The organism is Azospira sp. MPR-E4, assembly GCF_058809645.1.
This window is the reverse complement of record NZ_JBXAST010000027.1, coordinates 1-47,123: the sequence shown is the minus strand read 5'-3', so window position 1 is coordinate 47,123 and position 47,123 is coordinate 1. Positions and strand designations below refer to the sequence as shown.

Sequence of the window (47,123 nt, the reverse complement as noted above, 5' to 3'; positions counted from 1 at the left end):
CGCCATGAACGACCGCACCCTTCCCCCTTCTTCCCCCCGTCGCCTGAAGCGCCGCGCTCCCTCGCCCATGGCCCTGGAGGCCCGGGTCATGTTCGACGGTGCTGCCGTGGACGCGGCGGCCTCCGCTGCCGCTGCGGCCGAGCGGGCAGCCCAGGATGCGGCTGCCCGGGAGAGCTCCACCAAGGTGGTGTGCAAGGTGCCGGAGACCCCGGCACCGGTGGCGCCGGCCAGGGATGTGGATGTCCGGACCGAGCCGGGCGGACCCCGGGCCTTGGCCGCTGGCGACCCCGCAGCCAACGGCGGACGCCGCGAAGTGGTGTTCGTCGATGGCGCCGTCAGCGACTGGCAAACCCTGGTGGCGGGCCTGGGCACCGGCCTCGAGGTGGTGCTGCTGGACAGCAGCCGGGACGGCCTGCAGCAGATCGCCGACTACCTCCAGGGGCGCAATGACATCGATGCCATCCATCTCGTCGGCCACGGCGAGAGCGGCAAGATCCAACTGGGAACGGCGAGCCTGGACAGCGACCACCTGTCCTCCTATCTGGCCAGCCTGGCGGCCATCGGCGCCGGCCTCAAGGCCGACGGCGACCTGCTGCTCTACGGCTGCGATGTGGGGCAGGGGGAACTGGGCGTGAACTTCCTCAAGCAGCTGGCCCTGCACACCGGTGCCGACGTGGCCGCATCCAGCGATGCCACCGGCGCAGCGGCCAAGGGCGGCGACTGGAATCTGGAAACGACGGTGGGCAGCATCGAGACTGCCGGCCTGCAGGTCGACGCTTATGCCGGGCTGCTGGGAACTCCGGTGATCGGTAATCTGAATGATCGGACCATCACCGAGGACGCGCCAGCGGTCATCATCGACAGCGACATTACCTTCAGCAACGGCGGGGACTATGTGGGCGGTTATCTGCGCTTTGCCGTGGGCAATGGCACGACCGGCGATGTGCTGTCCATGGTCAGTTCTGCAACTCCCAATGCCAACGGAGCTATTTCGTTCGACAACGGTACCGTGTACCAAGGTAATGGCAGCGGGCGGGTGGCCATCGGCGTGGTGGATCCCTATGAGAACGGCCAGGCCGGCAAGGCGCTAAAAATTGTTTTCTATAAAGGGTTCACCAACGGCAGCTTCGAAGCCGTGGACCTTCCCGGCTGGACCAAAGCGTTGCAGGCCTATCCGCTCAATCTCAACGGCCAGAGCATCCACTACTCCTTCAGCGGCGGCGTCAGCGGTACCGGTACCGTCAATCTTCTTCCCGGCTCTTCTCTGGGCAGTAACTCGATTGTCGTCGCTTCCGGCGATGCGACTAGCGGCTCCAACGCCCTGGTGCTGACGTCAGACGGCAGCGTGCCCCAGAATTCCGGGGACCGTCCCAACGGCAACAACTCCCTGCACGGCCCCTATGTCACCAGCGATGCCTTTACCGGCTTCGCCGGCCAGCAGATGGCCCTGGACTGGAAGGCGCAGGGCGGTTCAGATGCCTACGAAGTGTTCGGCTATCTGCTGGCTGCCGGCGCCGATGGCCAGTTCGGCACCGCCGACGATGTCCGCACCCAGCTATTTGCCCAGCGCGGCGATACCCAGCCGTGGACCACCCAGACCTTCACCTTTGCCGCCGATGGTCTCTATAAATTCGAGTTCGTCTGCGGTACTTACGACAAGACCGGTGGTGGTGCGGTCGGTGCCAAGCTCTATGTGGACAACATCCGCCTGATGACCGCGGCGCCCACCATCAACGATGCCACCCTGTCGGCCATTTCGCGCCAGATCACCTATGCCATCAACAAGGATGCACCGCCGTCCACCCGCACCCTGACCGTCTCTGCCCAGAGCAGTGACGGTGGTGCCGGATCGGCTCAGGCCGACATCACGGTTGGTTCGGTAAACGACCCCCCGGTCAACCAGACCGCTCCCAGCATTAGTGGCGTCGTCCACCCGGGCCAGACCGTTACTGCAGGCCCCGGTACCTGGGTAGACCCGGATGGCCTGACTAACATCACCTACACCTATCAGTGGTATCTGGCCGATGATGCAGCCGGCACCAATGCCACAGCCATCAGCGGCGCTACTGGAAGTACTTACACGCTGGGTGCAGGAGAGCTTGGACGTTATCTCTCGGTCAAGGTCACCGCCACCGACGACGGTATCGGCAGCGGCGGCAACCAGAGCACCACCGCCTGGTCCGCCTATCGTGCCGTTGCCAATACGGCGCCGACGGCTACGGCCCAGACGGTGACGGCCCTGGAGGACGGCGCCCAGCTCATCACCCTGGGTGCCAGCGACGCCGACGGCGACGCCATCGGCCAGTACGCCCTTTCCAGCCTGCCTAGCGGCGGCCAGCTTTACCAGGTGAATGAAGACGGCAGCCGGGGTGTCTTGATCCTCACCGCCGGCCTGGTCACCAACAGTGCGCACCGGGTCATTTTCGTCCCCAACGCCAATGCCTCCGGCGCCGGCCTGGGTAATTTCAGTTTCCGCGTCACCGATACCCTGGGCGCCACTTCCGCGGCCGCCCAGGTGACGGTGAATGTGACGGCAGTCAACGATGCGCCGGTGCTGGGCGGCGGCCCGGACGTGACCTACAAGGAGAACAACGGCAACGTGCCGGTGCTGGTGGCGCCGGGCATGACCCTCAGCGACGACCTCTTCAACGGCAACCTGGGAGGGTCCGTCCTCACCATCAACATTGCCAACGGCCAGACCGGCGACCAGCTGACCCTGCGCAACGAGGGCACCGGCACCGGCCAGGTGGGCTTCGCCATCAACCAGGGCACCGGCGCCATCACCTACGGCGGCGTCACGGTAGGCATCCTGTCCTCCACCAACGACGGCAAAACCGTCACCATCACTTTCGCCAGCAATGTGGCGCCCGTGGTGAATCCTGCCAGCGTCACGCGGGAGGCGATCGAGGCAGTCTTGAAGAACATCCAGTTTTTCAATTCCTCCGACAACCCCGTGGTCGGCGAGCGCAGCGTCCAGTTCAGCCTGGACGACCACGGCGGCACGGCCAATGGCGGCAGCAACCTGGGCGGCGTCACCTACAAGGTCCAGGTCCAGGCCACCAACGATGCTCCGACCAACATCGTGCTCGGCTCCACCACCAGCGGCGGCACCTGGGGCAGCACCAACGTGGCTCCCGGCCACAATTTGGTGGACGGTCTGGGGCGGCCGGTGAACCCCGGCACCAGCACGGACGGCCGCTACGACAACGCCAACTTCGGCGAGATCGTCATTCCTTCCGGCGACGACGGCTCCACCGCCATCGACGTTTCCGACATCTTCCCCGGCGGCTTCAATTTCTGCGGCACCACTTACAGCGGTGGCCAGTTCTTCGTCGGCTGGAATGGCTACGTCACCTTCGGGCAGGGCATGAGTTCCTACGCGCCGAGTGGCATCAGCCAGTCCACCGTGCCCATCATTGCCCCCATGTTCCTCGACTTCGACACCCGGGGCGGAAAATCCACCGCCAACTGGGGTGCCGACGGCGGCAATTCCACCGGTTCCAACCGCATCTATGTGGACAAGGATCCGGTGAATAAGGTGGTGACCATCACCTACGATGACGTGGGCGAGTACTCCAATATCAAGAACGTCGGCAACGCTTTCCAGATTCGCCTGTGGGACAAGGGCAACGGCGACTTCGACATCGAGTTCCGCTACGAGAACGTGGGCTGGGCCAAACATGGTTCGGCGTGGACCTCTGCAGGATGGTCCGCCGGCGACCGGGCCACCTTCTCCGAGATCGACGGCTCCATGACTTCCCAGATGGCCAATCTGGCGAGCATGAGCAACATCGGCCAGGCCGGGGTCTTCCTCTGGCAGGTGCGGGATGGCGGCGTGCGTACCGCCGGCGTTGCCGTCACCGAGAACAGTACTCCTGGCACGGTAGTTTCGCCCCTTTCCACCGCCGACGTGGACGACAGCCACTTCACCTATCAGATCAAGCTGCCCGACGGCAGCTACGCCGACAGCGACGGCAAGTTCAAGGTGGTGCAGAACGGGGCCGGTGGCTGGGAACTGCAGGTCGCCCCAGGGGCTAACTTCGATTACGAGACCGCCACCTCCCACACCGTCACCATCAAGGTCACCGACAGCGGCGGCGGTGAAGGGGCAGGGCACGAGCTGTCCTTCGAGAAGACCTTCACCATTCCGGTGCTGGATGTGAACGAGACGCCGACGGATATCACCCTGTCCGGCAATACCGTGGTGGAAAATAGCGCCGGCGGCACCATCATCGGCACCCTGGGTACGGCGGATGCGGATGGCGGCGACTACCATACCTACACCATCGTCGGTGGCGATGCCGACAAGTTCGCCATCGCCAATGGTCGTCTGGTGGTCAAGCCCGGCGCCAGCCTCGACTACGAGACCGCCCGTAGCCATACGGTAACCATCCGCAGCACCGACAGCGGCGGCCTGTTCCGGGACGAGACCTTCACCATCAATGTGGCCAACGTGTACGAGCCGGTGTGGTTCGATACCGCCACCGCCCATCCCGTCTACACCGAGAACGGTGCACCGATGGTCATCGACGGCGCCATTCGGGTCCTGGCGCCGGAAGATAACTTCAACGGCGGCTATCTGCAGGTGGCCCTCAACGGCAACGGCGAGGGCACCGACCGTCTCTCCATCATCGCCAGCGGCGATACCCTGATCAGCGTCAACGGCAGCAACGTGCTCTACGACGGCACCGTCATCGGCACCATCGACAGCGTCGAGAACGGCCGCGGTGGCCAGCCCCTGCGCATTCGCCTCAATGCCGACGCGGACGTGGTGGGAGTCCAGGCCCTGGCCCGCAGCATCGGTTTCTACTCCACCTCGGACAATCCTTCCGCAGCTACCCGGAACATCCAGTTCTCCCTCAGCGACGGCCAGAGCCTGGCCATCAAGGCAGCCCAGGTGGATGTGCGACCGGTGAACGATGCCCCGGTGGCCGGCCTGCCGCCCATCGCCGTGGTCACCGAACGGACCAACACCGATCCCAGCGCCACGACCTACATCCGCGGCCTCTCGGTGAGCGACGTGGATGAGACCGGCCTAGTCACCGTGGTCCTTTCCAGCAAAGACCTGGGTGGCGGCAACCGCTACGGCAGCTTCACGATCAATGCCGCCATTGCCGGCGGCGTCGGGGCCGGCAGCATCAGCGGCAACGGCAGCGGCCTGGTGACCCTGCGGGGCACCCTGGCCCAGATCAATGCCACCCTGGGGGCTTCCAACGGGGTCGCCTACACGCCCGGTCTGGCTCGGGATTCTGTGGAAACCGGGAATGACCGCCTGACCCTCAGCATCACCGACAGCAGCGGCCTCACCACCGCCCGGGGTACCGACATCACCGTGGTACCGGGCATCCCCACCGCCCACAGCGAGAACTACATCACTCCGGAAGACCCGGCCAGTCCCATCGTGGTGGACCTCTCCACCCTTGTCACCGACCTCAACCTGACCAACGCCCACTACACCCTGGGTACGGCCGTGCCCGGCCAGACCGATCTGATGCTGAATTTCGGCCCCGACCGGGAGATCCGGGACGGCAACGGCAACCTCACGGGCTACCGCCTGGAGCACGGCAACCTCATGCTTCAGCCCGGAACCACCCTCAGCCAGGGCAAGTTCACCTACCAGCCCGATGCCAACTGGTACGGCGCCGAGTCCTTCAATTACTACTTCCAGAATTCCCAGCAGTCCTCGGAGATGGCCTACATCCGTATCTTCGTCACGCCGGTGAACGATGCTCCGGTCAATGTCACGGCCCCCGAGATTAGCGGCGACCTGCGCGGCGACGGCACCCTGCGCCAGAACGGCACCGTCACCGGCCAGGGGACCTGGAGCGACGTGGACAACGCTCCGTCAGAACTGGCCTACCGCTACCAGTGGCAGATCGCCGACGATGCGGCCGGCACCAACCTGCGCGACATCGACGGCGCCACCCTGGCCCAGTACAAAGTCAGCGGTGCCGACATCGGCAAGTACATCCGCCTCCAGGTCGTCGCCAACGATGGCAGCCTGGACTCGGCCCCGGCCCATACCGCCTTCAAGCTGGTGACCAATGCCGATCCGGAACTGACGGCGCCGCCCACTGCGCCGTCTGCCACCGAGTCGGTTCCCTTCAGTTTCACCGTGCCTGGCGGCACTTTCTCCGATAGCGACGGCGATACCCTGAATTACCGTGCCACCTTGGCCAACGGTTCGCCCTTGCCCTCTTGGCTCAGCTTTGATCCGGCCACCCGCACCTTCTCCGGCACGCCGACAGGTACGGACATCGGCAGCATCTCCGTCCGGGTGACCGCCTCCGACGGCGGCTACCATCCGGCATCGGCCACCTTCAACCTGCTGGTGGTGGGCGTGCCGCCGGTCCGCCCCGATACGCCCGCCAACCCGGGAGGAACCCCGAGTACGCCCACCGGAGGCGGTGATGTTCCAGGCGGTCCGTCCGGCTTGCCTCCAGGCCTGCCCGGCGTTCCCACCACTGGCGGTGGACTGCCGGGTGGCCCCGCCGAACCGGGCGGGCGCCCCGGCTCCACAGGGGGCGGCTGGCCTGGCGGCCAACCTGCCGGCGATCCGACGGGGCATGCCGGCAATCCCGGTAGCCTGCCCCCGGTCATTGAAATGCCCGGCAACAACGCCGGCATTCCGGGCTATCATCAGCCGGGAACAGCCCTTCCCGTCGCCGAGCGAGCAGATTTCCGTACGCCGGCAGCTTCGTCCTCGACAGACGGCCTGACCCGGGCCGACGGCTTCCAGGTGGTGGTGCGCAGTGGCGGCGGCAGCGAAGTGTCGGCGCTGCGCCTGGGTACCGTGATCGACGACCAGCAGTTGCCTGCAGACCAGTCCTTCCAGGTCACCATTCCGGCCGATGCCTTCATCCACACCAAGGTGGACGCGGTGATCCAGCTCAGTGCGCGCATGGCGGACGGCAGCGCCCTGCCGCCCTGGGTCGAGTTCGATGCCGGCAAGGGGCTCTTCCGCGGCCGGCCGCCCCTGGGCTTTGCGGGCGATCTGGAGATCGTCATCACCGCCCGGGACCAGAACGGCAATATCGCCACCCAGCGCCTGCGGGTGCGGGTGGGCGAGGGCGCCATGGGCAAGCCCGGCCTCACCGAGCAGCTACGGGCCGCCGGCAGCCACGCCCGGGCGGCGGAGCGCCAGGGCCTGTTGCAGGCGGCCCGGGCCAGCGCCGGGGTGCGCCGCGCCGCCTGAAGCACCTGATCCTTGGTGGCACATTGGCCGGGAAGTCCGCTTCCCGGCGCTTTTTTTTTGAGAGTCATGCATGTCGTCCCCCCATCCTTCTGCGCCACCCGACAGTGAACTGGTAGCCCTCGGCGCCCTGCTGCACCTGGCCCGGCGTGCCCGTCATGCGGCGTCCCCGGAGGAGCTGGGCTTCATCGCCGTCAATGAAAGCCATAGTCTGGTGGCCTACCGGCAGGCCATCTTGTGGCTGGCGGATCGGGGCATTGCCGCCCTTTCCGGCGTGGTCGCGCCGGAAGCCAACGCGCCTTATGTGCATTGGCTGGAGGCCGTCTGCAGCCATCTGGATGGCAGCGCTGCGCCCCGCCCCTTTACGGCCCGGGACCTGCCGCCGGCCCTGGCCGCGGAGTGGCAGGAATGGCTGCCGGCCCAGGCCCTGTGGCTGCCCCTGGCCGGGGTGGCCGGGGCGGACGGCAGTCCCGGCCACGGCGCCCTGATCCTGGCGCGGGAGCCGGCCTGGGGCGAAGGCGAACAGCAGTTGCTGGCGGAGTGGGCCGACATGCTGGCCGTAGCCTGGGCTGCCCTGCGACGGCCCACGGCTTTGTCCCGCTGGCGCCGCATCCGCCAGCGCCTGCACGAGGCCTGGCCCGCCGCGGCGACCCGGCGGCGCTGGCGTCGCCGCCTGCTGCAGAAGCGCACCTGGCGCCGCTTTTGGGGGCGCTGTGGCCGCCTCTGGCGGGCCATTCCCTGGCGCGGGGCCGGCCGGCTCCTGCTCAGTCCCCGGCGCTGGCCGCAAGCCTGGCGCCAAGGCGCCGGCGCGCTGCAGCGCTGGGGGCTGGGCATCTGGCGGCAGCCGCGGCGGCGCTACACCGCCCTGCTGCTGGTGTTCCTGCTGTTTCCCGTTCGCCTTACCGTGCTGGCGCCGGGCGAGCTGGTGCCGGCCCGACCCGCCGTCATTCGTGCCCCCCTGGAAGGCTCGGTGGACAAGTTCTTCGTCGCCCCCAACAGCCGGGTGCAGGCGGGGGATGCCCTGTTCCAGCTGGACCTGACCACCTTGCAGTCCCGCCTGGAAGTGGCGCGCCAGGGGCTGGCCACGGCCGAGGCCGAGTACCGTCAGGCAGCCCAGCAGGCCGTCTTCGAGGCCAAGAGCAAGGCCCAGCTGGCCCTGCTGCAGGGGCGGGTGGCGGAGCGCCGCACCGAGGCCGAGTACCTGGAATCCCAGCTGACCCGGGCCCAGCTCAGTTCGCCCCTGGCCGGGGTGGTGCTGATGGACGATCCCGCCGAATGGGTGGGCAAGCCGGTGGCGGCCGGGGAGCGCATCCTCACGGTGGCCGACGAGCACGACGTCGAGGTGGAGGCCTGGATCGGCCTGGGCGACGGCATCTTGCTGCCCGAGGATGCCGCCGTCACCCTCTACCTGAATGCCGCGCCCCTGTCGCCGGTGGCGGCCCGGCTGCGCTACTACGCCCATGAGGCCGTGGCCCGGCCGGACGGCAGCTTTGCCTACCGCCTGCGGGCCCGGCTCGAACCGGGGGAGGCGGCCCCCCGGGTGGGCATGAAGGGCACCGCCAAGATCAAGGGTTCCTGGGTGACCCTTTCCTATTGGGTGTTGCGGCGGCCCCTGGCCATCCTGCGTCAGGCGGTGGGACTATGAGCCGGAGCGAAGCCGGCGCCGTACCCCTGGTGGAACTGCGCCAGGAGCTGACCCTGCACCCGGGGCCGGTGGCGGCGGACGGCTCCCCCACCTGGAGCCTGCAGGACCCGGTGCGCAATGCCTTCTTCCGTATCGACTGGCCGACCTTCGAGATTCTGTCCCGCTGGGGCCTGGGGTCGGCCGAGACCATCGTGCAATGGGTGAACCGGGAGACGGCCCTGGAGCTGGACGAGACCGACGTGGAGGCGGTGCAGCGCTTCCTGCAGGACAACCAGCTGTGCCGCTGCGACGGTCCCCAGGACACGGCGCGCCTGCTGGAACGGCAGGCTGCCTCCCGGCACGGCCTCACCCAGTGGCTGCTGCACCACTACCTCTTCTTCCGCCTGCCCCTGGTGCGGCCGGACGCCTGGTTGCAGCGCCTTCTGCCCCGGGTGGAGTTCTTCTACAGCCCCCGCTTCTTCCGCCTCACCGGCCTGGCCCTGGCCGTGGGCCTGGTGGAGGTGTTCCGCCAGTGGGAGAGCTTTTCCGCCACCTTGGTCGATACCCTGAGCTGGAAGGGCGCCGCCGGCTATGCCCTGGCCCTGGGGCTGGTCAAGGTATTGCACGAGTTGGGCCACGGCTTCACGGCGCGCCGCTACGGCTGCCGGGTGCCGGCCATGGGCGTGGCCTTTCTGGTGATGTGGCCGGTGGCCTACACGGATGTGAACGAGGCCTGGAAACTCACCGACCGGCGCCAGCGCCTGGCCGTGGGCGGCGCCGGCATCGTCACCGAAGGAATCGTCGCCGCCTGGGCCACCCTGGCCTGGGCCTTCCTGCCGGACGGCACCCTGCGCGGGCTGGCCTTCATGCTGGCCACCGTCACCTGGTTTTCCACCCTGGCCATCAACGCCAGCCCCTTCATGCGCTTCGACGGCTACTTCCTGCTGTCGGACTGGCTCGACTTCCCCAACCTGCACGGCCGCTCCTTCGCCCTGGCCCGCTGGGACCTGCGGGAGCGTCTTTTCGCCCTCGGCGAGGAACCGCCGGAGCATCTGCCGCCCGCCCGCCAGCGGGCCCTGGTGCTGTTTGCCTGGGGCATCTGGATCTACCGCCTGACCCTGTTCCTGGGCATCGCGGCCATGGTCTATTACATGTTCTTCAAGGCCCTGGGGCTGTTTCTCTTCGCCGTGGAAATCGGCTGGTTCGTCCTGCTGCCCCTGTGGAGTGAAATCCGGGAATGGCGCCGCCGCGCCGCCGCCATCCGGGCCAGCGCCCGGGCCCGGCGCACGGCCAGGCTGGCGGCCCTGGTGCTGCTGGTGGGGCTGGTGCCCTGGAATTTCCAGGTCGGAGGGCAGGGCGTCCTGCGCAGTGGCGAGCACTATGCCCTGTTCGCCCCGGGAACTGCCCAGGTGCTGGCCATGCCGGTGGCCGAAGGGACCCGGGTGGAGGCGGGAACGGTGCTCATGGAACTGGCTTCCCCGGAGGTGGAATACCGGCAGCAGCAGGTGGCCCAGCGGGTCGAACGTCTCGACTGGCAGGTCCAGGTGGCCGGCTTTGACGAAACCCTGCGGGCCCGCCAGCTGGTGACCCGGGAGGAACTGGCGACAGCCGACAGCGAGCAGGCCGGCGCCGAACTGGAGCGCCAGCGCTACCAGCTCACCGCCCCCTTTGCCGGCGAACTGCGGGACCGGCGGCCGGACCTGGGCGTCGGCGAATGGGTCAATCGCCAGGAACCCCTGGCGGTGCTGGTGGCACCGGGGCGCTGGCAGGTGGAAACCTATTTGGGGGAAAGCGAAGTGGCCCGCATCGAGGCCGGCGACCGGGGTCGTTTCTATCCTGAAACCCGGGGCCTGCCCAGCCTCGCCTTGCGGGTGCTGAGCGTGGACCGGGATGCCTCCCGCACCCTGGGCGAGGCCATGCTGGCCAGCACCCACGGCGGCGAAGTCATGGTGCGGGAGCGGCGCGGCCAGCTGGCGCCGGAAAAGGCCGTCTACCGGGTGCTGCTGGAAGTCTCCGATACGGCAGATGCCGCCGCCGTGGGCCGGGTGCAGCGGGGCCAGGTGGTGATCTACGGCAGCCCCAAGACCCTGCTGGGGGATTTCGCCCGGGCCGCCGTTGCCGTGCTGGTGCGGGAATCCGGCTGGTAAGGGGCGCCGGCAGCGGCTCCTTTTGCCCGCGCCTCAGCCCTTTTTTTCCCGGGCCCGGCGCACGGTGACGCTGTCGCCGCCGATGCCCCAGTTGTCCGTGTCCACCTCGTCGATGGTGACCACGGTGGTTTCCGGGTTCTTGCCCAGGATGTCCCGCAGCAGCAGGGTGACGCCCCGGATCAGGGTGGCCTTCTGTTCGGCGGTGGCACCCTCCCGGGTGATCTTGATATTTACGTAGGGCATACGGCGTTCCTTCTGACAAAAAAACGGGTCTGGCTGCCGACCCAGGCGCCCAGGCTGACCAGCACCAGGCCGGCCATCAGCCAGGGGGACAGGGGCTCGCCCAGGAGCGGGGCGGCGGCGGTGCCGGCGATGGCGGGAATGAGGGCCATCAGGGTGCCGACCTTGGTGGGGCCCAGGATGGCCACGGCGCGCATGAAGAACATCATGGCCACGATGACCGCCAGGACGCCCTGGTAGGCGGCCTGCAGGGCAATGGTGGAAAGGCTGGCGGCGGCCAGGTTGTGGGGCAGCCACAGCACGTAGACCGGCAGGTAGAGGGCGGCCGAGACCAGGCCGACGCCCAGGGTGGCATCCCAGGGGGCCACCTGCCAGCGCCGCACCAGCACCGTGTAGATGGCCCAGGAGAGGCTGGAGGCCAGGATCAGCAGGTCGCCGCGCCAGTCGCCGACGCTGCTGCCGAAGCTGTCCGTGGCCAGGCAGGCGATGCCGGCGGCGATGCCCACCAGGCCGAGCCAGCGCTGGGGCGAGGGGCGTTCCCCCAGCACCAGCCAGGCCATCAGGGCCACCAGGAAGGGCAGCATGCCGGGCAGCAGCACGGCGCCGTGGGCGGCGGAGGTGAGCTTGAAGCCGGCATAGACCAGGACGCCGTAGCCGCAGCCGCCGGTGACGGCCAGGATCACCATGCGCCAGCTGAAGTTCAGCCGGGGCCGCCGCCACAGCCACACGGGCAGGAGGATCAGGGCGGCGGTGCCGAAGCGCAGGGCGGTCACGTCCCAGGCGGTGAGGGGGCTCTTGCCGCCCAGGCGCGAGACGAGGATGAAGCCGGACCAGACGGCGACGGTCAGGGCGGCGTAGAAATAGCCGCGCCGGAGATGCTGGTTGTCCATGGGTTGTCTCCTGGGGTTGGGGTGTTTTTATGGTCTTGCCAGGAACACTGTAGCGGCGCATCATGTTCTTGAAAAATGAATTATTAAGATTTTTATATTCTTCTTTTGAGATTTGAATCGAGGCCCCCGGACAAGGGGGCAAGGAGCGGCGTTCATGGAACTGGCAGACCTGCACATCTTCCGCACCGTGGTGGCGGAGGGCGGCATCACCCGGGCGGCGGTGCGCCTCAACCGGGTGCAGTCCAACGTCACCACCCGGGTGCGCCAGCTGGAGGCGGACCTGGGGGTGGAACTGTTCGTGCGCGAGGGGCGGCGCCTCAACCTCTCCGCCGCCGGCCGCCAGTTGCTGGCCTATGCGGAGCGCCTGCTGGACCTGGCCGAGGAGGCCCGCCATGCGGTGCAGGATGCCACGCCCCGGGGCCGCCTGCGCCTGGGCTCCATGGAGAGCACGGCGGCGGTGCGCCTGCCCGGGCCCCTGGCCGGCTTCCACCGGGCCTATCCGGAAGTGCGCCTGGAACTGAGCACCGGCGACACCCGTCGCCTGGTGGCCCAGGTCCTGGCCGGCGAGCTGGATGCCTGCCTGGTGGCCGAGCCGGTGGACGATCCCCGGCTGGAGAAGCGGGCCCTGTTCGAGGAAGAGCTGGTGATCGTCACCGAGGCCGGTCACGGCCCGGTGCACTCGGCCCGGGACCTGGCGGCCAGCACCATCATCACCTTTGCCCCCGGCTGCGCCTACCGCAAGCGCCTGGAAGACTGGTTGGCCCGGGACGGCATCCTGGCGGAACGGGTGGTGGAGGTCTCCTCCTATCACGCCATCCTCGGCTGCCTGGTGGCCGGCATGGGGGTGGCCCTGCTGCCCCGGGCGGTGCTGGAGAACTATCCCGGCGCCGACCTGCTGGCGGCCCATCCCCTGCCCGGGCGCAGCGGTCTGGTGAATACGGTGGCCCTGTGGCGGCGCGGTGCCGCCATCCCCGCCGTCAGCGCCCTGGTGGAGCAGCTGGCCGGCGGTGTCGATCAAAGTCTGGAACAGGCCGCCTGAGGCGGCCGGGAGTCGGAAATGAGCGGTTTTGAAAACTTTCAGAGCGATGCCAACGAGCTGGAGACGGAAATCGTCCGCCGCGGCATCGTCCTCGGCATCGACTGGAACAACGAGACCCAGGTGCGCCTGCTGGCCCGGGAGGCCCTGGACCATGCCCGGGATGCCAGCCGGGCGGCAGCCGCCTGCTGCAACCACCAGGAACAGGCCAAGGCCGAGCTGTTCGCCTTTGCCGCCCTGATGCTGCGCACCATGCAGGAAAGCGCCGAAGAGGGCGTGCTGACCCACGGCGGGCCTGCCTGGAAGGCCTTCGCCCGGGCCCTCTGGGCCGAGTCGGGCCAGGGCAACCGGGTGGGCGGCCAGCCGCCGGCCTGAGGCAGTTGCCGCCCTAGGTGCGGAAGCGCTGCACCAGGGCGTCGAGGCGGCTGGCGATCTGCTCCACCGCCTCCGCCGTTTCCGCCGTGTTCTTCATGGCGGCGCTGGTTTCCTCCACCATCTGGGCGACCTGCTCCACCCGCTGGGCAATGCTGGTGCTGGCGCTGCTCTGTTCCATGGTGGCCTCGGCCACGTCGCGCACCCGGTGCAGGGTCAGCTCCGACCCTTCGCGGATCTGGCGCAGGGACTGGGCCGCCTCCTCGGCCAGGGCGACGCCGCTCTCCACCTGGGGCAGGGCCGCCCCCATGGCCTGCACCACCATGTCCGTGTCGGTCTGGATGTGGCTGATCATCTGTTCGATCTCCACCGTGGCCTTGGCCGTCCGTTCCGCCAGCTGCCGCACTTCGTCGGCCACCACGGCGAAGCCCCGGCCCTGTTCCCCGGCCCGGGCCGCCTCGATGGCGGCGTTGAGGGCCAGCAGGTTGGTCTGGGCGGCGATGGCGCTGATCACCGAAGCGATGCCGGAGACTTCCCGGGTCTGGGTTTCCAGGTCCCGGATGCGGCCCGAGGCGTCGCTGACGGTGCCGGCGATGGCCTTGATGGCGCCGCTCGCATTGGCCACCCGGGTTTCCCCCTCGGCCGCCAGCTGGGCCGATTCGCTGGAATTGCGTTCCGTATCCCGACTGTTGTCGGAGATGTGATTGATGCTCACGGTCAACTCCTCGATGGCGGCGGCCATGGCGGACGTGGCGTCGGACTGCTGTTCCCCGGCCAGGGACACTTCCCGGGCGGCGGTGCTGATGCGCTCGGCGTTGTGGGTCAGCTGGCTCGAATTGCTGCCGATCTCCTTCACCACCTGGCGCAGGGAGGCCACCATGTGGCTGAAGGAAGCCAGCATGGACCCGGCCGGCGCCGTCTCGACCCGGACCGTCAGGTCGCCATCGGCCGCCTGGCGCATGAGGTCGATGGCCGCACCCGGTTCGCCCCCCACCTGCTGCAGCACGCTGCGGCCCACCAGGTAGGTGCCGGCGGCGACCAGGGCGAGCAGCACCAGCGCCATCAGGGAATCCTCGAGGGTGCGCTGGCGCACTTCGGCCTGCACGTCGTCCAGGTAGATGCCGCTGCCAACCACCCAGCCCCAGGGGGCGAACAGCTTCACGTACTGCAGCTTGTCCACCGCCTTCTCCGCCGGCTGGCCGGGGTGGGGGAAGAGGGTCTCGACAAAGGCGCCGTCCGGCTGCTTGATGGCGCCGTCGATGATGTTGCGCAGGGTCGGTCGGCCCTTGAGGTCCCGGACCTCCCCGGTGACGTCCTTGCCTTCCCATTCGGGGCGGATCGGGTGCATCACCGTCACCCCTTCCGGGGTCCAGATGTGGAAATACTCGGAGCGCCCGTCGGCGCCGCCGTAGCGGGCCATGCGCACGCTTTCGGCGGCGGCCTTCTGGGCCTCGCTGCGGCTCATCTTGCCGGCCTTCTCCAGGGCCTGGTAGCCGGCGATGATGTTGTAGGCCGCTTCCACGGCGGCCCTGACGGTCTGTTGGTGGCCCTCGTGGAGGTCCCGGCTGACGCCCAGGGCTCCGAGGATGGTGATGGTGCCCATGCCGAATACCGCCAGGGCGATCAGGATGAACATCCGGCTCTTCAGGCGCAGATTGGCAAACACGATGGTAGTCTCCTCCGGTGGGACTGCAGGACGGCGTCCCCGTGGCGGGGATCTTGTCGATGCGGTGGAGGATGCCAGCGGAAAAGGCGCTTGCCAGCTCGGGTAACGCCCCGGTTAGGCCCTAGGTGATACCCCAGTTCCCCTGCTTTTCATCTTTGGCAAAACTGCACGAACTTGTCGCAGGAGCGTCGCGAATGGAAGGACGGACCGTTGTACCCGTCCCCGGCCGGGCCGGAGACGCCGGTTTGCGGCATGGCCGCTACGGCCTGCCGTCGCCCTGATGCCGTTGCCGTAAAATTCCGAGCGCACCCCCCTTGCTGGAGCCCATGCCATGACCGATTCCGTTGCCCCCCCGTCTTCCTCGCCAGCCTGCGATCCGGAAGGGCTGTTGCGCATGCTCAACGGCGACCGGGACAGCGTGCGGGATCTGGTGCAGACCTTCCTCGACAACTTCCCCCAGCTGCTGGGCGAGCTGGACCAGGCCCTGGCCGAGTCGGCCGAGTCCGGCATGCCGGAGCCGTTGCGCCGCACGGTGCATCGCATCAAGGGGGTTTGCGCCATTTTCGCCACCGGGCGCATCGTGGCGCGGGCGCGGGAGATCGAGGCCCTGCTGCTGGCCGGGGCGGTGCCGGCCGGGGTGGATGAAAGCGCCCTGTGGCGGGAGGAACTGCAGCAGGTGGCGGCGGAAATGACCGCCTTCAACCGCTCCCTGGCAGCCGTGGACGACTGAGGGGCGGCCGCGCTTAGGAGACCATGCCGTGCTGCATCGCATAGCGGGTCATGCCCGCCACATCCCGCACGCCGAGGCGCTCCATCAATTGGGCCCGGTGGAATTCCACGGTCTTGGGGCTGATGCTCAGTTCCCGGGCGATTTCCTTGGTGGTGCGGCCCAGGGCCACCAGCCGCAGGATCTGCTCCTGGCGCGGCGTCAGCTGGGGCGGCGGCAGCATTTCGCGGCGGTCCGTGCGCATGGCGTCCAGCAATTGCTGCTGGATTTTCGGCGACAGGTAGCAGCTGCCGTCCATCACCTTGTCCAGGGCCAGCTGCAGCTCGGCGAGGACGAAATCCTTGAGCAGGTAGCCGTGGCACCCCGCCTCCAGGGCCGCCTCCACCACCTCGCGGCGGTCGATGCCGGAGAGCACCATCAGCTTGGTTTCCGGCGATACCGTGCGGATCTGGCGCATGGCCTCGATGCCCGACAGGTTCGGCATGTCGATGTCCAGTACCGCCACGTCGGGTTTCAGGGCCTGGGTCCGTTCCAGGGCTTCCAGGCCGTCGGCGCATTCGGCCACCACCACGTATTCGGGCAGGGTCTGGATCAGGGAGCGGATGCCGGCACGCACCAGCAGTTGGTCGTCGGCAAGCAGCAGGCGGATGGCAGGCGTTGTGTCCGTCATAGGGGCTGGCAATCGGATGGGGGCCGTTGGAGGGATGGGAACCTGATGGCCAAGTGTAGCATCCTGTCAGGTGCCCGGCATGTTCCCACAGGCCGGGGCCGCCCGGCAGGAACTTATGCACAATCGGCGCCGGTCCCCGGTTCCATAATGGGCGCATCTGCCATCGCCAACGTCGCCGGGAAGGTCGCACCGTGGAGCTGAATCTGGTCGTCATCGACGATTCCGAAATCAACCTGACCCTGTTCCGCGTCCTCGCCGAACGGATCGAGGGGGTGCGGGTCCATGGCTTCCTTTCCTCCAGCGAGGCCCTGGCCTGGTGCGAACAGGGGCAGGCGGACGTGGTGGTGGTCGATTACATGATGCCGGCGCCGGACGGTCTGGAATTCATCCGCCACTTCCGCCAGCTGCCGGGCATGGCCGAGGTGCCGCTGATCATGGTCACCGCCAACAACCTGCGGGACGTGCGCTGTCGGGCCCTGGAGCAGGGCGCCTCCGATTTTCTCAACAAGCCGGTGGACAAGGACGAGTTCCTCGCCCGGGTACGCAACATGTGCGCCCTGCGCCGCAGCCAGCGGCAGCTGGCGGACCGGGCGGCCTGGCTGGCCGAGGAGGTGGCCAAGGCCACCGCCGGCCTCCTGGAGCGGGAGCGGGAGACCATCGTCTGCCTGGCCAAGGCCGCCGAATACCGGGACCCGGAGACGGGCGCCCACATCCTGCGCATGGCCCACTATTCGGTGCTCATCGGCCGCCAGCTGGGGCTGGCGCCGGCGGAGCTGGAGATGCTGCTGGAAGCAGCGCCCATGCACGACGTGGGCAAGGTGGGGACGCCGGACCTGATCCTGCTCAAGCCCGGGCGCCTGACCCCGGCCGAATTCATGATCATGCAGCAGCATGCCGAGCAGGGTTACGAGATACTGCGCCAGGCCCGTTCCCCGGTCCTGGCGATGGCGGCGGTGATCGCCCGGGCCCATCACGAAAAGTGGGACGGCAGCGGCTATCCCCAGGGACTCAAGGGCGAGGCCATTCCGCTCCTGGGGCGCATCGTGGCGGTGGCGGACGTCTTCGATGCCCTGACGTCGCCCCGTCCCTACAAGCAGGCCTGGCCCCTGGCCCAGGCCCGGGAATACCTGGAGCAGAATGCCGGCAGCCATTTCGATCCCCGCTGCGTCGAAGCCTTCCTGGCGGCGTGGGATGAAATGCTGGTAATCCGGGAGCGTTTCCAGGACCAGTAACATCGAGAGAAGACAAGAAAAGAACAGAGGAGGAATCAGTCATGCGCGTTCTTCAGATCCACCTTCCCGTGGCCCGGGAGCCGGCCCACATCCGGGCCGCCCTGGCGCCCCTGCAGGCCATCGAGCCCCAGTTGCTGCTGGTGTTCTTTGCCGCCGAACGTCTGGCCGATGGCGCTTTCACCGCTCTCCTGGCCGAGGTCTTTCCCGGGGCCCTGCGCATCGGTTGCAGCACTGCCGGCGAGATCGTCGGCGAGGAAGTGTGCGAAGGCAGCATCGTCGTCACCGCCGTCCATTTCGACGCCACCACGGTGCGGGAAGTGACCACGGAGCTGGCCTGCATGGCCGATTCCGGTGCCGCCGGCGAGCGCCTGGCGGCCCAGTTGCCGGGAGAGGGGCTGCGGGCGGTGCTGGTCTTTGCCCAGGGCGTGGCCATCAACGGCAGCGCCCTGGTGGCCGGCATGAGCCGCCAACTGCCGCCCGGCGTGGCCGTCAGCGGCGGCCTGGCCGGCGATGGCGGCGCCTTTTCCCGCACCTGGGTGCTGTCGTCCCAGGGCGTGGCCGAGCACCGGGTGGTGGCGGTGGGGCTCTACGGCCAGGCCCTGCGGGTGGGCCACGGCTCCTTCGGCGGCTGGGAGCCCTTCGGCCCGGCGCGCAAGGTCACCCGCTGCGAGAACAACGTGCTCTACGAACTGGACGGGGAGCCGGCCCTCGACATCTACAAGCGCTACCTGGGCGAATACGCCCGGGACCTGCCCGCCTCGGGCCTGCTCTTCCCCTTTTCCATGGCCGACAAGGACCGCTCCAGCGTCGGCCTGATCCGCACCATCCTGGGGGTGGATGAAGCCTCCGGCAGCCTCATCCTGGCCGGCGAAATCGATCCGGACGGCTACCTCAAGCTCATGCACGCCAATCCCAATGCCCTGGTGGACGGGGCCCAGCGGGCGGCGGAAATGGCCCGGGCCATGGTGCCCGGGGAGGCCCTGGCGATCCTGGTCAGCTGCGTCGGACGCAAACTGGTGCTGGGCGGCCGGGTGGACGAGGAGGTGGAAGCGGTGGCCGACGTTTTCGGCCGCAACTGCACCCTCACCGGCTTCTATTCCTACGGCGAGATCAGCCCCTTCAATGCGGCCCCCGGCGCCGTTGGCCCCGATTCCTGCCGCCTGCACAACCAGACCATGACCATCACCCTGCTGACCGAGGTCTGAGGGCCATGCACCGCCTGCTGCTGCGCCAGTTGAAAGGCTCCCTCGGGGTGGCGGGCGAGGCGGAGCTGCAACCCCTGTGCGACAAGCTGCTGCACCTGGCGGCCCGGGAGGACATCGCGCCGGATGTGGCGGTGGCCCTGGCGGGCCTGCCCGCCTTCCTGCGCCGGGTGGGGGAGGCCTATGCCCAGGCGGAGCGGGACCAGGCCCTGCGCACCCGCAGCCTGGAACTGTCGTCGGAGGATCTGAACCGGGCCTATGCCCGCCAGGAGCAGGAGCTGGTGGCACGGGAGCAGTCCATCGCCTCCCTGCGGGAAACCGCCAACCGCCTCCTCGGCCAGATGGGCCTGCCGGCCCTGAGCCCGGAGGATGCCAGCCTGGAATCCCTCTCCCAGCTGATGGACACCCTGGTGCGGGAGCGGGAGTCGAGCCGCATCCGCCTGCACCAGGCCCATTCCAGCCTGGAGCAGCAGAAGTTCGCCCTGGACCAGCACGCCATCGTCAGCGTCACCGACGTGGAAGGCTTCATCATCGAGGCCAACGACCGCTTCTGCGAAATCAGCGGCTATTCCCGGGAGGAGCTGGTGGGGCGCAACCACCGGGTGGTCAAGTCCGGCATCCATCCCCCCGCCTTCTACCAGGAGATGTGGGACACCATCGTCCATGGCCGGGTGTGGCAGGGCGAGGTCTGCAACCGCAGCAAGGACGGCCGCCTGTACTGGGTCAGCGCCACCGTGGTGCCCTTCTTCGACGACCTGGGCGTGCCCTACCAGTACATCGCCATCCGCACCGACATCACGGCGCGCAAACTGGCCGAGGCGCGTCTGGACGAGCAACTGCACTTTTCCCGCCAGGTGCTCGATACCCTGCCGGTTCCCCTCTATTTCAAGGATACCCAGGGCCGTTACCAGGGCTTCAACAGGGCCTTCGCCGATTTCTTCGGCATCGAGCCGAGCCTCTGGATCGGCTGCCACGTGCGGGACCTGCTGCCGCCGGAACTGGCCGAGCAGCACGTGGCCCGGGATGAGGAGGTGTTTGCCCGGGGCGGGCGGCAGAGCTACGAAATCGAGCTCATCACCCCTGCCGGCGCCCGCTACGACACCCTCTACAACAAGGCGGCCCTGACCCGGCCGGACGGCAGCGTGCGCGGCCTGGTGGGCACCATCATGGATATCTCCGAGCGCAAGCGCTGGGAGTCGGAAATCCTGCGGGCGAAGGAGGCGGCCGAGAATGCCAACCGGGCCAAGAGCGACTTCCTGGCCAACATGAGCCACGAAATCCGCACCCCCATGAACGGGGTCATCGGCATGACCGAGCTGGCCCTGGATACGGACCTGACCGAGGAGCAACGGGACTACCTGGAAGCGGTGCAGATGTCCGCCAACGCCCTGCTGTCGATCATCGACGACATCCTGGACTTCTCCAAGATCGAGGCCGGGCGGCTGGATGTGGAACAGATTCCCTTCGACCTGGAAAAGGTCTGCGCCGACGCCCTGCGCACGGTGGCGGTGCGGGCCGATCAGAAGGGCCTGGAACTGCTGGCCCGGCGCGGTCCCGGGGTGCCGCGGCGATTGCTCGGCGATCCGGGGCGCCTGCGCCAGATCCTGCTCAACCTGCTGGGCAACGCCATCAAGTTCACCGAGCGGGGCGAGATCGAGGTGGCGGTGGAACTGGCTGAACCCGGGGCGGCGGGGCAGGTGTTGCACTTTTGCGTCAGCGACACGGGCATCGGCATTGCCCCGGAAAAGCAGGAGCACATCTTCGAGGCCTTCGCCCAGGAAGACAGTTCCACCACCCGGCGCTTCGGCGGCACCGGCCTGGGGCTGACCATCTGCAGCCGCCTGTGCGAACTGATGGGGGGGCGCATCTGGGTGGACAGCGTGCCCGGCCAGGGCAGCGCCTTCCATTTCACCCTGCAGCTGCCGACGGACGGGGCGGCCGCGCCAGAATCCGAACGTCGCCTGTCCGGCAAGCCGGCCCTGCTGCTGCTGGTGGCCAATGCCCGCCAGCGTTGTCGCCTGCAGGGGCTGCTGGCGTCCTGGGGGGCGACGGTGGTGGCTGCGGCCAGCGGTGCCGAAGGGCTGGCCTTGCTGGAACAGGGGCTGTGGGACGGCGTGGTGGCCGATTCCCGTCCGGCCGACGGCGACGCTGGGGACCTGCTCGAGCACCTGGCCCGGAGTCCCGGCCGGGTGCCGTTGCTGATGCTGCTCAGCCCCAGCCGCATGCGCCTGGAGATCGCCCGTTGCAAGGCTTTGGGCGTGGGGAATTACCTCGGCAAGCCGGCCCTGGCCGACGAGCTGTGGCGCAGCCTGCAGGCATTGCTGGAGCCCGCCGTGGCCGGGGTCCCCGCCACGGTGGCGGAGGCTGCCGGCACGCCGCCGGCAGGCCTGGAGGTGTTGCTGGCGGAAGACCATCCGGTCAACCAGCAGCTCATGCGCAACATGCTGGAACGGCTGGGCCATCGGGTCACCCTGGCCCGCCACGGCGGGGAGGCGGTGGCGGCAGCGGCCCGCCGGCGCTTCGACCTGGTGCTGATGGACATGCAGATGCCGGAGATGGGGGGCGAGCAGGCGACCCGCCTGATCCGGGCCGACGAACAGGCCAGGGGCCTGGCGCCTCTGCGCATCTACGCCCTGTCGGCGGCGGCGCGGCGGGAGGACCGGCAACGGGGGCTGGCGGCCGGCATGGACGGCTACCTGCTGAAGCCCCTGCAGCAGAAGGACCTGCAGGAAGTGCTGGCGGGTCTGGCCCGGCCCGGGCAGGAAGAGGGGGGCTTCGACTACGGCAGGATGCTGGAAGGGGCCGACAGGGACGTGCTGCAGATCATCGGCGACGTCTTTCCCGGATTGGCGCGGCTGGAAATGGCGGCGATGGAGGAGGCCCTGGCCGCGGCTGACTGGGAGCGCCTGGGGCGGGTGGCCCATTCCCTGCGCGGTGCGGCGGCCAATTTCGGCCCTTCGCCGCTGGTGCAGCAGGCGGCCGAGGTGGAGCGCCTGGCGCCCCATCAAGCGGTGCAGCCGGCCCATCTGGCCGAGCTGCGGCTGGCGCTGGAGGCGTTGCTGCAGGGCTTGCAGCAGTTCGACCGCTAGGGGCGGCGCTGTCGCCGCGGGAGTTGGAGCGGTGGAACCCTACTGGGCCATGCCCAGGGCCTGCAACAGCCCTTCCCGGTTGATGGGCTTGATCAGCAGGTCGTCGAAACCCGCTTCCATGATCTGGTTCTTCTCGCTGGCAAAGGCGTGGGCGGTGTAGGCGATGATGTGCAGGCCCCGGGTCCTTTCCTCCTCCCGCAGGCGCTGGCAGACCTCGATGCCGGTCATGCCGGGCATGCTCACGTCGAGCAGCACATGATCCACCTCCGGCGTCCGGGCCAGGCATTCCAGGGCCGCTTCGCCGGAGTCCGCTTCCAGCACCTCGATCCCCAGCTTGCTGAGGATGGCGCGGGGCAACATGCGATTGACCTTGTGGTCGTCTACCACCAGCACTTTCATCATTCCTCCTTCTCGCCGATGGGCAGCGTGAAGTAGAACTCGCTGCCCCGGCCCGGTTCGGATTGTAGCGTCAGGCGTCCGCCCATCAGTTCCACCAGCTGGCGCGACAGGGCCAGGCCCAGACCGCTGCCGCCCTGGCGCCGGGTGGCGAAGCTCTCGCCCTGGCGGAACTTGTCGAAGATCGTCTCCTGATCCGCCGGGGCGATGCCGGGGCCGCTGTCGCGCACGGCAAAGCGGATGCGCTTGCCATCCCTGCGCACGTTCACGTCCACTGTACCCCGATCGGTGAATTTCACCCCATTGTGCACCAGATTGTTGAGCACCTGGGTCAGGCGCAGGTGGTCGCACAGCAGCTGCCGGGGCACGTCCCGGTCGATTTCCAGATTCAGGGCCAGGCCCTTGCCGTCGGCCTGGGGCTGGTGGGCCTGCACCACCCGCTGCAACAGGGGCTGGAGCGGCTCCAGGGTCGGCGCCAGTTCGAAGCGACCGGCTTCGATCTTGGCCAGGTCGAGGATGGAATTGACCAGTTCCAGCAGGTGGCTGCCGCTGCTGTGGATGGTGCCGGCGTATTCCCGCAGATCCTGGTCGTCGGTGCTTTCCTGCAGCAGTTCGGCATAGCCGATGATGCCGTTGAGGGGCGTGCGCAGTTCGTGGGACATGGAGGCGAGGAACTCGGACTTGAGCCGGTTGGCCTCTTCCGCCTTGGCCCGGCTCTGTTCCAGGCGCGCCAGCAGCAGGCCGATGCCCCAGGAGAAGGCCAGCACGATGAGGGTGACGAGGCCGCCGAAGGCCAGGTAGCTCCAGGCCCGGTGCCGGGTTTCGGCCAGGGCCTCGTTGCGGTCGCTGCCGACGATCACCATCAGGGGATAGTCGAAAAGGACCCGGTAGGCGAAGAAGCGGTCGATCTTGTCGATGCTGCTGGTGAGTTCCAGGGTGCCGCTGGCTTCCTTGCTGGCTGCCGTCAGGATGGGGCTGTTGGCCAGGCTCTGGCCCACCTGTTCATCCTTGCCCGACTTGCGGGCGCGGACGATGCCGTCCAGCCCCAGCAGGGTGATGACGCTGTGGGGGCCCAGGTTAACGTCGGCATAGAGCTGGGTGAAGTAGAGGGGGTCCAGGGAGACCACCACGACGCCGCCGAAACTGCCGTCCGGCTTGTTGATGCGGCGGGTCAGCTGCAGCGACCATTTACCCGAGGCCCGCCCCAGCACCGGCTTGCTGACGAAGAGCTGGCCCGTGTCGCGGGCGATGTGCACGCGGAAATGCTCCCGGTCCGAGAGGTCCAGCACCTTGTGGTTGGGCAGGTTGGAGAGGATGTATTTGCCGTGCTCATCGATGATGCCCAGCTGGTTGAAGAGATTGGAGAAGATCATCCCGTCCCGCACGTAGGCGGCGATGTCCACCTTCTCCGGATGCCGCTCGTACTGGTACTTGAGGAACATCACCGCCTGATCCACGCTCTTCAGGGTGCGCAGGGTGTGCTCTTCCAGGGCCCGGGCCAGGTTCAGGTTGTCCTGGTTGATGGAGGCGATTTCCAGGCTTTCCTCGTTGTGGATCTTGAAGGTGATGGCGCACCAGTTGAGCACCAGCAGGGCCAGGGCGAAGGTCCACACCAGGCGCCGCCCCTGGGCCGAGGCGGAGTGGGGATTGCTGGCGGGTGGGCGGGACAGTTCGGGCATCGGTGTCAGCTTCAAAGAATGACGTGGGTATCCGGATAACGGATTCCAGTATATTGAAACGGACAAAATACGGTCCCGGGTGAAACCCTAGGTCGGACCCCGGGGAATCTCCCTGAAAAAGGGCATTTCTCCTCGTGCCGCCAGCCCTTACGTGGTCTACAATGCCGCCAGCCCTCACTCACCGATAGCCATGCAGCGTGTCAGCATCAACCGGCTCCAGCCCGGCCTCTTCATCTCCCTGTCCCATGTGGGCTGGGTGCGCCATCCCTTTTTGCTCAACGAGTTCCGCATCTCCAGCGAGAAGCAGATCCAGGTCCTGAAGGAAATGGGCCTGGAGGACGTGCCCTGGGATCCCCAGCGCAGCACCACCGTGCCCCTGCCCGAAGTGGCCCGCAGCGCCGCGCCGGAAGAGGTGGATTTCGGTGCGGCGGCCCTGGCCGGCATGCTCGACGAGAAGAAGCTGCGCATGGAGCGGGTGCGGCGCCAGCGGGAACGCCTAGCCCGGCGCGAGCGGGAATACGATCAGGAAATCAGCGCCGCCTCGGAAATCCTCAAGACCCTCGGCCCCCAGCCGGCGGAGGCCCACGCCGAAGCCCAGAAGCTGGCCAGCCGCATCGTCGATGGCCTGATGGGCTCGGAGAGCGTGGTCATCCAGCTGATGAGCCAGAAGGTGCGGGAGGCCGGCCTGGCCTTCCACTCCATCAACGTCATGGTGCTGTCCCTGTTGCTGGGCAAGGCGGCGGAGCTGTCGGCGGAGGAGATGAAATACCTGGGGGTGGGGGCCCTGCTACACGACGCCGGCAAGACCGAGATTCCGCCCCGCATCCTGCGCGCCACCACCCGCACCCCGCCGGAAGAGGAATACTACCGGGCCCACGTGGGCTACGGCATCAAGGCCGTGGCCGGGGCCAAGGGCATGGCCGTGCCGGCCCGCAACATCATTGCCTGCCACCATGAGCGCTGGGACGGCAACGGTTTCCCCAACCGCCTGGCCGGCGACAAGATTCCCCGTCTGGCCCGCATCGCTGCCCTGGCCAATCGCTACGACAACCTGTGCAACCCCTTCGACATCCAGAGCGCCAAGACCCCGGCGGAGGCCCTGGGCCATCTCTTCAAGAAGGAAAGCGGGGCCTTCGATCCGGATCTGCTGCAACGTTTCGTCAAGGTGCTGGGGGTCTATCCGCCCGGCACCTTCGTCACCCTCTCCAACGGCGCCGTGGGCCTGGTGGTGGAAAGCAACCCCAACCGCCTGCTGCAGCCCCTGGTGATGCTTTACGACGCCGATATTCCCCGCCATGAGGCCCTCATGCTCGACCTCAAGGAAGCCGAGCTGAACGTGGAAAGCACTCTCAACCCGGCCAACATGCCCCTGGAAGTGGTGGAGTATCTGGCGCCCCGGGGCCGCATCGACTACTACGTCGAAGGAGCGCCGTAAGGATTTTCCCCGTAGGCTTTCCGTGGCGGCTGTGCTAGTCTGGAACTGTGTCGTGGCTGGCGGCACCCACGATGGCAGTTGGCAGTCGCCGTGTTTCAAGGAGACCCTATGACCGTTGCAGATAGGCTTGTCTTTTGAGATTACCGGGTAGCACCAACGACGGCGAAAAGCCGGATTCCCGAGCCTGAAGGGCCAGGGAGGCAGCAACGGAAAGCCCATGCGATTTTTGTATGGGCTTTTTCTTTGGCGCTCGCAAAGACGGCTAGCTTGGCCCGGCGCGGCGCGTAGAATGGGGCGGTGATCTTCCCTTGCGGAGTACTGCCATGAGCCACAAGCACGCCAACCTGTTGCGCAGTATTTTCCAGGACCCCTTGAGCGCCAACATCCACTGGCGCGAGGTCGAATCCCTGCTGCACCATCTGGGGGCCGCCGTCGAGCCGACCCACGGCGCCCGCTACCGGGTGGTGCTGAACAAGGTGGAAGGCTTCTTCCACCATCCCCACAACAGTTCCACCTGCTCCAAGACCGACATCAAGCAGCTGCGGGAATTCCTGGGGCACGCCGGCGTTTCTCTTTCCGCCTACGAAAAGGGGGCGGACTGAGGTGCAGGGCCCGGTCGCGTCGTGCGACACCACGGGACGCTGTTCCGTATCCGTCAAAAAAAAGCCCCTCCGGCGCATGCGGGAGGGGCTGAAGAAGCCGGCGGGGGTGCCGGCCTCGGGGGTTGTGAGCCTTACTGGCCGGCCTTGGCCACCGGCGCGGCGGCCTGGTCGTTGCCGGAGTTCTTCAGGGATTCGGCCTTGAAGTCGTCCTTCCAGCCGCCGCCCAGGGCCTTGAACAGGTCCACGGCGGAGGTCAGGCGGGCCTGGCGGGTGCTGACGTAGTCCAGCAGGGCGTCGTTGGCGCTGCGCTGGGCGTCAAGCACTTCGAGGAAGGCGGAATAGCCGGCCTCGTAGCGTAGCTGGGCCAGTTCCAGGGTCTTCTGGGTGGCCTGCACCCGCTTCTCCTGGGCCCGTTCCCCTTCGCCGTTTTCCCGCAGTCCCACCAGGGCGTCGTTCACTTCCTTGAAGGCGGTCTGCACCGTCTTCTGGTAGCTGATCAGGGCCTGTTTCTGCTTGGCCGTGGCCTGGTCGATCCGGGCCGCATTGCGGCCAAAATCGAAGATCGGCATGGTGGCGGCCAGCCCCAGGGACCAGGCGCCAGCGGCGGAGGTGAACAGGTTGGTGAGGGCGGCGCTCTCGCTGCCCAGGCTGCCGGTGAGGGACAGGCTGGGGTAGAGGGCGGCCTTGGCGACGCCGATCTTGGCATTGGCCGCCACCAGGGTCTCTTCGGCCTGGCGGATGTCCGGGCGGGCTTCCAGCAGGGAGGAGGGCAGGCCTGCCGGGGGCACCGGCGGCAGGGGCAGCTGGCGCAGGTCGCCGGCGGCGATCTTCAGGTCGGGTTTGCCGGTGAGCAGGGCCAGCTGGGTCTCGGCCACGGCCCGCTGCCGGCGCAGGCTGGCGGCCTGGGCCTGGGCGGTGGCCAGGGTGCTTTCGGCCTGGTGCAGGTCCAGGGGCGAGGCGCTGCCGGCTTCCTGCTTGCTCTTGACGATGTCCAGGGCCTTTTCCCGGGTGGCCACGGTGTCCCGGGTCAGGGCCAGGTCGGCGTCGGCGGCGCGCAGGGTGAGGTAGGCATTGGTCACCAGGGAGGCGACGGACAATTCCACCGTGTCCCGGGCGTAGCGGCTGGAGAGCAGCTGGGCCCGGGCGGCCTCGTTGGCGCGGCGCAGCTTGCCCCACACGTCGATCTCGAAGGAGGTGCTGAGGCTGGCCTTGCGGCTGTCCCGCAGACGCTGGGTATTGGCCGCCGGCAGGGGGTCGGTCTTCATGCTGATCTCGTTGCGGCCGCCGCTGGCGTTGGCGTCGATCTGGGGGAAGAAGGCGGCGCCCGCTTCCCGGGCCACACCTTCGGCCTCTTCCACCTGGGCCACGGCCAGCAGCAGGTCGTGGTTGTGTTCCTGGGCCTGGCGCACCAGGTCGTTCAGGGTGGCGTCCTGGAACAGCTTCCACCATTCCTTTTCCACCGGCGCCTGGGCCGCCGGGGCGGCTTCGGCGGTGGCCACGTAGGCTTCCGGCAGGGTGGCTTCGGGGCGCTTGTAGTCAGGGCCCACGGCGCAGCCGGCGAGGGCCAGCAGGGTCAGGGTGGCGACCAGGCCCTGGCTCAGGGCGAAGGGGGCGTGGGATGCAGGGCGGCTCATTGGCCTTCCTCCTTGTTATCGTGCGCAACGTGGTGGTAGGAGCCTTCCGGCAGGTTGGCACGGCGGCCCGACAGCCAGGTGAAGAACATGGGAATGAAGATGGTGGCGATGAAGGTGGCGGCCAGCATGCCCCCGAACACGCCCGTGCCCATGGACTTGCGCGCCGCGGCGCCGGCCCCGGTGGCCTTGACCAGGGGGAAGACGCCGAGGATGAAGGCCAGGGAGGTCATGACGATGGGGCGGAAGCGCAGGCGGGCACCTTCCAGGGCCGCCTCCAGCACGCCGAGGCCTTCTGCCCGCTTCTGGGCGGCGAACTCGACGATCAGGATGGCGTTCTTCGCCGCCAGGCCGATCAGCACCACCAGGCCGATCTGGAAGTAGATGTCGTTGGGCATGCCGCGGATCATCACTGCCGCCAGGGCGCCGAAGAGGGCGAAGGGCACGGCCAGGATCACCGCCAGGGGCAGGGACCACTTCTCGTACTGGGCCGCCAGGATCAGGAACACCATGATGATGCCGAAGCCGAAGGCGACGGCGGAAGTGGTGCCGGTGCGCTTTTCCTGGAAGGCCTGGCCGGTCCATTCCAGCTCGTAGCCGGCGGGCAGGGTTTCCTTGGCCACTTCCTCGACGATCTTGATGGCGTCGCCGGTACTGACCTTGGGCACGGAGCTGCCCATGACCTTGGCGGAGAGGAAGCCGTTGAAGCGCTCCAGCTGTTCCGGGCCGACCACGGACTTGACCTTGATCAGGGCCGAGACGGGCACCATGGAACCGCTGCTGCTCTTCACGTACACCCGGCCCAGATCTTCCGGCTTGGAGCGGAACTGGCCGTCGGCCTGGAGCTGCACCCGGTAGGTGCGGCCGTTGAGGTTGAAGTCATTGACGTAGAGGGTGCCCATGGTGGCCTGCAGCGTCTGGTACACGTCGCTGACGGCGATGCCCATGGAGATGGCCTTGGCTTCATTGACCTCGACGCTGAGCTGGGGCGAGGTGGGGCGGAAGAAGGTGTTGATGCCCACCAGTTCCTGGCGCTTCTTCAGGCCTTCCATGAACTGCTGCACGACACCGGAAAGCTTCTGGGGATCGGCGTCGCCGCGGACCTGGATGTAGGCTTCGAAACCGCCGGCGTTGCCCAGGCCGCGGATGGCGGGCGGGTTGAACACCAGGCCGAGGCCGTCCGGCAGCATCATGCCCATGCCCATGAACTTCTTCGCCAGGTCGTCGGCGCCGGCCTTGCGTTCGTCCCAGTCCTTCAGCGGGATGAAGACGGTGCCGGCATTGGGCTTCATGCCGCCGCCGATGATGTCGTTACCGGCGATGACGAAGACCCGGTCCACTGCCTCGTCCTGCTTGATCATGGACTGGAACTGGTCGCCGGTGGCGCGGGTGCGCTGCAGGCTGGCGCCGTCGGGCAGCATCAGGGCGCTGATCAGGTAGCCCTGGTCTTCCGCCGGCACGAAGCCGCCGGGCACGGCGCGGAACATGAAGAAGCTGCCGCCGAGGATGACGACGCAGGCCACGGTGCCGATGATGCGGTGATGCAGGGTCTTGTTCACCGTGTCGGTGTAGGACTTGGTGAAGCGCTCGAAGAGGCGGTTGAAGGGACGGAAGATGGCCGGCTCTTCATGCTTGGGCTGCAGCAGCAGGGCGCACAGGGCCGGCGTCAGGGTCAGGGCGACGATGCCGGAGAGGGTGACGGAGATGGCCACGGTGACGGCGAACTGCTTGTACAGCATGCCGGCGATGCCGCCCAGGAAGGCGACGGGGATGAACACCGCGCACAGCACCAGGACGATGGCCACCACGGCGCTGGATACTTCGCGCATGGCTTCGATGGCCGCTTCCTTGGGCGCCATCTTCTCTTCCCACATCAGGCGTTCGACGTTCTCCAGCACCACGATGGCGTCGTCCACCACGATACCGATGGCCAGCACCATGGCGAACAGGGTCAGGGTGTTGATGGAGAAGCCGAACAGCCACAGGCCGGCGAAGGTGCCGATCAGGGAGACGGGCACGGCCACCAGGGGAATCACCGTGGCGCGCCAGTTCTGCAGGAAGACGAAGACGACGATGGCCACCAGGACCAGGGCTTCCACCAGGGTGTGCACCACTTCGGTGATGGAGGCCTGGACGAACTTGGTGGTGTCGAAGGGGACCACGTAATCCACGTCGCTGGGGAACTTCTGCTTCAGTTCGTCCATGCGCAGCTTCACCTTCTTGGCCACGTCCAGGGCGTTGGCGCCGGACTGCAGGAAGATGCCGACGCCGACCACGGGCTTGCCCATCAGGGCGGTGGAGGCGTCATAGTTCTGGGCACCCAGCTCGACCCGGGCCACGTCCTTCAGGTACAGGGCGCCCTTGGGGCCGTCGGCGCGGATGACGATGTTGCCGAACTGCTCCGGCGTCGTCAGGCGGCCCTTGGCAGTCACCGTGTAGACCAGCTGCTGGCCGTTGGGGGCCGGCTCCTGGCCGATCTTGCCGGCGGCGTTCTGCTTGTTCTGGGCGGCGATGGCGTTGGAGATTTCCGTCGTCGTCACTCCCAGCTGGGCCATGCGGTCGGGCCGCAGCCACAGCCGCATGGAGTAGTCCAGGGCACCGAAGATCTGGGCATCGCCGACGCCGGGGATGCGCTTCAGGTCGTCCAGGATATTGACCAGGGCGTAGTTGGACAGGTACAGGGGTGTGCGGGTGCCTTCCGGCGAGGTGATGGCAGCCACCATCAGGATGTCGTTGGAACGCTTCTGCACGGTCACGCCGTACTGGCGCACCACGTCCGGCAGGCGCGGCTCGGCGATCTTGACCCGGTTGTTCACGTTCACCGTGGCCATGTCCACATCGGTGCCGACCTCGAAGGTGGCGGTGATGGAGAGGGAGCCGTTGGCGGAGGCCGTGGAGTTGAAATACATCAGGTTTTCAACGCCGGAGAGCTGCTCCTCGATGGGGGCGGCGACGGTCTTGGCCAGGGTTTCGGCGGAGGCGCCGGGGTAGGAGGCGGAAATGATCACCGTCGGCGGCGCGATTTCCGGGTACTGGGAAATGGGCAGCACCCGGGATGCCATGATCCCGGCGATGACGATGACGATGGAGATGACCGATGCGAAGATCGGTCGATTGATGAAAAAGCGTGACATGTTGGGTTCGAATCCCTTTCTGGCTCAGCTTATTGCTTGCCTTGGGCAGCAGGCTGGGCGGGCGTCTTGGCGGCATCACCCTCGGCGCCCTTGGCAGGCGCGGCGGCGGGGGCGGCATCGGCCGGCTTGGCGGCGGCAGGCTGGCCCAGGGCCGGGGTGCCCGGAGCGGCGCCAGGGGCGCCGGGTGCAGCCTGGGGACCGTGGGGCGCCACGGGCGCACCGGGGCGGGCCTTCATCAGGTTGTCCACGATCACCTTGTCGCCGGCCTTGAGGCCGCCGGTGATGACCCAGTCCTTGCCGCGCCATTCGGCGGTCTGCACCGGGCGCGGGGCGACCTTGCTTTCGGCGTCCACCACCATCACCAGGCGGGCCTGTTCGGTCTGCATGACGGCAGCCTGGGGCACCAGGAAGACGCCTTCCCGGTTGCCGGTGAGCAGGCGCACGCGCACGAACTGGCCGGGCAGCAGCTTGCCGTCGCTGTTATCGAATTCGGCGCGCAGCTGCTGGGTGCCCAGGGTGGTGTCGATGGTGGAGGCGAGGAAGTTGATCTTGCCCGGCTTGTCATAGACGCTGCCGTCGGGAAGGATCAGCTCGACGCCGCTGACCATCTCGGCCTTCAGCTGGCCGCCGGGCAGGTTGGCGGTGTCGGACTCGGAGAGGCCGAAGCGCACCCACATCGGATTGGCCTGGTACACGGAGGTGAGCAGGCTGGCGTCGGAGGTGTTGATGAGGTTGCCTTCGGACTTCACGGCCCGGCCGGAGGTGCCGGAAACGGGGGCGGTGACGGTGGTCCAGGACAGGTTCAGCTGGGCCTGGCGCAGGGCGGCCTGGGCGATGGCGTTGTTGGAGGCCGCATCGTCGTATTCCTTCTGGCTCACGGCCTGGCGGGCCAGCAGGCCCTTCAGGCGGCCCTCTTCCCGGGCCGTCTGCTCGGCCTTGGCCTTGGCTTCGGCCAGGGCGATCTCGTAGGGCGCCCGGTCGATCTGGAACAGGGGCTGGCCGGCCTTCACCAGGGCACCTTCCTGGTACAGGCGCTTCATCAGGATGCCGCCCACCCGGGCGCGCACTTCCGTTTCCTTGGCACCTTCGGTCTGGGCCATCAGCTCCAGGGAGGCCGGCAGGTTCTGGGGCTGCATTTCCAGCACGGTCACCGGCAGGGCCTGGGGGGCGCCGCCCTGGGGGGCTGCGTTTTCACCGGAACAGGCAGCCAGGCCGAGGGCCAGCACCAGGGCGGCGGCAGCCGGCCGCAGGCGGAGGAGGGGGGCGGGGAATTGTTGGGTGGACGACATGAGTGGAGCTCCGGACTTTGAATTATGCTGATGATTATATACAATCAAGGTTGTATGTAAATCGACCTATTTGTAACGTTGTGTATCAAACGGCCCGGCAAACACTTGGTGTGCAGGCGGGGCCAATGGTTCGCGGAGCGGCGCCAGGCGCCGTTCCAGAGGAAGGAAGCATGGTCAGGAAAACCAAGGCCGAGGCGGAACAGACCCGGCGCGAAATCATCGATGCGGCCCGCTGCGTATTCCACGAATGCGGCGTCAGCCGTACGTCCCTGGAAAAGATCGCCCGGGTGGCCGGAGTAACCCGGGGCGCCGTCTATTGGCATTTCGAGAACAAGGCGGAACTGTTCTTCGCCATGCGGGAAGATTCCCTGGCGGTGCTGGACGAGGTGGATGCCTACCTGGATTCGCCGGATCTCCCGAATCCCCTCGACGGCATCGAGCAGAGCCTGCTGGCGTTTTTCCGCATCATCGACGGACGTTCGGAAGTCCGTCAGGTTTTCGAGATTATGACCCTGCGCTGCGAGTATGTGGATGAATTTGCGCAGGTGCTGCAGGAAGTCAACAAACCCTGCATGGACTTCCTCGCCAAGCTCATCCGCTGCTACCAGCGTGCAGCCGACAAGGGCTACCTGCGCCCCGGGCTGGACCCGGAGGGGGCCGCCTACGACACCCTGTCCTTCACCGCCGGCCTTTTCAACAACTGGCTCTCCAGCCAGCCCGGCGACCTGCTGCGCCTCAAGGTGCCGGACATGATCCGCCAGCACCTGCTGCTGCGGCGCCCCTGATGCCCGCCTTGCAGACCCTGCTGCTGTTCGTCGCCACCGCCGTGGCGGAAATCGTCGGCTGCTACCTGCCCTGGCTGTGGCTGAAAAAGGGGGGCTCGGTCTGGCTGCTGCTGCCGGCGGCCTTCAGCCTGGGCCTGTTCGCCTGGCTGCTGACCCTCCATCCCCAGGCCGCCGGCCGCACCTACGCGGCCTACGGCGGCGTCTACATCGGCGTCGCCCTGCTCTGGCTGTGGCTGGTGGACGGCATCCGCCCCACCCTGTGGGACGGAGTCGGCGCCACGGTGGCCCTGGCCGGCATGGCCATTATCATGTTAGCCCCCCGCTCCGCCTGAGCGCTTCTTATCATAGGGAAGCGACTTGTCCTCAGCCCGATAAAAAGAAAAACCGGACAGGCCACCCTGAGGTGATCTGTCCGGTTCTTTGGGGGGGGGGGCTGGAGCGGCGCGTTTAGGCGGCGCTGGCGGCCTGCAGCAGGCTGTTGAGGGTGGCGCTGGGGCGCATCACGGCGGTCACCTTGGCCTGGTCGGCCAGGTAGTAGCCGCCGATATCCACGGGCTTGCCCTGGACCGCCTTCAGTTCGTCCACGATCTTCTGCTCGTTTTCGGCCAGGGACTTGGCCAGGGAAGCGAACTTGGCGGCCAGGTCCTTGTCCTCGGACTGGGCGGCCAGGGCCTGGGCCCAGTACAGGGCCAGGTAGAACTGGCTGCCCCGGTTGTCCAGCTCGCCGGTACGGCGGGAGGGGGACTTGTTCTCGTCCAGCAGCTTGCCGGTGGCCTCATCCAGGGTCTTGGCCAGCAGCTTGGCCTTGGCGTTGCCGGTCTTGATGCCCAGCTCTTCCAGGGACACGGCCAGGGCCAGGAACTCGCCCAGGGAATCCCAGCGCAGGTGGTTTTCTTCCACCAGCTGCTGCACGTGCTTGGGGGCGGAGCCGCCGGCACCGGTTTCGTACATGCCGCCGCCAGCCATCAGGGGAACGATGGAGAGCATCTTGGCGGAGGTGCCCAGTTCCATGATGGGGAACAGGTCGGTCAGGTAGTCGCGCAGGATGTTGCCGGTGACGGAGATGGTGTCCAGGCCGCGGGCGACCCGTTCCAGGGTGAAGCGCATGGCGCGCACCTGGGACATGATGTGGATTTCCAGGCCGCTGGTGTCGTGATCCTTGAGGTACTTCTCCACCTTCTTGATCAGCTCGGCCTCGTGGGGACGGTAGGGGTCCAGCCAGAAGACGGCGGGCATGCCGGAGTTGCGGGCGCGGGTGACGGCCAGCTTGACCCAGTCGCGGATCGGCTCGTCCTTCACCTGGCACATGCGCCAGATGTCGCCTTCTTCCACGTTCTGGGACAGCAGCACTTCGCCGGTGGCCAGGTCCACAATGTTGGCGATGCCAGCTTCGGCGATTTCGAAGGTCTTGTCGTGGGAGCCGTATTCCTCGGCCTTCTGGGCCATCAGGCCGACGTTGGGCACGGTGCCCATGGTCTTGGGATCGAAGTTGCCGTGCCACTTACAGAAGTTGATCATCTCCTGGTAGATGCGGGCGAAGGTGGATTCGGGCATCACGGCCTTGCAGTCGTAAGGCTTGCCGTCGGCACCCCACATCTTGCCGCCGCCGCGGATCATGGCGGGCATGGAAGCGTCCACGATGATGTCGTTGGGGGAGTGGAAGTTGGTGATGCCCTTGGCGGAATCCACCATGGCCAGACGGGGACGGTGCTCCTGGCAGGCGTGCAGGTCGCGGATGATCTCGTCGCGCTTGGATTCGGGCAGGGTGTCGATCTTCTCGTAGAGGGTGGCCATGCCGTTGTTGACGTTGATGCCCAGCTCGTCGAACAGCTTGCCGTGCTTCTCGAAGGCTTCCTTGTAGTAGATCTTGACGCAGTGGCCGAAGACGATGGGGTGGGACACCTTCATCATGGTGGCCTTCACGTGCAGGGAGAAGAGGATGCCGGCCTGGCGGCAGTCTTCCAGTTCCTTCTCGTAGAAGTCGCACAGGGCCTTCTTGCTCATGAACATGGAGTCGATGATCTCGCCGTCCTTGAGGGCCACCTTGGGCTTCAGCACGATGGTCTTGCCGCTCTTGGTGACCAGCTCCATCTTCACGTCCCGGGCCTTGTCCAGGGTCAGGGACTTTTCACCGTGGTAGAAGTCGCCGTGGTCCATGTGGGCCACGTGGGTCTGGGACCAGGGCTTCCATTCACCCATGGAGTGGGGGTGCTTCTTGGCGTAGTTCTTGACGGCGGCGGGGGCGCGGCGGTCGGAGTTGCCTTCGCGCAGCACCGGATTCACGGCGGAGCCCAGGCACTTGCCGTAGCGGGTCTTGAGGGCCTTTTCCTCGTCCGTGGTGGGGTTTTCCGGGTAGTCCGGGATGGCGTAGCCCTTGGCCTGCAGTTCCTTGACGCAAGCCACCAGCTGGGCCACGGAGGCGCTGATGTTGGGCAGCTTGATGATGTTGGTGTCGGGGTCTTGGGTCAGGCGGCCCAGTTCGGCCAAGTTGTCCGGAACCTTCTGGTCGTCGCGCAGGTAGTCGGAGAATTCGGCCAGGACACGGGCGGCCACGGAAATGTCGCTTTCGGCGATTTCAACGCCGGCCGGACCGGTGAAGGTGCGGATGATCGGCAGAAAAGCACAGGTCGCCAGCAGGGGCGCCTCATCAGTGAGCGTGTAAATGATCTTCGACTTACCAGCAGACATGCTAATCCCTCACATAGTTCGTAGTTAAAGGTGCGGACAACTCTTATATATATTATATCACCCGGTGCAATCTTATTGCGTACCGTGCAATGAATGCCGTGGGGATGGATGCCCGCCTTTCCCTCCCCAGGGCCCCTCATGGGGCCTGTCCGGGCCCCATTTCCGCGGGAGGCGGGGCTGGCCGGTGCTAAGATTTCCGCTTTCTTCCGCGTTCCGCCCGTGCCGATGGACATTTCGACCGCCGCCACCGCCAATCGCATCGCCATTGCCCTCATCGACGGCTTCAATAAGCATTATCGGCTGTTCCGCCAGACCAGCCGGGAGGCCAAGTTCCGTTTCGAGTCCGGCGACTGGCTGGCGGTGCACAAGGCGGTGAAGGACCGCATCCGTTTCTACGACGACCGGGTGGAGGAGTGCGTCGAGCGCCTGCGCGACGAATTCCGGGCCGAGGCCCTGGACGACGCCACCTGGCAGCAGGTGAAGCTGCTCTACATTGGCCTGCTGCTCAATCACAAGCAGCCGGAGCTGGCGGAGACCTTCTTCAACTCCGTGTGCTGCAAGATCCTGCACCGCACCTATTTCCACAACGACTTCATCTTCGTGCGGCCGGCCATCTCCACGGAGAACATCGAATCCAATCCGCCCACCTACTCCAGCTACTACCCGGGGGAGGGCGGCCTCGCGGAAACGATGCGCCAGATCATCCTGGACTTCGACTGGCAGCGGGATTTCGAGGACCTGGAGCGGGACGTGGACTACCTCTACCGCACCATCCGGACCCATCTCGGGGGCGAACTGCCGGCCCGGGAGGCCAACTGCCAGATCCAGGTGCTGTACTCCGCCTTCTACCGCAACAAGGGCGCCTACATCATCGGCAAGGCCATCAACGGCAACCAGGAATACCCCTTCGCCATCCCGGTGCTGCACACCCCGGGCGGCAAGCTCTATCTGGATACGATCCTGCTCGACGCCTGGCGCATCTCCATCCTCTTTTCCCTGTCCCGGGCCTATTTCATGGTGGATATGGAAGTGCCCTCCGGCTACGTCCAGTTCCTGCGCTCCATCATGCCCGGCAAGCCCCGCTCCGAGCTGTACACCATGCTGGGGCTGGGCAAGCAGGGCAAGACCATGTTCTTCCGCGACCTCATCTACCACCTGCGCCATTCGGAGGACAAATTCATCGTCGCCCCCGGCATCCGGGGCCTGGTGATGCTGGTGTTCACCCTGCCCTCCTTCCCCTACGTCTTCAAGATCATCAAGGACGTCTTCGGCAGCTCCAAGGAAGTGGACCACGCCACGGTCAAGTACAAGTACCAGCTGGTGAAGCAGGTGGACCGGGTGGGGCGCATGGCCGACACCCTGGAGTTCTCCTATGCGGCCCTGCCCCGTTCCCGCTTCGATCCGGCCCTGCTGGAGGAACTGCGGCAGCAGGTGCCCTCCCTCCTGGAGGAGGACGGGGAAGACCTGATCATCAAGCACCTCTACATCGAGCGGCGCATGACGCCCCTCAACATCTATCTGGACAACGCCCCGGAAGAGAAGGTGGAAGCGGCGGTGAAGGACTACGGCAACGCCATCCGGGAACTGGCCATTGCCAACATCTTCCCCGGCGACATGCTGTGGAAGAACTTTGGCGTCACCCGCTACAACCGCATCGTCTTCTACGACTACGACGAAATCGAACACATGACCGACATGAATTTCCGGGCCATCCCGGAAGCCCCCTATCCGGAACTGGAAATGTCCGGCGAGCCCTGGTATTCCGTGGCCCGCAACGACGTCTTCCCGGAAGAGTTCTCCACCTTCCTGCTCGGCTCCCGGCCGGTACGCCAGGCCTTCCTCAAGCACCACCGGGACCTGCTGCAGCCCGAATTCTGGCAGGCGGCCCAGGAGCAGATCCGCCAAGGGCGGGTGGAGGACTTCTTCCCCTATCCGGAAGAACTGCGCTTTAGCCGCCTCTATGCCGCCGGCGGGGAAAACGCCTGAGATGGCCCGCATCCTCCTTTTCAACAAGCCCTACGGCGTCCTCTCCCAATTCACCCCCGAAGGCCGCTGGCAGGGCCTCAAGGACTACCTGGAGATACCCGGCGTCTATCCCGCCGGCCGCCTCGATGCGGACAGCGAAGGCCTGCTCCTGCTCACCGACGACGGCGTCCTGCAGGCCCGCATCGCCGATCCCCGCTACAAGCTGGAAAAGACCTACTGGGTGCAGGTGGAGGGCGTGCCGACGGAAGCCGCGCTGCAAGCCCTTCGTCAGGGGGTTGCCCTGAAGGATGGCGTCACCCGGCCCGCCCAGGCCAGGCTCATGGAAGAACCGCATGGATTGTGGCTGCGGGAGCCGCCCATCCGCTACCGGGCTGCCATCCCCACCAGCTGGATCGAACTGAAAATCCGTGAGGGCAAGAACCGCCAGGTCAGGCGGATGACAGCCAGCGTGGGCTACCCTACGCTCCGGCTCATCCGGGCCGCCATCGGCCGGGCTTCCGTGGAAGGCCTGGCCCCGGGAGAGTGGCGTCTGCTGCAGGGCGGTTTTGCCGACCTGGCGCCGGACGGCGCTCCCGGCCGAACCCCATCCCCTGACGGAGTTGCAAATGAAAAAAGCCCTACTGCTCGCCCTGACCCTGGCCTTCGCCCTCGGCACCGGCGTCGCTGAAGCCGCCACCCATGGCCACCACGCCAAGAAGGCGAGCCATGCCAAGCACGTCAAGCCTGCCAAGGCCGCCAAGCACCACGCCAAGCGCCACCACTAAGCCGCCGGGCCGGTCCGGCAGGCTTGCGGCCTGCCCGGCCCGGCGCTGTGCAAAGTAGGGCAGCCGCTGCCGGCTGGCCTATAATTCCGCCCCATGCATACCACCACCCTTTCCCGCTCCCTGGGCGCCGCCCTGGCCCTGGCAGCCGCTGCCTGGTGCGGCAGCGCCCTGGCCGAGATGGGCCGCCTGGAACTGACCGCCGGCTTCCACCGCATCGAGGCCGAAGTGGCCTACACCGATCCGGACCGCCAGCAGGGCCTGATGAACCGCCGCAGCATGGCGGCCAACCAGGGCATGCTGTTCGTCTTCCCCTTCCCGGCCCGCCACTGCATGTGGATGAAGAACACCCTGCTGCCCCTTTCCGTCGCCTTCCTCGATGAACAGGGCCGCATCATCAACATCCGCGACATGCAGCCCCAGACCGAGAACAGCCACTGCGCCGACAAGGACGCCCGCTTCGCCCTGGAGATGAACCAGGGCTGGTTCGCCCAGCGGGGCCTCAAGGCCGGCCTGACCCTGGGCGGCATCGAGCGCGCTCCCGCGCCGCGATGATCCCGGCCCGCGCCGCCTGGCGCCCGGCCCTGCTGCAACGCGGCCGGGCCCCGGCCCCGGCCCTGCGTCCCTGGCTGGAGGAACGGGGTTCCCTCACCGCCCGCATCCGCGCCCGCTGCGACCGTTTCCGCGTGCAATGCCTGCGCCAGTGCCTGGCCCCCATCGGCAGCGAAGAGGCGGCCTGCCTCGGCCTGCCCGCCGGCACCCGGGTCTGGATGCGGGAAGTGCTGCTGCTGGCGGACGAGGTGCCGGTGGTCTTCGCCCACACCGTCATGCCCCTGGCGCCGCGCCATCCCTTCGATCAGCGCTTTTTCGCCCTGGGCCAGCGTTCCCTCGGCAGCCTGCTCTTCTCCGACCCGCGCATCGCCCGGGGCCGCCTCGAATTCCGCGCCCTGGACCGGCGCCACCGCCTCTACCGCAGCGCCGAGGCCGCCCTCGGCCCTCAGCCCGGCTGGCTGTGGGCCCGCCGCTCCCGCTTCGGCCGCGGCGCCAAGGGGCTCCTGGTGAACGAGGTCTTCCTCCCCGCCGTGCTCTCCCTCTGAACATTCTTTTACACGGCCCGGTCAGACCCGGGTCAGGGCCCGGCGCAAGAATGGGCCATGGATTCCTGTCGCCGCCTCCTTCTGCGGGCCCTCTCCCTGCTGCCGCTGGCCCCCGGCCTGGTCCTCGCCGGCGCCAATGCCCCCGCCCGCATCGGCGAAGATGAGATCCAGGTGCGCCGCCAGGGCGAGACGTGGACGGTGGAGGCGCAGTTCGTCGTGCCGGTGCCGCCGTCCGTCGCCTGGGAAGTGCTGACGGACTTCGACAACATGACCGCCATCCTCACCAATCTCAGCAGCCGGGTGCTTTCCCGCCAGGGCCAGGTGCTGCAGGTGGAGCAGAAGGGGAGGGCCCGCTTCGGCATTTTCTCCTTCGCCTTCGAGTCCCTGCGGGAGATCACCCTGACGCCCCGGCGGCGCATCCAGGCCCGCGGCCTGGCCGGCAATACCAGGCAATTCGAGAGCGACATGGTGCTGGCGCCCCTGGACGGCGGCACCCGTTTTTCCTACCGGGTGGCGATGGTTCCCGACTTCTGGCTGCCCTCCCTGCTGGGGCCGTCCCTGCTGCAGCACGAGCTGGCCGAGCAGTTCAACGCCATGGCGGCGGAGATGGAAAAGCGGTTTGCCGTACGTTGATGGCAGGGGCTTGACGCGGGGGCGGCGGCGGTAGCCTAATGACCCTCCGGCCCGCGCCATATAACGCTGAGAGACATTTCCAGGGAGGCACTGGGTCGGGTGAGTGGCTCAATCTTGCCCGGAGGCCGGCCCCGCCTGCCTCCCGGGAGTTTCAGGGGGATAAGAAATGGACAACCAAGCTGAAATCCGCCAGCAGGATGGCGAGTGTTCCCTGGTCCTGGAGGGCCGCCTGGATTACTCCAACACCGTCAATTTCCACAGCCGCTGCAACAGCCTGATCGCCATGCCGGAAGCCAGCCGGGTCATCCTCGACTGCGGCAAGCTGACCTACATCGACAGTTCGGGCATCGGCGCCCTCATGGTCATCAACGACCGCGTCACCCGGGAAGGCAAGTCCCTGGAGCTGCATAACTGCAGCAGCGACGTCAAGAAAGTCCTCAAGCTGGTCAATCTGCACAAGGTGCTCAAGCTGGTCTGACGCCGCCATGGCGGGCTCCGGCCCGCCGGCGACCGTTCCGATCCGGAGTGGCTGGAGGGCTTCCGTGTCACATGCGTCCGACCAGGGCAGCCCCGGGCTGCCCGCCGGCAGGGGGTGTCCGTGGCGGACGCCCCGGCGCCCCATCGTCCTCATCGTCGACGACGCCCGGGAAAACGTCGAAGTGCTGGCCGACTGCCTGCAGTTCGAATACGACCTGCGCTTCGCCTACAACGGTCCGGAAGCCCTGGCCTGCGCCGTGGACGAGCCGCCGCCGGACCTTATCCTGCTCGACGTCATGATGCCGGGCATGGACGGCTACGAGGTGCTGGACCGGCTCAAGTCCGATCCGGCCACCGCCGCCATTCCCGTGGTTTTCGTCACCGCCATGACCGCCATCCGCGACGAGGTCCGGGGCCTGGCCCTGGGGGCCGTGGATTTCATCGGCCGCCCGGTCAGTCCCTCCATCGTGCGCGCCCGCATCCGCAGCCATGTGGCCCTGGCCGAGGCGCGGCGCCAGCTGGCGGAGCAGAACCAGTGGCTGATGCACGAGCGCTGCCTGGCCGAGGACATCCTCACCCGGCTGCGGGAGACCGAGACCTTCGATCCCCACAAGCTGCGCTACGTCCTTTCCTCGGTGGACCGCAGCAACGGCGACATGCTGCTCTCCGCCATGACCCCGGACCGGCGCCAGTGGGTGCTGGTGGGCGACATCTCCGGCCACGGCCCCGCCTCCGCCGTGGTGGCGCCCCTGCTGGGCCACGTCTTCTATTCCCAGGCGGCGGAGAACGGCGATGCCGAGGCCCTGCTGATCGAACTTAACCGGGTCATGTTCCAGCGCCTGCCGCTGCAGATGTTCATGGCCTTCGCCCTGGTGGAGGTGAATGCCGCCCGGGACCGGCTGCGGGTGTGGAACGGCGGCATGCCCGGCTGCTTCAACCGCAGCGGCCGGGGCAAGCTGACCCTGGTGGGCTCGGCCTACTATCCCCTCGGCCTGCAGCCCAACCTGGGGGAGACGGAAGCGCCGACGGAACTGGTGTTCCATCCCCGGGACCGCTTCTACCTGTTCACCGACGGCTTTTGCGAGTGCGAGGACGAGAACGGCAAGGCCTTCGGCGAGGAGGCCATCTTCGCCCTCCTGGCGGAGCCGGGGCCGCGCCGCTCGGTGCAGGGCATCTGGCTGGCGGCGGCCCGCTACCACGGCAGCGACCAGTTCCGCGACGACCTGACCCTGGTGGAACTGCGTCCCTGAGGGCCGGGCGGGGCGCCGGCGGGGCTTATAATCGGCCCTTTCCGCGCCCATTCCCTTCTTCGCCATGGCCTTCATTCCCGAAACCCCCGGGTCCGAATCCCCCGATCCCGCCGACCGCCCCGCCGAACCGACGGTGCTGGTGGTGGACGACGAGGAGGGCATGCGCAGCTTCCTCTCCCGCACCCTGGCCCTGCGCGGCTGGCAGGTGGAGGCGGCGGCCAGTGCCGAGGAGGGGGCCGCCCAGCTGGCCGGGCGCCACTTCGACCTGATCATCCTGGACATCGCCCTGCCCGGAAAATCCGGCCTGGAATGGCTGAAGGACCTGAAGGCCGCCGGTTTCGCGGGCGACGTCATCCTCATCACCGCCTTCGCCGACATGGAAACGGCCATCGACGCCCTGCGCGCCGGCGCCTCCGACTTCGTCCTCAAGCCCTTCCGCGTGGACCAGATCGTCAATTCCATCAACCGCTGCTTCGAGCGGGCCCGCCTGGCCCGGGAGAACTTCGTCCTGCGCCGCCAGCTGGAAGAGCGGGGCGGCGCCCGGGATGAAATCGTCGGCCACTCCGACAGCATCGCCCGCCTGCGGGCCCTGGTGCGGCGGGTGGCGCCGACCCCCTCGACGGTGCTGATCCAGGGCGAATCCGGCGTCGGCAAGGAACTGGTGGCCCGGGCCCTGCACCAACTCTCGCCCCGGGCCTCCCGGCCCTTCGTCGCGGTGAACTGCGCCGCCATTTCCGCCGACCTCATCGAATCCGAACTCTTCGGCCACGTGAAGGGCGCCTTCACCGGCGCCAAGGAGGCCCGCAACGGCCTCTTCTACTACGCCCACGGCGGTACCCTGTTCCTCGACGAAATCGGCGAGTTCCCCCTGGCCCTGCAGTCCAAGCTGCTGCGGGTGCTGGAGGAGCGCAAGATCCGCCCCGTCGGCACCGAGCACGAGGTGCCGGTGGATGTGCGGGTGGTGGCCGCCACCAACCGGGACCTGAAGCAGGAGGTGGCCCAGTGCCGCTTCCGCCAGGACCTCTTCTACCGCCTGGAAGTGATGACCCTCACCGTGCCGCCCCTGCGCCAGCGCGCCGAGGACGTGCCCGAGCTGGCGGCCCTGTTCATGGACAACCTGTGCGTCCAGCTCGGCGTGGCGCCCCTGCTCATCACCCCCGAGGTGGCCCATGCCCTCTCGGCCTACGCCTGGCCCGGCAACGTGCGGGAGCTGCGCAACTTCGTCGAGCGCTCCCTGCTCTTCGGCGAATTCCCCCTGGACTCCCTGGGCAGCGACGGCGCCGCCATGGAGCCGGCGGCAGCGCCCCCCTCCCTGCTTCTGGCCGAGGTGGAAAAGCGCCACATCCTGGCGGTGCTGGCCCAGAGCAACGGCAGCAAGGCCCGGGCGGCGGACCTCCTGGGCGTCTCCCGCAAGACCCTGGACCGCAAGTGCGCCGAGTGGGGGGTATGAGCGGCCGCCTGGGCGCCTGGCTGCGCCATCCCGGGCGGCGCCTGGAGGAACTGCAGGCCTCCTTCGCCGGCTCGGTGCGGCTCAAGCTGCTGGCCCTGGTGCTGGCGCCCCTGCTGCTGGGGGTGCCGGTGCTGCTGCTCATCGTCTGGATATGGGGCACCCAGGGCTACAACCAGCTGCTGGTGAACAAGGTCAGCTCCGACCTGGTCACCGCCCGCCAGTTCTTCGACCGGGTGCAGAGCGGCGTCAGCCTCAACCTGGAAGGTTTCTCCTCCTCCCACAGCCTGCTGCAGGCCCTGCAGCGGGGCGCTCCCGACGACATGGACCTGCTGCTGCAGGAGGCGGCCCTGGCCCAGGGCCTGGACTATCTGGTGCTGCTCGATTCCCGCGGCCGGGTGCGGGCCGGCGGCCGCGGCCCGGTGGACCGCAGCGCCTGGGACGTGGTCCAGTCCGCCCTGCAGGGGCGGGGCCAGCACGGCCTGGAAGTGTTCGCCCCGGAGCAGCTCGACGAACTGGCGCCCGCCCTGCGCCAGCGGGCCCACCTGGACCTGCTGCCCACCCGCAATGCCTCCCCCGACCCGCGCCGGGCCGAAGACCGGGGCCTGGTGATCCAGGCCGCGGTGCCGGTGCTGGGCAGCGAAGGCCAGATGCTGGGAGTGCTGGAAGGGGGCGTCCTGCTCAACGGCAACCTGGGCATCGTGGACCGCATCAACACCATCGTCTATCAGCAGGCCTCCCTGCCCCTGGGCAGCCAGGGCACCGCCACCCTGTTCCTCGGCGACACCCGCATCGCCACCAACGTGCGCCTCTTCGAAGGCCGGCGCGCCCTCGGCACCCGGGTCTCCCAGGCCGTGCGCGACAAGGTGCTGGGCCGGGGCGAAGTGTGGCTCGGCTCCGCTTTCGTGGTGGACGACACCTACGTCTCCGGCTACGAGCCCCTGCTCAACCTGCGCGGCGAACGGGTCGGCATGCTCTACGTCGGCTTTCTCGAAGCCCCCCTGCAGACCGCCCTGCACGGCGCCCTGGCCGGCCTCTTCCTGCTCTTCCTGCTGGTCTCGGGCCTGGGCACCCTGGCCGCCCTGCGCTGGGCCCAGACCATCTTTCGCCCCATCGAGCGCATGAACCGGGTCATGGCCCGCATCGAAGCCGGCGAAGAGACCGCCCGGGTCGGCCCCAGCGCCAGCAAGGACGAACTGGGCCGCCTCTCCCGGGCCTTCGACCACCTGCTCGATTCCCTCTCCGCCCGCCGCCTGGAACTGCAACGCTCCGCCGACGAACTGGACCGCAAGGTGGCCGAGCGCACCGCCGCCCTGGAAGAGGCCAACGCCACCCTGCGCCGGGCCCAACAGCAGCTGGTGATGAACGAAAAACTCACCGCCATCGGCGAACTCACCGCCGGCGTTGCCCATGAGATCAACAACCCGGTGGCCGTGATCCAGGGCAACCTGGAACTGCTGCGGGACGTGCTGGGGGAGCAGGCCGAGCCCGTGCGGGGCGAGATCCGCCTGATCGACGAACAGACCCAGCGCATCCGCGCCATCGTCACCCGCCTGCTGCAATTCGCCCGCCCCGGCGACTTCGCCGGCTATGCCGAAGCCACGGACGTGAACGGCGTGGTGGCTGACTGCCTGGTGCTGACCCGGCACAACCTGAACAAGGCCGGGGTCAAGGTGGAGACCCGGCTCGAGGCCGGCTGCAATGTGGAAATGAACCGGGGCGAACTGCAGCAGGTGCTGATCAACCTGATGATGAACGCCATGCAGGCCATGCCCCAGGGCGGCACCCTGAGCGTGGAAAGCCGGGACATCGGCCCCGACGACGCCATCCCCGGCGAAGCCTCCTTCCCCGGCGCCCTGCTGCGGGTGCGGGACACGGGCCACGGAATCGCCCCGGCCGACCTGGACCGCATCTTCGATCCCTTCTTCACCACCAAGAAGCAGGAGGGCACGGGGCTGGGGCTGTCCATCTCCTACGCCATCATCCAGCGCTACGGCGGGCGCATCACGGTGGAAAGCGCGCCGGGGGAGCACACCACCTTCACCCTGTGGCTGCGTCGGGAGGCGCAATACACGGAACAGCCGTCGGCGCCGGTGTTTGCGGCGCGGTTTATGAAGGCGGGGGAGTGAGGTTAAAGGGCGGTTGCAACCGCCCTTTGTTTTTGGTTGCTGTGCTGGGGTGGTGCTTCGGGCGTGGTTTGTTGATTTTGCGGCTGTGTTCCGCGCCGCCGCGCGGGTTCCTTTTCTTGCTTCCCCAAGAAAAGGAACCAAAAGAAGGGGAACCCTCGCCCCCGGCCCTGCGGGCTCCCCTGCGCTGCTCAGTCGGACGGGGCGGCTGCGGAACTCGCCCCCTGCGGGGGCTCAGACAGTCCTCGCCGACTTCCCCCCGCCCACCTTGCGCTGCTCGGCGGGGGTGGAAGGGGGGCGTGGCGATGTTGGTCATGCCGGTTGAGGTTGTGTGGTTTAGTTAATCAGGATATGCATTCGGCAAATTAGAGTTGCGACGCAGGTATCCTGACGGTAAGTTGGAAACTGTCCAGTGTTCCAGGATATTGGGCATTGTTGTTGTCCACTACCAGTTAGATCTACCTACGCTGCCTTTGAAAAAATTTGCACTTATGAAAAACAATAAAGCATATGGAATCTGCGCTCTTACAAGAACGACCGGTGCATTCGTGAAGTCGCACATAATTCCTTTGGCTTTAACAAGGCTGTCACGTACCGGGGAGAAGCACATAGAAGCAGAAATTGGCCAACGGATAAAACATCGCGCGAATAGTTGGTATGACAATGCTCTCGTGACTAGGGCTGGGGAGGATGTTCTTGCCGATATCGATGCCAAAGCAATTGAATTGCTTCGGAAATACAAATTAGTCTGGAGCGGTTGGGGCAGAGATGAACAACTAATAGCAGGCAGCTATCTGGGCGAGGATGAAGTGGGTTGCAGGGGTGTGGCAATTCAAGACGCTGAAGCGTTGCAACTCTTTTATCTCAGCATCGTATGGCGTGCGGCGGCCTCAAAGCGTCCAGAATTTAGGAACATAAACCTTCCTTCATCCGAGCTTGAAGACATCAGGTGTCGAGTCATGTTAAAGGACCCCGGACGGTTCCAAGACTATCCGGTTCAACTATTCCAAATCGGATCGACTGGAGTTGCACACAATCGAGTTCCATTGCTAGAAACGAAAGAAGTTGCTGACTCGGTCGCCTCACCGAAAGAAACTATCGATTACGTCAGAATTTATTTCGATGGCCTTGTTTCTCATGTACACCTGCCTCGTGATATTTGCCTGAGCGAGACATACTTGAAAACGTGTTTAAGGGCTGGTGAAGACACCATCGTCTTTCTACATAAATTTGAAGATTCGCGTGCGCACTCTGATCTCAAAGAATTGATTACGACAGTTGCACGCGAACAATACAGCCCAAATGTTCCACGAACAGTGCTTTCTGTTGCTATGAACTCTGCGTGGCCAAGTACCCCTCATTCATTTTGTTGCGATGATCTCGAAGCCAAAATCTAACAATCCGATTCGGTGGTCGGGCGGCCAGTTTTACTGTCCGTCTGTCGCTGACCTTCGTCGTTAGGGACTCCCCACATCCGCCCTGTGCGGCGCCGAGCAACGGAGGTTCTGGCGGAAAAAGGGCGAGCACTGTTTGAGGGCCTTGGGGCCCGAGTTGCGCAGCCCCCGCCGGAAGCGAGTAGCGCAGGGGACCCCGCGTAGCGGGGCGCCAAACCGGGCTCGC

Annotated in this window: 34 protein-coding genes; 24 read left to right on the top strand and 10 right to left on the bottom strand. The window is 67.0% G+C overall.

Annotated features, from left to right (window positions below):
* The first annotated feature begins 88 nt into the window (after window positions 1–88).
* The 3 genes from AC1RTA_RS09855 (at window position 89) to AC1RTA_RS09845 (ending at window position 10,963) form a co-directional block, all read left to right on the top strand.
* Complete coding sequence (locus AC1RTA_RS09855) at window positions 89–7,195, top strand: DUF4347 domain-containing protein (RefSeq protein WP_492784623.1); 7,107 nt, start codon at window positions 89–91, stop codon at window positions 7,193–7,195.
* Between the two features lie 70 nt (window positions 7,196–7,265).
* Window positions 7,266–8,837 (top strand): efflux RND transporter periplasmic adaptor subunit, encoded by a 1,572-nt coding sequence (locus AC1RTA_RS09850; RefSeq protein ID WP_492784622.1) that lies wholly within the window; start codon window positions 7,266–7,268, stop codon window positions 8,835–8,837.
* Entirely contained in the window at window positions 8,834–10,963 is a 2,130-nt protein-coding gene (locus tag AC1RTA_RS09845) for a site-2 protease family protein (protein WP_492784621.1), read from the top strand. The genes AC1RTA_RS09850 and AC1RTA_RS09845 overlap by 4 nt, the downstream gene beginning before the upstream one ends.
* Window positions 10,964–10,996: 33 nt before the next feature.
* Here the strand turns inward: AC1RTA_RS09845 and AC1RTA_RS09840 are convergent, their stop codons facing one another.
* Window positions 10,997–11,206 carry a 2-hydroxymuconate tautomerase family protein gene (locus tag AC1RTA_RS09840; protein ID WP_152088814.1) on the bottom strand — a complete coding sequence of 70 codons (210 nt, stop codon included), beginning with the start codon at window positions 11,204–11,206 and terminating at the stop codon, window positions 10,997–10,999.
* Window positions 11,194–12,093: a DMT family transporter gene (locus AC1RTA_RS09835; RefSeq protein WP_130458084.1), complete on the bottom strand. Its 900-nt coding sequence runs from the start codon at window positions 12,091–12,093 to the stop codon at window positions 11,194–11,196. The genes AC1RTA_RS09840 and AC1RTA_RS09835 overlap by 13 nt, the downstream gene beginning before the upstream one ends.
* 154 nt (window positions 12,094–12,247) lie before the next feature.
* On the opposite strand from AC1RTA_RS09835, the gene AC1RTA_RS09830 reads away from it, so the two are divergent.
* Together AC1RTA_RS09830 and AC1RTA_RS09825 are read left to right on the top strand one after the other, a co-directional pair.
* A complete protein-coding gene (locus AC1RTA_RS09830) occupies window positions 12,248–13,132 on the top strand; it encodes a LysR family transcriptional regulator (RefSeq protein ID WP_492784620.1) in 885 nt (294 codons plus the stop codon).
* A gap of 18 nt (window positions 13,133–13,150) precedes the next feature.
* Window positions 13,151–13,504 (top strand): hypothetical protein, encoded by a 354-nt coding sequence (locus tag AC1RTA_RS09825; protein ID WP_492784619.1) that lies wholly within the window; start codon window positions 13,151–13,153, stop codon window positions 13,502–13,504.
* 13 nt (window positions 13,505–13,517) lie between these two features.
* Here AC1RTA_RS09825 and AC1RTA_RS09820 read toward each other — a convergent pair whose 3' ends face one another.
* The gene (locus AC1RTA_RS09820; protein ID WP_492784618.1) at window positions 13,518–15,167 is read right to left on the bottom strand and encodes a methyl-accepting chemotaxis protein; all 1,650 of its coding nucleotides are present in this window, start codon (window positions 15,165–15,167) and stop codon (window positions 13,518–13,520) included.
* Window positions 15,168–15,498: 331 nt separating this feature from the next.
* Between AC1RTA_RS09820 and AC1RTA_RS09815 the strand changes: the two genes are divergently transcribed.
* Entirely contained in the window at window positions 15,499–15,897 is a 399-nt protein-coding gene (locus AC1RTA_RS09815) for an Hpt domain-containing protein (RefSeq protein ID WP_014236935.1), read from the top strand.
* Window positions 15,898–15,910: 13 nt separating this feature from the next.
* Here the strand turns inward: AC1RTA_RS09815 and AC1RTA_RS09810 are convergent, their stop codons facing one another.
* Complete coding sequence (locus tag AC1RTA_RS09810; protein WP_014236936.1) at window positions 15,911–16,564, bottom strand: response regulator; 654 nt, start codon at window positions 16,562–16,564, stop codon at window positions 15,911–15,913.
* Between the two features lie 191 nt (window positions 16,565–16,755).
* On the opposite strand from AC1RTA_RS09810, the gene AC1RTA_RS09805 reads away from it, so the two are divergent.
* From AC1RTA_RS09805 to AC1RTA_RS09795, 3 genes are read left to right on the top strand one after another with little or no spacing between them, the layout of a single operon-like run.
* A complete protein-coding gene (locus AC1RTA_RS09805) occupies window positions 16,756–17,796 on the top strand; it encodes an HD-GYP domain-containing protein (RefSeq protein ID WP_492784617.1) in 1,041 nt (346 codons plus the stop codon).
* Window positions 17,797–17,837: 41 nt separating this feature from the next.
* Complete coding sequence (locus AC1RTA_RS09800) at window positions 17,838–19,001, top strand: FIST signal transduction protein (RefSeq protein ID WP_130458090.1); 1,164 nt, start codon at window positions 17,838–17,840, stop codon at window positions 18,999–19,001.
* A gap of 5 nt (window positions 19,002–19,006) precedes the next feature.
* Window positions 19,007–22,087 (top strand): hybrid sensor histidine kinase/response regulator, encoded by a 3,081-nt coding sequence (locus AC1RTA_RS09795; protein WP_492784616.1) that lies wholly within the window; start codon window positions 19,007–19,009, stop codon window positions 22,085–22,087.
* A gap of 39 nt (window positions 22,088–22,126) precedes the next feature.
* Here AC1RTA_RS09795 and AC1RTA_RS09790 read toward each other — a convergent pair whose 3' ends face one another.
* Both AC1RTA_RS09790 and AC1RTA_RS09785 read right to left on the bottom strand, forming a co-directional pair.
* Complete coding sequence (locus AC1RTA_RS09790; protein WP_043798013.1) at window positions 22,127–22,489, bottom strand: response regulator; 363 nt, start codon at window positions 22,487–22,489, stop codon at window positions 22,127–22,129.
* A complete protein-coding gene (locus tag AC1RTA_RS09785; RefSeq protein ID WP_492784615.1) occupies window positions 22,486–24,162 on the bottom strand; it encodes a cache domain-containing sensor histidine kinase in 1,677 nt (558 codons plus the stop codon). Before AC1RTA_RS09785 ends, AC1RTA_RS09790 begins: the two co-directional genes overlap by 4 nt.
* A gap of 190 nt (window positions 24,163–24,352) precedes the next feature.
* On the opposite strand from AC1RTA_RS09785, the gene AC1RTA_RS09780 reads away from it, so the two are divergent.
* Entirely contained in the window at window positions 24,353–25,597 is a 1,245-nt protein-coding gene (locus AC1RTA_RS09780) for an HD-GYP domain-containing protein (RefSeq protein ID WP_014236942.1), read from the top strand.
* A 323-nt stretch (window positions 25,598–25,920) separates the two neighbouring features.
* On the top strand, window positions 25,921–26,199 hold the full coding sequence (locus AC1RTA_RS09775; protein WP_492784614.1) for a type II toxin-antitoxin system HicA family toxin: 279 nt from the start codon (window positions 25,921–25,923) through the stop codon (window positions 26,197–26,199).
* Between the two features lie 131 nt (window positions 26,200–26,330).
* Here the strand turns inward: AC1RTA_RS09775 and AC1RTA_RS09770 are convergent, their stop codons facing one another.
* Genes AC1RTA_RS09770 through AC1RTA_RS09760 form a run of 3 tightly spaced genes read right to left on the bottom strand, consistent with a single transcriptional unit; the run spans window position 26,331 to window position 32,253 of the window.
* Complete coding sequence (locus AC1RTA_RS09770; RefSeq protein ID WP_014236944.1) at window positions 26,331–27,833, bottom strand: efflux transporter outer membrane subunit; 1,503 nt, start codon at window positions 27,831–27,833, stop codon at window positions 26,331–26,333.
* Window positions 27,830–30,964: an efflux RND transporter permease subunit gene (locus tag AC1RTA_RS09765; RefSeq protein ID WP_492784613.1), complete on the bottom strand. Its 3,135-nt coding sequence runs from the start codon at window positions 30,962–30,964 to the stop codon at window positions 27,830–27,832. Before AC1RTA_RS09765 ends, AC1RTA_RS09770 begins: the two co-directional genes overlap by 4 nt.
* A gap of 29 nt (window positions 30,965–30,993) precedes the next feature.
* Window positions 30,994–32,253 carry an efflux RND transporter periplasmic adaptor subunit gene (locus AC1RTA_RS09760; protein WP_492784612.1) on the bottom strand — a complete coding sequence of 420 codons (1,260 nt, stop codon included), beginning with the start codon at window positions 32,251–32,253 and terminating at the stop codon, window positions 30,994–30,996.
* 170 nt (window positions 32,254–32,423) lie between these two features.
* On the opposite strand from AC1RTA_RS09760, the gene AC1RTA_RS09755 reads away from it, so the two are divergent.
* Together AC1RTA_RS09755 and AC1RTA_RS09750 are read left to right on the top strand one after the other, a co-directional pair.
* Window positions 32,424–33,038, top strand: a complete 615-nt coding sequence (locus AC1RTA_RS09755; RefSeq protein ID WP_492784611.1) for a TetR family transcriptional regulator — start codon at window positions 32,424–32,426, stop codon at window positions 33,036–33,038.
* Window positions 33,038–33,370: a YnfA family protein gene (locus tag AC1RTA_RS09750; RefSeq protein WP_492784610.1), complete on the top strand. Its 333-nt coding sequence runs from the start codon at window positions 33,038–33,040 to the stop codon at window positions 33,368–33,370. The genes AC1RTA_RS09755 and AC1RTA_RS09750 overlap by 1 nt, the downstream gene beginning before the upstream one ends.
* A gap of 115 nt (window positions 33,371–33,485) precedes the next feature.
* Here AC1RTA_RS09750 and AC1RTA_RS09745 read toward each other — a convergent pair whose 3' ends face one another.
* On the bottom strand, window positions 33,486–35,726 hold the full coding sequence (locus AC1RTA_RS09745) for an NADP-dependent isocitrate dehydrogenase (protein WP_492784609.1): 2,241 nt from the start codon (window positions 35,724–35,726) through the stop codon (window positions 33,486–33,488).
* Window positions 35,727–35,951: 225 nt separating this feature from the next.
* Here AC1RTA_RS09745 and aceK point away from each other — a divergent pair, with 225 nt between their 5' ends.
* From aceK to AC1RTA_RS09690, 11 genes are all read left to right on the top strand, one after another.
* The gene (gene aceK / locus AC1RTA_RS09740) at window positions 35,952–37,712 is read left to right on the top strand and encodes a bifunctional isocitrate dehydrogenase kinase/phosphatase (RefSeq protein WP_492784608.1); all 1,761 of its coding nucleotides are present in this window, start codon (window positions 35,952–35,954) and stop codon (window positions 37,710–37,712) included.
* Window position 37,713: 1 nt separating this feature from the next.
* Window positions 37,714–38,379: a pseudouridine synthase gene (locus tag AC1RTA_RS09735; protein ID WP_130458914.1), complete on the top strand. Its 666-nt coding sequence runs from the start codon at window positions 37,714–37,716 to the stop codon at window positions 38,377–38,379.
* On the top strand, window positions 38,318–38,476 hold the full coding sequence (locus AC1RTA_RS09730; RefSeq protein ID WP_014238303.1) for a hypothetical protein: 159 nt from the start codon (window positions 38,318–38,320) through the stop codon (window positions 38,474–38,476). The genes AC1RTA_RS09735 and AC1RTA_RS09730 overlap by 62 nt, the downstream gene beginning before the upstream one ends.
* A gap of 93 nt (window positions 38,477–38,569) precedes the next feature.
* Entirely contained in the window at window positions 38,570–39,028 is a 459-nt protein-coding gene (locus AC1RTA_RS09725) for a DUF192 domain-containing protein (protein ID WP_152089576.1), read from the top strand.
* A complete protein-coding gene (locus AC1RTA_RS09720; protein ID WP_130458912.1) occupies window positions 39,025–39,570 on the top strand; it encodes a chorismate--pyruvate lyase family protein in 546 nt (181 codons plus the stop codon). The genes AC1RTA_RS09725 and AC1RTA_RS09720 overlap by 4 nt, the downstream gene beginning before the upstream one ends.
* A 57-nt stretch (window positions 39,571–39,627) precedes the next feature.
* Window positions 39,628–40,203, top strand: coding sequence for an SRPBCC family protein (locus AC1RTA_RS09715; protein WP_492784607.1), 576 nt, complete (start codon window positions 39,628–39,630; stop codon window positions 40,201–40,203).
* A 166-nt stretch (window positions 40,204–40,369) separates the two neighbouring features.
* Window positions 40,370–40,681: an STAS domain-containing protein gene (locus AC1RTA_RS09710; protein ID WP_130458910.1), complete on the top strand. Its 312-nt coding sequence runs from the start codon at window positions 40,370–40,372 to the stop codon at window positions 40,679–40,681.
* Window positions 40,682–40,745: 64 nt separating this feature from the next.
* On the top strand, window positions 40,746–41,930 hold the full coding sequence (locus AC1RTA_RS09705; RefSeq protein ID WP_165397459.1) for a SpoIIE family protein phosphatase: 1,185 nt from the start codon (window positions 40,746–40,748) through the stop codon (window positions 41,928–41,930).
* Between the two features lie 64 nt (window positions 41,931–41,994).
* On the top strand, window positions 41,995–43,380 hold the full coding sequence (locus AC1RTA_RS09700) for a sigma-54-dependent transcriptional regulator (protein ID WP_416244287.1): 1,386 nt from the start codon (window positions 41,995–41,997) through the stop codon (window positions 43,378–43,380).
* Window positions 43,377–45,506 (top strand): cache domain-containing protein, encoded by a 2,130-nt coding sequence (locus AC1RTA_RS09695; RefSeq protein WP_492784606.1) that lies wholly within the window; start codon window positions 43,377–43,379, stop codon window positions 45,504–45,506. The genes AC1RTA_RS09700 and AC1RTA_RS09695 overlap by 4 nt, the downstream gene beginning before the upstream one ends.
* Window positions 45,507–45,994: 488 nt before the next feature.
* Window positions 45,995–46,900, top strand: coding sequence for a hypothetical protein (locus AC1RTA_RS09690; RefSeq protein WP_492784605.1), 906 nt, complete (start codon window positions 45,995–45,997; stop codon window positions 46,898–46,900).
* The last annotated feature ends 223 nt before the right edge of the window (window positions 46,901–47,123 follow it).

Bases quoted from the DNA above. Each gene is read 5' to 3' on its own strand.
- AC1RTA_RS09755 (WP_492784611.1), top strand. From the start codon at position 32,424: ATGGTCAGGAAAACCAAGGCCGAGGCGGAACAGACCCGGCGCGAAATC.
- AC1RTA_RS09825 (WP_492784619.1), top strand. From the start codon at position 13,151: ATGAGCGGTTTTGAAAACTTTCAGAGCGATGCCAACGAGCTGGAGACG.
- AC1RTA_RS09775 (WP_492784614.1), top strand. From the start codon at position 25,921: ATGAGCCACAAGCACGCCAACCTGTTGCGCAGTATTTTCCAGGACCCC.
- AC1RTA_RS09850 (WP_492784622.1), top strand. From the start codon at position 7,266: ATGTCGTCCCCCCATCCTTCTGCGCCACCCGACAGTGAACTGGTAGCC.
- AC1RTA_RS09790 (WP_043798013.1), bottom strand. From the start codon at position 22,489: ATGATGAAAGTGCTGGTGGTAGACGACCACAAGGTCAATCGCATGTTG.
- AC1RTA_RS09830 (WP_492784620.1), top strand. From the start codon at position 12,248: ATGGAACTGGCAGACCTGCACATCTTCCGCACCGTGGTGGCGGAGGGC.
- AC1RTA_RS09715 (WP_492784607.1), top strand. From the start codon at position 39,628: ATGGATTCCTGTCGCCGCCTCCTTCTGCGGGCCCTCTCCCTGCTGCCG.
- AC1RTA_RS09745 (WP_492784609.1), bottom strand. From the start codon at position 35,726: ATGTCTGCTGGTAAGTCGAAGATCATTTACACGCTCACTGATGAGGCG.
- AC1RTA_RS09700 (WP_416244287.1), top strand. From the start codon at position 41,995: ATGGCCTTCATTCCCGAAACCCCCGGGTCCGAATCCCCCGATCCCGCC.
- AC1RTA_RS09750 (WP_492784610.1), top strand. From the start codon at position 33,038: ATGCCCGCCTTGCAGACCCTGCTGCTGTTCGTCGCCACCGCCGTGGCG.
- AC1RTA_RS09710 (WP_130458910.1), top strand. From the start codon at position 40,370: ATGGACAACCAAGCTGAAATCCGCCAGCAGGATGGCGAGTGTTCCCTG.
- AC1RTA_RS09770 (WP_014236944.1), bottom strand. From the start codon at position 27,833: ATGAGCCGCCCTGCATCCCACGCCCCCTTCGCCCTGAGCCAGGGCCTG.
- AC1RTA_RS09845 (WP_492784621.1), top strand. From the start codon at position 8,834: ATGAGCCGGAGCGAAGCCGGCGCCGTACCCCTGGTGGAACTGCGCCAG.
- AC1RTA_RS09795 (WP_492784616.1), top strand. From the start codon at position 19,007: ATGCACCGCCTGCTGCTGCGCCAGTTGAAAGGCTCCCTCGGGGTGGCG.
- AC1RTA_RS09765 (WP_492784613.1), bottom strand. From the start codon at position 30,964: ATGTCACGCTTTTTCATCAATCGACCGATCTTCGCATCGGTCATCTCC.
- AC1RTA_RS09815 (WP_014236935.1), top strand. From the start codon at position 15,499: ATGACCGATTCCGTTGCCCCCCCGTCTTCCTCGCCAGCCTGCGATCCG.
- AC1RTA_RS09690 (WP_492784605.1), top strand. From the start codon at position 45,995: ATGAAAAACAATAAAGCATATGGAATCTGCGCTCTTACAAGAACGACC.
- AC1RTA_RS09840 (WP_152088814.1), bottom strand. From the start codon at position 11,206: ATGCCCTACGTAAATATCAAGATCACCCGGGAGGGTGCCACCGCCGAA.
- AC1RTA_RS09695 (WP_492784606.1), top strand. From the start codon at position 43,377: ATGAGCGGCCGCCTGGGCGCCTGGCTGCGCCATCCCGGGCGGCGCCTG.
- AC1RTA_RS09725 (WP_152089576.1), top strand. From the start codon at position 38,570: ATGCATACCACCACCCTTTCCCGCTCCCTGGGCGCCGCCCTGGCCCTG.
- AC1RTA_RS09780 (WP_014236942.1), top strand. From the start codon at position 24,353: ATGCAGCGTGTCAGCATCAACCGGCTCCAGCCCGGCCTCTTCATCTCC.
- AC1RTA_RS09855 (WP_492784623.1), top strand. From the start codon at position 89: ATGTTCGACGGTGCTGCCGTGGACGCGGCGGCCTCCGCTGCCGCTGCG.
- AC1RTA_RS09835 (WP_130458084.1), bottom strand. From the start codon at position 12,093: ATGGACAACCAGCATCTCCGGCGCGGCTATTTCTACGCCGCCCTGACC.
- AC1RTA_RS09760 (WP_492784612.1), bottom strand. From the start codon at position 32,253: ATGTCGTCCACCCAACAATTCCCCGCCCCCCTCCTCCGCCTGCGGCCG.
- AC1RTA_RS09785 (WP_492784615.1), bottom strand. From the start codon at position 24,162: ATGCCCGAACTGTCCCGCCCACCCGCCAGCAATCCCCACTCCGCCTCG.
- aceK (WP_492784608.1), top strand. From the start codon at position 35,952: ATGGACATTTCGACCGCCGCCACCGCCAATCGCATCGCCATTGCCCTC.
- AC1RTA_RS09720 (WP_130458912.1), top strand. From the start codon at position 39,025: ATGATCCCGGCCCGCGCCGCCTGGCGCCCGGCCCTGCTGCAACGCGGC.
- AC1RTA_RS09730 (WP_014238303.1), top strand. From the start codon at position 38,318: ATGAAAAAAGCCCTACTGCTCGCCCTGACCCTGGCCTTCGCCCTCGGC.
- AC1RTA_RS09735 (WP_130458914.1), top strand. From the start codon at position 37,714: ATGGCCCGCATCCTCCTTTTCAACAAGCCCTACGGCGTCCTCTCCCAA.
- AC1RTA_RS09800 (WP_130458090.1), top strand. From the start codon at position 17,838: ATGCGCGTTCTTCAGATCCACCTTCCCGTGGCCCGGGAGCCGGCCCAC.
- AC1RTA_RS09810 (WP_014236936.1), bottom strand. From the start codon at position 16,564: ATGACGGACACAACGCCTGCCATCCGCCTGCTGCTTGCCGACGACCAA.